Source organism: Arcicella lustrica, assembly GCF_034930985.1.
Taxonomy (GTDB): domain Bacteria; phylum Bacteroidota; class Bacteroidia; order Cytophagales; family Spirosomataceae; genus Arcicella; species Arcicella lustrica.
Map to the genome: position 1 here is coordinate 57,672 of NZ_JAYGIM010000003.1, position 57,671 is coordinate 115,342.

The following is a 57,671-nucleotide window of genomic DNA, read 5'->3' on the forward strand; positions in this document are numbered from 1 at the left end:
GATATTTTGAAGGTATTTAATGGTACTACTCAAATAAAATTAGCTGAGACCAATTTGGTACATACTATAAATACAGCTACACCTATTGCAGACAACTACAAGCAGATGTTTAGCGTAAACAATGTTAGTAACGATGCTAATTAAAAAAACACTTCTACTCTTCATATTTTTTGAAGAGTAGAAGATTAAATAAATTAGATATGAAGAATCTATTCTTAAACACCAGCGTATTGTTTCTATTTCTGATGGTTTTCTCCTGCTCAAAACAGCCAAATGTGGTAATTGAGCCTGAAAAATTATTTTATCAGCCTAGCAATTTTCAAAGTCCAGTTTATAAATTGGAAAGTAATCCTATTACAAAAGAAGGTTTTGAATTAGGGAAAAGCCTTTTTTATGATGGAATTCTTTCAAGAGATGGCTCAATGTCTTGTGGCGAATGCCATCGACAAGACTTTGGATTTACGCATCATTTGCATGATTTAAGTCATGGAATTGATAACCAGATTGGTTTAAGAAATTCATCATCATTACAAAACCTGGCTTGGGAAAAAACTTTTGGATGGGATGGTGGCGTATTTGATTTAGACCTTTTTGCGATTTCTCCTATCGAAAATCCAGTTGAAATGGACGATAAAGTATCGAACGTATTAGATAAGCTGCGGAAGACTGACAAGTATCCCCTCATGTTCAAAAATGCTTTTGGAACTACTGAAATTACTTCACAACGATTTTTGAAAGCTCTTTCTCAATTTTTATTGTCTTTAGTTTCTGCTAATTCTCGTTATGATAAATACATGAGGAAAGAAAGTGGAGTAGTTTTTAACGAAACAGAATTGGCTGGAATGGAATTATTCAAACAAAAGTGTTCCTCATGCCATGCTGGAGAATTGTTTAGTGATGGAAGTTTCAGAAATAACGGTTTACCGCCAACAGAACGCCAACAAGTAGTTTATAGAATGGTGGATGGTGTTAAGAAAGCATTTATCGAACCTGTAATTGATGATGGAAGAATGCGAGTAACGGAAATGCCCGAAGATAAAAATAAGTTCAAAGTGCCAAGTCTTAGAAATGTTGAAGCCACCAAACCTTATATGCACGATGGACGATTCCTGACGTTAGATGAGGTACTCAATCATTATATGAATACCGTTACGGCTACCCAAAATCTTGACCCAATTCTCAATCAAAATGGTAAACTTGGTATTCCTCTGACGGCTACAGAAAAAACTCAGATTATTGCATTTTTAAGAACACTTACCGACAGAGAATTTCTGACTGATAAAAGGTTTACTCCTTAATCAACAAAAAATATCATGATAAAAGCTATTCAGAAAAATGGCAAACAACTTCACTTGAATGGTTTGAGGGACATCACAGCATTATCACAAATGGGAAGATAACCTACTTTGGGTGCTTTAGGAATTGAATACTACTACAAAACGTATCTTTAGGAGTGAATTATCAGAAGCCAATTAACCAAGATTTATCTGGAGGAGAATTAAAAGCGAATGCAAGTTTGAATGTGCATTTTACAATATTGGTATAGAAAACAGTTTATTTTTTGAGGAGTAATCCGCTTTGGAATACTCCTCAAATCTTAGTTTATAGTTTACTAACTTCTCCGCTAAATAAAGCAACCGTTAGTGCAACAACAATTAATACAATACAAACTAGCCCCTTCCAGAAAAAATTAAATACGCTTATCATTTTAGTTTGAAGTTTATCCCAATATTAAAGCCAATTTTATTGGGTTTGATTAATAACAAAGAATTTGAATCACTTTGTTCGTTGAGCGAATAACTAAAAGTTGGCTCTACAAACAAATAGGCATGATCTCCAATCTGACGAGTAATTCCATAAGCAATATTCGCAAAGGCATTCAACTGGTTACTTCCATTAATTTTATACGCTCCCTCCACGCCTACATTTACATAATGAGAAAGTGATTCCCCTCTTAAAAAAGTATATTGTAAATCAACTTTTGTACCTAAATAATACGCTGACTGAGCATATACTTTTTTGAGTTCAGCAAAACTTACATCTACGCCAGTAGTATTATCAGGTGACTGCACCACTAATGAATCGGTACGAACTTGATAGCTAAAACTATGATTGGTTTTGGTGAAAGTCAAACCCGTTCTTAGCTTAAATCTATCCGATAAAGTAAAAACTAAACCAGCTTGTGTATAAAAACCTAATCTGTCTGCCTCATCATTCACTGCAATTTTGTGAACATAATTCGCATCGTTGCCATTAGCTGTGATGGTATAATAATTAATAAGTGGCATCGCACTTATGTACCATTCTACTGGCTTCGATTCTTTAAAATATACAATAGGTTTTGGTCCACGATACTTTATTTTCGGTGTTCTGAAATGATTTGTAAATGGATGATACGCTTTTGCATCAAGACTTGTTAATAATGTGGAACGTTGCTCCAAATACTTAGTTGCTTCAATACTTTGTTTATTGGCCGACTCGTCATCTATATTTTCATACTTACCTGAGAATACAGCAGAACGATTTACTTTATTGCTTTTATTCAAAGAATATTTTTTTGAATACTGATTCACAAAGTTATTTTGCTTTGCACCATCTGCAAGTTCATTTTGAACCTCATTACTTGAATTAACAGGCGGTATCACTCCTGCTACTTTCAATCTATTTTGTTGTTCTTTTAAAGTTGTTTTTTTACTTTCTGATGATAATTCATGTTGAACTTTTTCAGAAGCTCCATTACTCTCAATTGTTGAAGATACTATTTTGTCTGATTTTTGTAAATGATTTTCCTCAATAATATTCGATTTATTTTCTTTATTTAAGTTTTTATTGTTTTTTTCTAATAAATCCCTAGAATTTATGGTTTTGTTTAACTCTTTTTCTTGTGTTTTTTCAACCTGAGCATTTTCGGTTTCATTACTGATTGACAAAGGCATTAAATACAAACCGATGCATGTCAGCAATAACAAAACTGCTACTGCTGCCATTTGCCAGTACGGTATTTTCCTTGCTGGATTAGCAGGAAGTTGAGGTTCTATTGATTTCCAGAGTTTATCGTTTGGTTCAGTTTCAAAATCAAACAATTTATCTCTGAAAATATCCTCAAAAGGGTCTTTTTCGTTATCAAGTGCGTTCATAGCTGACAATTCCCAGTTGTTTTAATTGCTTTCTGAGTAACTCTTTGGCTCTTGAAAGCTGTGATTTTGAAGTATTCTCGCTCACACCCAACAATTCTCCGATTTCGGCATGATTATAACCATCAATTACATAAAGGTTAAATACCATCCGATAGCCGTCGGGTAATTTATTGATGAGCGCAAGAAGTTCTTCGCTTGTAAGTGTTGATAATAGGTTGGGGTAATCATCGTTGCTTAGTACAATATTTTCATATTCTGTATTTTGTTGAAATTTTAAATTCGCATGATAATAATTTATTGCTGTATGAATTACCGCCTTTCTAACCCAAGCACCAACAGCCTTTGGGTTTTCAAGGGTATGAATGTTATTAAATATTTTCACAAATGCTTCTTGATAGATGTCTTCGGCCTCCTCGGGCGTGCGAGTATAACGACGACAAACACCCATCAATTTGCTTTTATACAGGTTATAAAAAGCAGTTTGGGCTTTGCGGTCGTTTTTTTGGCAGGCTTTGACTAATTCCTGTTCGTTGAGCATTTAGTGAGTTTTGTAGCAGTAATAAATTCTAGTTAAAATTTATTACTTATTTTTTGATTCTAATTGTAAAAGTGGCTTTGAGAATTTCTCCATTTGTACTGGTAACTACATACTTAAATTGATCATTATACTCTTTGCCATCTTGTTGTTTCAGCTTGTATAAAAGCTTTTTGTCTTCAATGCGTATCATACCATAAGTAGGTTGGGTTTCAATACTAATATTCTTGATATTTACACAACCAGAGACGTATAATCTATAAGGAATTTCTATCTCTGTTTCTTTTACTTGACTAGCCGACAATTCCATTTCTCCATTTTTAGCATAAGCTTTACAGGTAGGAATGGCACGAATAAAAATCTCAACAAACATTTTTTGCGGATTCGCTCCATTTTTGTCGTAAATCGTGTACTCTAGCAAATCATTGGCTTCTTGTTTGACAGTTTGGGTATATTCAATTTCTGAATTAGCATTTACTATCGCTTTCCCAAACTGTGGATTAGCCGTAATTTTCAAACTTTTTACATCGTAATTATCACAAATTTTATCGTTTTCAAGCACTTTTATTTTCTGTGTTGAAGTATCATATTTGTCGATAACAATCACATCTGGAATTAAAATATTTCTACACCAAGTTCCTTCAATATCAATCCTTACGGCAACGATTCTACACACAGGATTACTCCCACCTGTGCAGATTTGATAAAAAAAGATGTCATTTTGATAGAAATTACTTTTGGGTGTGTAAACGATTTTATTCTTAACAATTTCGGCAGTACCAAAATTTGGACTATCCAAAATGGCCAAAGAACTTGAATCAACAATGGCATTACAGAAACGGTCATTTTTCAATACATCTAAGACGGTTGGTGTATTTAATTTCACCGTGAAAAAATCTGGAATTGCTCCTGCATTACAAGGAATTTTACTGTAATCCGAAGTAATGTTTACTTTAATAGTATCTCGCTTATCTTTTGTAGGGTCGCCGTTCATCATTTTATAAATCAGGAAATCGGTTACTTCATTCTTTGTAGAATCTGATTTATAAACTAAATAACCTGTTTTAGAAAATGAATATTTACCATACTGAGGTGCACTCACAATTTTAATCGAGCTATAGCCCGATGCTTTCAGAAGCACTTTGGTGTCAATTGCGATAAAATTATTAGGAGGAGTATAATAATTTTTTGTATCAATCAACGACATAGTAGTAACAGTTGGCTTCACTGTTGGCTCGATTTCCCTGATTTCGTCGCAACCAACAACTAAACTCAATACTATGATGAAAAATATACCTACAAAAATTCTCATATTTTTTTTGATGTTTGTTTGTTGACTTATCAACAAACAAACATCGTTTTACTATTTATCTTTTTTGGCTGCAACAAAATTCCCATCTTTATCGAAATAAACGTAGTACTTGTCTGTTCCAAAAGTAATGACAACTAAATATGCCTGTGCAACATCATTTTTAAGACTTACACTTCCTTTCACAAAAGTCCAGCCAACATATACTTTGTTTAAATAATCTTTGACTGCCTGCGGAAGGTCGTTTGCTACAATACTCTTGTCTTCGATTTTAGGAATAGTTGGCAATTTAGGTTCTAAAACACTAATAAATTTACCTTTTCCATCAAAAGTAAGCGTGATAACTTTACCTTCTTTTGCAATAACAATCGTATAAGAATCAATGATTGTATCTTTTACAAGCACCACTCCTTTTTCAAATTTCCAACCTAGATAATTGGCTGAAAGATAATCTTTAATTACTTGTGGTAAGTCGGTATCTTTCAAATATTTAACCTCTGGTTTAGGCACTTGTAATTTTATGGCATTTTTGTTTTTTAAGACACCTGTGCTATCAAAAGTTATCTCGTATAAAACATCTCCAGTTTTGGCAACAACAAAATATGTTTTCTTGCCGTCCGAATCCGTTTTTACGAATGCTCTTACAAATTCAAAGCCGCTCAACTGACTTTGAATATTGGCTGGCAACTCGCTTAAAACGACAGGATAAGTTTTAGGAGATTGTTTGGGCTCTGGCTTCTGACCTTTTGGTTCTATAAAAGTAGCTAATAAAGTGCCAGTAGCATCAAACAGCAAAGTAATTTTTTGATCGTTATACACAATCAGAACCTTGTAGGAAAGCTTAGCGTTGGCATCTTTTCCAACAGCTACTTTTTCTAATTTATAGCCTTTATAATTGGTTTCTAAATACAGTTTTATTGCATCAATTAAGGCTGTTTTCGTTGTATCTGCTTTGATTTCATAAGTACTTAAAATCTTTCCAGCAACTGAAACGGTGGCTTCATGCGCAACGCCGTTCACTAGAAAATCGCAACCATAAACTTTATTTGAATCAATCGTTGTCACTAAAAGCTGTGTTGCGGTCGGATAATCTTGCTTAATTACTGCTGAAACTTTAGCTGCAGAAGCCGCATCAGTCGTTTCATTTTGACTTTGCTGACCAAGATCAATACTTTCTTCACAGCTTGTTAAAATGCTAGTCAATGCCAAGGCAAAGACAAAAAGTACTTTTTTCATAGTATTTCACAAATTTGGATTAACACTTCAATTGAAAATTAAAAAGAGCTTCCCTTGAATTTGTGATCAGTAAACACAAGGAAAATTTTGAGATGCATTTCGAACTATAGACAAGTGCAGGAAAGCAAAGGGTTGCATGAAGTAAAAATAATTTAAAATAGTAGGAATTACTTAAGTGATATTGATGATTTTTTAATCTTGAACGATGAATTTAATAACTGATATACAGTAGTTTAATTCATACAATTTCACTTAGGTTTTACGCCGAATGTTTAGCTTTTTTCCAAACGAAAAAAGCTAACATCACGACTAAAATACCTGCAACAAAATACCATAAAAGATTAGTACTACTCAAAGCAGAAGCATCACCGACAAGTACTGCACCAGCCCAAAAAGTAGGTAATTGGTTTTCGCCTGCTTGGCTTTGTAGAAAGGCTATTTTAGCTTTTTGAAGTGCCAAATCTTTCGACAAACCTTCAGATAAATATTGATAAAACAGTTCGTTTAAAGCATAAGTCGCTTTGTTTTCAACACTCCAAAGTGTGGTTAAAGTAGCAGGAATGCCCAAAGTAGCAAAACCTCTGGATAAACTTAAAATGCCTTCGCCAGTGGCGTTTCTTCCAACGGCAGTTTTGCAGGCAGATAATACCAAAAGTTGGGTTTTGTATCGACTTAATGCGCCTAATTCAGATAATTTTAGTACAGAATCAGCAAAGTAAACCATTGGTTCTTGGTCGCTGTCGTCTGCTTGTGCATGTGTATATAAATGCACAATCTGATAATTATGTGCATTTTCAAAGAAAGTTTGCTTGTTGGCAGCTTGGTTCACAAAGGTTTTTCCGAATGAAAAGTAGTCTGCAACTTTTGTCAAAGATTTGTCAGAATCTGCCAATTCAGTTTGATTCAAGGCTTTTTGATAAGTAACGGGTGCCATTCCGAAGAATTTATTCGTCCAAGAAAAGCTTTCATTACTAACATTTTTCAATAAAAATTGTACTGAATACGTATAACTCAAAGCATAATCTTTCAGTAAATATTCTGCTCTTTTAGCAGATTTACTCATGGCTTCAAAAGGCAAAAAGTATCCATCTTGAGCAATGATTACTCTGCCTTTTGGCACACCCAATTTGGCAAAAAGTTGTTGATACATTTGATTACCCACTTTCAAAAAACCTAAAAAATCTTCATTGGCTTGTTGGTTATCAGCACAATATTTCAGGAAATTTTTTGAATTCTCTTCATAATTTACAAGTGATATTTTTTGTAAAAATGCTTGGTTATGCAATATTTTCATGGCGTAAATTGCCTCATTTCCAACAAAATACTCTACCAAACTAATCTCTCCATTTTTGCTTTCAGATGGCCTTTTTAAGTATTTTTTCACATCTTCCAAAGATGCAGTTGTGGTATCATATTTGTATTGATAATAGGTTGGATTTTTAAGTTCTAAGCTTTTTATAAAGGCTGATTGTTCGTCTTTTGCTTCTAGCAACTGATTCTGCAATTTTGTTAATTTACTTCCTTTAATATCTTGACCAGCCAATTTAGCATTCAATTCAGCGACTTTTTGCTGTAAAGATTTCTCTTTCAGTAAATCTTCAGGAGAAAGTTGTTGCTTGGCACTTAATTCATTCAGGCGGTCATTCAATAAAACTGCTTTACTTTTCTCGAAAAAATAAAATGCCTTTTCATAATTTTTCAAGAGATAACAAGTTTCAATGGCTTGCTCATAAAGATGATGTGTTTTGTTTCGCCAATACAATTTTGATTCTGTTCCCGAATGTTCAAAACGCATTAAATCCACCAATTGGTCAGCAAGAATATATGTTTTTAGGGCATTTCTAAGATAATCTTTTCTTTGTGTAGCCTTGTGATATTCAAGCCAAGTATCCGCTTTATCTTGCAATGTCGTTAAAAAATAAGATTTGAAATCTGCTGCTTGTAGCGATTTTACTGAAGGAATTTCAGTTAAATTGTTAGATTTAAAACCAATTGGAGCAACTTCTAAAGCTTTTTGATAATATTCAAAAGCTTTGGGATAATCCTTTTTTTTCCAATAAACCGCCGCAATGTCATCATAGATAATTACTTTCATGTAGGCATTATCCATCGTTTGCAGGGCCATCAAGTAGTTTTGTAAAGCTTGGTCATAGTCTTGCAAATACTGATAATAGGTAAAACCAATATCTAAAAAATTCAAAGAGTAGCTATAAATATTTTTTTGAAGTTTGTAAATCCGCTGACTTTTTCGAAATGATGCGATGGCATCTTTGTATCGTTTTTGAGCTGTAAATAATTGCCCTGCCCAATAATAGGCATAAGGCAAATAACCCGACGGGTCTTTTTTCTCCAATAGTAAAATTACTTCTTTCAGATTATCACTTGCTTTTTCAGTTTGCGACATCATCGTTAGTGTTTTTACTTTTTCAATCAAACTAAAAGCTAATCCTACATCATTTTTGGTTTGTTTGGCAAAATTGATTCCTAAATCTACGTTACTAATAGCTTTTTCAAAATCGCCCATTTTGCTGAAAATATTGGCTTTTTGGGCATAAGCTCTTGATAAATATGCTGTTTTTTGAAAATTTGTTTTGGCAATTGCGATACATTTATCAAGGTTATCCAAAGCTATTTGATAATGCCCAAGCTGATTTTCATATACTCCTAAATTAAAGTAATTCGTTTCTAAGTAAAAACGATTGATGTCCGATTTGGTAAGGCTATTCACGACAATTGCCTTTTTTGTGTAAGCTATGGAATTTTCAAATTCGTTCTCTTTTGCATAAAAAGTAGCAATTTGCTGTAAAATTGAACTATAAACAGAATCTTTTCCAAAGCATTTTTCACTGCTTGATAACAAAATAAATAAGCGTTTTTTTTGTTGAGCTGGCTCTAGTTTTGAGATTTTTTGTAGCGTATTGAGCGTTTCATTTTTGGAAGGACAAGTCGCCTTCGAAAGAAAAGGGAAGAATAAAATAATAAAAAATAAAGTAATTTTTCTGAGCACCAAAGTATTTTTTTTAGGTTAGGATTATAATGGGAGTTTTAAATTAATACTTTATGCTAAGAAATTAATGGTTTCAAAAAACTAATTTTTATCAGTTAAAGACTTCAAAAAAAGAAACCTCAGCCAAATAATATTCGACTGAGGTTTTTAATTTATTAAATACCTGATAAGCGAAAAATAAGCAACTTTAGTGAAGTATTATTTTCTGAATAATCATCATAAGTTATTTATTCCAAACTTTCAGTATTGTTACTTATTTCGATAAATATAAATTACGTTCGCCATAAACTTTGCGGAAGAAATCATCTTTTAATGAATCAATGAAGTAAATTGCTTCACCCGTTGATTTCATTTCGGGTCCTAATTCCATGTTTACATTCGGGAATTTATTGAATGAGAATACTGGAATTTTGATGGCATAACCTTTCTTCACTGGATTGAAAGTAAAGTCTTTCAACTTAGCTCCTAACATTACTTTCGTAGCATAGTTTACATAAGGTTCTTGGTAAGCCTTACAAATAAACGGCACTGTACGAGAAGCACGAGGGTTAGCTTCGATGATATACACTACTTCGTCTTTAATGGCAAACTGGATGTTCAATAAGCCTACAGTGCGAAGTGCCACCGCGATTTTCTTGGTATGCTCTTCTATCTGACGAATTACATTGGCTGATAAATCGAATGGAGGTAATACTGAGTGTGAGTCACCTGAGTGAATACCCGCAGGCTCGATATGTTCCATGATTCCGATGATGTACACATCTTCGCCATCACAAATGGCATCTGCTTCTGCTTCGATAGCATTTTCTAAGAAGTGGTCAAGCAAGATTTTATTGCCTGGAATGTCTCTTAGAATATCTACTACGTGTTGTTCAAGTTCCTGTTCGTTGATTACAATCTTCATCGACTGGCCACCCAATACATAAGAAGGACGAACCAATAAAGGATAACCCAAAGAACGACCCAATTCTACGGCATTGTCTGCGTCTTCACACACGCCGAATTTAGGGAAAGGAATATCGTTTTCTTGTAATAACGTAGAGAATGCTCCTCTATCTTCGGCTAAATCTAGGGCTTCAAACGAAGTACCGATGATTTTGATGCCGTGCTTAGTAAGTTTCTCTGCTAATTTCAAGGCAGTTTGTCCACCTAATTGTACGATTACTCCTTCAGGTTTTTCATGCTGAATGATTTCGTAAACGTGCTCCCAGAAAACTGGTTCGAAATATAATTTATCAGCAATATCAAAGTCTGTCGAAACCGTTTCAGGGTTTGAATTAATCATGATGGCTTCATAACCTGCTTCTTTAGCAGCCAAGATTCCGTGTACACATGAATAATCAAATTCGATACCTTGACCGATACGGTTTGGCCCTGAACCTAATACTACTACCTTTTTCTTATCCGTTTTTACTGACTCGTTATCTAAAGTCTCTGAACCTTGCGAGAAAGTTGAGTAGAAATAAGGCGTTTTAGCTTCAAATTCTGCCGCACAAGTATCTACACATTTATACACACGCTTGATACCTAAGCTATTTCTTTTCTCAAAAACTTCTGATTCTAAACAACGTAGAGAGTAAGCAATCTGACGGTCGGCAAAACCTTTGTGTTTCGCCTCTTCCAATAATTCTTTTGGAACCGAGCTTAACGTATATTTCTCTAAAGTGTTTTCAACTCTTACTAAATCTTCAATTTGGTATAAAAACCACTTGTCGATTTTAGTCGTCTGCTGAATCGTTTTGAAAGAAATACCCATTTTAAAGGCATCATAGATATGGAATAGACGATTCCAAGATGGATTTGCCAAAGAGTGCATAATGGCATCTTGGTCAACCAATCCCTTGCCATCTGCTCCTAAACCATTACGTTTGATTTCAAGCGATTGACAAGCCTTTTGAAGTGCCTCTTGGAAGTTACGACCGATACCCATTGTTTCACCAACAGATTTCATTTGTAAGCCCAACGTTTTGTCAGCACCTTTGAATTTGTCAAAGTTCCAACGTGGTACTTTTACTACTACGTAGTCAAGTGCTGGCTCAAAGAAAGCCGATGTTGTTCCGGTGATAGCGTTTGTCAATTCATCCAAGTTGTAACCAATCGCCATTTTAGCAGCAATTTTTGCAATTGGATAACCCGTAGCTTTAGAAGCCAAGGCAGACGAACGAGATACACGTGGGTTGATTTCGATAGCGATGATGTCGTCGTTTTCTGGATTTAAAGAGAACTGAACATTACATCCACCTGCAAACTGTCCGATAGCGTTCATCATTTTGATAGCCATGTCACGCATTTTCTGATAAATTGTATCAGGCAATGTCATGGCTGGTGCTACCGTGATTGAGTCTCCCGTGTGAATACCCATTGGGTCGAAGTTCTCAATCGAACAAATGATGATTACGTTTCCTAAATTATCACGTAATAATTCTAACTCATATTCTTTCCAACCCATGATAGACTGTTCTACCAGTACTTCGTGTGTTGGCGATGCATGCAACCCTTTGTTTAAGGCTGCATCAAAATCTTTTGGATTGTTTACGAAACCTCCACCTGTTCCGCCCAACGTAAATGAAGGACGAATTACTAATGGGAAACCTGTTTCTTGTGCAATCTCTTTACCTTCCAAAAACGAACGAGCAGTACGTCCTTTACAAACGCCCACACCAATTTCAATCATTTTCAGACGAAACTTCTCACGGTCTTCAGTAGTTTCGATTGCTTTAATATCAACACCAATAATGCGTACACCATATTTTTCCCAAATACCCGAAGCATCACAGTCGATGGCTAAGTTCAAAGCCGTCTGCCCACCCATTGTAGGTAAAACAGCATCAATTGGCATGCCTTCAGCTTGGTGTTTTTCTAAGATTTCGATGATTGAATTCTTATCAAGGGGTTTTAGATAGACATAATCCGCATTAAGTGGATCAGTCATGATTGTAGCTGGATTGGAATTAATTAAAGCAACTTTGATACCTTCTTCTCGGAGTGAACGAGCTGCCTGCGAACCTGAGTAGTCGAACTCGCAAGCCTGACCGATGATAATTGGACCTGAACCGATAATCAAAACGGACTTGATGGATGAATCTTTTGGCACTTTTTGTATTAGTTTTTGAGTTGGATAGTTTTAATTTAAAGACATTCTTTAAGGTATTTACTTCCCAATGTTCTATCAAGAGAACAATATCCAAGAATTAAAAAAATTAAAACCACTGATTTTGGAAAGCGATTTGGGTAATTTTTGAAGAGATACTTAACTCGGAGACTAGCGTAATGGATAACTATTAACGAATAACCGATAACGTATCCCCAAAAATTGTACAAAGGTAATAGAAACCAACGAAAGTAAAAGGCTAAGATTTCATTTTAAGGATTAATCAAACTTATTCTTTCTTTAGTTACATTTCAACAAACTACTGTTAATTGGATTAATCTAAGACTTTTTGCTTTAAAAATTTATATTATATACTTAAAATATGATATTAATCTAATAAACTTTATCTTTGCCCCATGAAGTGTATTTTAATAAACATATTTTTTCAAATGAAAATCACATTCTTACTTTTCATAAATTTTTTATTTGTTTTAAATTTTGACAGCCTTTCCCAAAAAAAGGTAGAAATATTATTAATTGGGACTTCGCATAACTACGAACTTAACGTAACCAATGATTTTGATTATGTAAAAGAGGCTGTTAGGAACTTCAAACCTGATATTTTTTGTACTGAATACCTGTCAAAAGACAATGAATCTCAATCAGTCATTGAGACATATTATGGCGAGCGCATGATGCAAAGAAGGGAAATGCTCCTTGCCAAGAATATCATGGCAGAAAAGGAAATTCCTGAAATCATTAAAAAAAGTTACAAAACCTTAAAGGCAAATCCTGATTCTAAACAAGCTAGAATAGATTTAGCCCATGCTTTGTACCTTAGTGAAGACTTAGGCAATGCGCATTATCAGATTTATCAATTGATGAAAGCTGATTTGAACAAAGAAGAAAGTGAATATTTGAGCAATACATTCGATGTGAAAGATTCGCTTATCAAATATACCTGCCGTAAAAATAATGAATATACTAACCTTGTTTTTCCGTTGGCGGTTGAATTGAACATCCAAAAACTATATGGTTTCGATTGTCAACGCTTTGACCCTCTTTGGAATGTAGCTTGGGAAAAATCAGATAGCCTTTATACAGCGTTTGAAGATAAACTAAAAGCAGATACCAACGATTTAAACAGTAAGAAGTCGTTGAAAACGATAGATGCTTTTATGAAAGAATATTATGCAAGTCAAAAAAGACTAAGAGCGGCCTATCAAGAGGGAACACAAATTCATTTTTTCAATACCAAAGAGTTTGATGACCTAGCGGAATGGGGAGATTTTTTAAGAGAAGATATTTATCAATTAGAAGGGTTTCCGATGGAGGCCTACCAAGAGAAAAGAAAGTACTGGCAACAACGCAATGAGCAAATGGTACAAAACACCCTAAAGGCCATCAAGCAAAGTAAAGCTAAGAAGGTAGTGGTTTTTGTAGGAGCTTCGCACAGAAGGCTACTCTCGCAAATGTTTGAACGAAATCCGAATGTAACGTTGAAAACAATAGATCAGGTTAATTAAATTATTTTTATTTTATCAAATAAGGCTTCTGTAGAACACGGAAGCCTTATTTTGTATTATTCCAATATTAACTATATTATATCCAATTTCATTTAATCTTTGAAACATTTTTTGTTAACCACCTGTTTTTCAAATAATTCAATTCTAGTTATCTAGGCGAATTGAACAAGTTATTTTAGAGGATACCGATATTTTATCTTTCGTGTTTCCAATAAATTATCATTAAATTTGCAGCATATTCAAAGTATTAAGACTATTTTTCCTTCTAAAATGAAAATAAACTTTCAGTATCAAGAAAAATTTGAGAATCGCCACAACAATTCAAATGTTGCAGACCGTGAGGAAATGCTCAGCACTATTGGGGTTGATTCTATTGAAACACTCATCAATCAAACTGTTCCTGCTGCCATTCATTTATCTCGTCCATTGAATCTTCCAAAGGCAAAATCTGAAGCCAAATTTTTGAAAGATTTCAAGAAACTATCACAACTGAACGACACTTACAAGTCTCATATTGGGATGGGTTATTACGATACCAATACACCAGCCGTTATTTTAAGAAATATTCTTGAAAATCCGGGTTGGTACACAGCTTACACGCCTTACCAAGCAGAAATTGCCCAAGGTCGTCTAGAAATGTTGTTGAATTACCAAACCATGATTATTGATTTAACTGGAATGGAAATTGCCAACGCTTCTTTATTAGACGAAGGTACTGCTGCCGCTGAAGCGATGACGATGCTTCACGGACAAAGAAAAGCTGGAAAGAAAAATGCAGAAACAATCTTTGTTTCTGAACACTGCCACCCACAAACAATTGATGTACTTAAAACAAGAGCGCTGCCTTTAGGTATTCAAGTATTGATTGGCGACCATCGTAAAATTGATTTAACCCAAGAAGATATTTATGCTTTAGTATTGCAATATCCTGCTTCTGACGGGCAAATTTTTGATTATACCGACCTCATCGCTTCAGCGCACGAATTAGGAATTAATGTAGTTGTTGCTTCAGATTTACTAGCACTTACTTTATTGAAATCGCCAGGTGAAATGGGCGCTGACGTAGTAGTTGGTACTTCACAAAGATTTGGCGTTCCGATGGGTTTTGGTGGACCACACGCTGCTTTCTTTGCTACGAAAGACGAATTCAAACGCCAAATTCCTGGACGTATCATTGGTGTTTCTGTGGATGCTGAAGGAAATCGTGCTTTAAGAATGGCTTTACAAACACGTGAACAACACATTCGTCGTGAAAAAGCTACTTCAAATATTTGTACAGCACAAGTATTGTTATCAGTAATGGCTTCGGCTTATGCTATTTATCATGGACCAGAAGGTTTAAAAGCAATTGCTGAAAGAGTACATGGTTTAACAAATCTTACTGCTTTAGCACTTGAAAAATTAGGTTATGATATTGAAACGGATTCATACTTCGATACAATTAAAGTAAGAGTAGGCGATAATGAAAAACGTTTGAAAATGGAAGCTGTTGCCAATGGCGTAAACTTCCGTTATTATGAAGATTACAATTACATCGGAATTTCTTTAGACGAAACTTGTACGGTTGAAGACGTAGAAACGATTGTATATATTTTCGAAAAAATCGGAAGAAGAGAAGTAGAAGTCTCTACTTTGTTCGACCAAGTAGATTATGCTTTTGACGAATCGTTAAAACGTACTTCTTCTTATTTAACACATCCTGTTTTCAATAGTTATCATTCAGAACACGAAATGCTTCGTTATTTAAAAGCATTAGAAAACAAAGATTTATCAATGGTACATTCCATGATTGCTTTGGGTTCTTGTACGATGAAATTGAATGCAACGACTGAAATGATTCCAGTTACTTGGGCTGAATTTGGAAATATTCATCCATTCGCTCCGAAAAACCAAGTAAATGGCTATACACAAATGATTAATGAGTTGAACGATTGGCTTTGTGAAATTACAGGTTTCTCGGCAATGTCGTTCCAACCAAATTCTGGCGCACAAGGCGAGTACGCAGGTTTGATGGTAATTCGTGCTTATCATGAATCTCGTGGTGATGCTCATAGAAATATTGCTTTAATTCCTTCATCTGCACATGGTACAAATCCAGCTTCGGCAGTAATGGCAGGCATGAAAGTTGTTGTTACGAAATGTGATGAAAATGGAAATATTGACCTTGCTGATTTAAGAGCTAAAGCTGAATTACACGCTGAAAACCTTTCATGTTTGATGGTTACTTATCCTTCAACACATGGTGTTTTTGAAGAATCTATCAAAGAAATTTGTGCGATGATTCACGAGTTCGGCGGACAAGTATATATGGACGGTGCAAACATGAATGCACAAGTAGGTTTAACTTCACCAGCAACAATTGGTGCAGATGTTTGTCACTTAAATCTTCATAAAACATTCTGTATTCCTCACGGTGGTGGTGGACCTGGAATGGGACCAATCGGTGTAGCAAAGCAATTAGTTCCTTTCTTGCCAAGCCATGCAGTTGTGAAAGATAGTGGTGGAGATTTAGGTATTTCTGCGGTTTCTTCAGCTCAATTTGGTTCTGCTTCTATCCTTACCATTCCTTATGCCTATATCGCTATGATGGGTGGAGATGGTTTAACTCGTGCTACTGAAACGGCGATTCTAAATGCCAATTATGTAAAAGCTCGTTTAGAAGGTTATTATCCTGTACTTTATACAGGTTCGGAAGGACGTTGTGCGCATGAAATGATTTTGGATTGTCGTCCATTCAAATTATCAGCTGGTGTTGAAGCCGAAGATATTGCCAAACGTCTGATGGATTATGGCTTCCACGCTCCTACGCTTTCTTTCCCTGTAGCTGGAACGTTAATGATTGAACCAACTGAATCTGAATCAAAAGCAGAATTAGATCGTTTCTGTGATGCCATGATTGCCATTCGTGAAGAAATTCGTGAAGTAGAAAATGGTGATGCAGACAAAGTAAATAATGTTTTGAAACACGCTCCGCATACACAATCAGTAGTTTTATCAGAAGAATGGAACAGACCTTACACTCGTGAGAAAGCTGTCTTCCCACTTCCTTATGTAAAAGCTGCGAAATTCTGGCCAGCTGTTTCAAGAATTGATTCAGCTTTCGGTGACCGTAATTTAGTTTGTAGCTGTGTACCAATTGAAGAATATGCTCAGGCTTAGTACTGATACAAATATACATTCATGAAAAAAGGGGTTCAGAATAGTTCTGAACCCCTTTTTCATGAATAAGTCATCTTATCGCAATATCGTCAAAGTACCATTATATTGAAAAATGGGATGATTAGGATATAGATAAATCTTATAAATATAAGTACCTTCTTTAAGCGGGTTACCAGCATTTGTTCCATCAAAGGGCAAATAATTTCCCTTTGAATAAAAGACTATACTTCCCCAACGGTCAAATACTTGTATTTCAGCATCAGGATAATTATTGATGCCAGATAATTCCCACAAATCATTTTGTCCATCTCCATTAGGTGAAAAAGCCGTTGGCACATATACTTTATCGTAAACATTGATTTTGATTGTATCTTTTGATTCACAACCTCTATCACTCGTCACAGAAAGAATATATTCACTCGTTTGCATTGGCGAAGCTAAGGGATTTGCAATATTAGGATTATCCAAATCATTACTTGGCGACCATCTATAAGTATAATCGTTTCCGATATAACCTTTCAGTGTAACAGCATTACCTTTTCCTAAAAAAATATCATTCCCTAAATCTATTTTCGGATAAGGTGAAATATATACTTCTTGACTACTTTCTCCATTCAAACAAGTTAAAACGCCGTTTACTTTATAATTAATAACATGCTTTCCAAAGCCTAATTTTTTATAATCAAAAACGGTGGCAGGTAAATTATCAATGGTAAAAATTCCTCCAGATGGCGCTCCATTCAAAGTAATGGGCGAATAATTTGTTCCACAAACAGAAGCCACTGCATCCATTGAAGTTGCACTCGCAGTAAAAAAATTAATCCTTACTGGGGCAGAAGTATTGCTACAATTTTCAGCATCTGTTACTTTTAATGAATAATCTCCCGTTGCACTTACTGTCAAATCCTTCATGGTGTTTACAGAACTACCATTCAAAAACCACTCATAAGTAGCAAAGCCTGGCGTTCCTGATAATAGTACAGATTCTCCATTACACAAGTCTGTTCTATTTAAACTATTATTGATTATAGCTTTAGGCTCTGAAATTTTAATGTTTATTTTTTCAACAATTTCAGGACAAGTACCACTATTTCTTACAGCATATTCTATTTCATGGTCGCCCACTCCTGCTACTGAAGGGCTGAAAGTGCCCAGAACTTTATCCGTAACTCCTACTCCTCTGTATTCACCTCCAGCTGGCGAGCCTTGAAGATTTAAAGGACTAGCATTAACATCACAAATGGTTGGTACTGTATTTAATTGAACAACCAGTGAGGAAAAATAGCTTAAAGTATAAGGAGTGGATACTGTAGTACAACTATTTTGGTCTGTAACGGAGAGTTTATAAGTACCAGCTTTTCTAGCAGTAATACTTAAGCCATTCTCTGGTAAAATGGTATTATTATACTCCCATTTATAAAATGCAGTAAGAATTGGATTAGCCTCTAATTTAACATCTTCTCCTTGGCAAATCTGAGTAACATTAGGCGAAGGAGTAATAATAGACGGAGGAGGTGTTAATAAAACCACATTCAATTGTTGAGAATAATATGTAATTCCATTTACGTCTTCAACCCTAAGTCTGTAAGGTAATGCTTCATTATGGCTTAATGAAGGTCCACTTACACCTGATACAGCCACACCTGACCAACCACTTGGTCGAAGTATTTCCCAATAATAAAGTACATAATTTGGATTCGGATCAATATAAACTCTTATCTGACCTCCGGGGCAAAGTCCAGCACCATCTTTTTTTAATACAAAGGCATCCATAATCTGAGCTTTCATTTGTGTAGAAAGTCCAAATGTAAGTATAATACCAATAAAATAAGCCCTAAAAGTCTTTTGAAGAGTATGAAACACTATTGCTGATGATTTGGGTAAATTTTTCTTCAATCACAAAGTTGATTAATCTGTAAAAAAACGAGAATGACAGACAATTATTATCGAAACTTAATTCCTACAAGATTGAAAATTAAGCAATTAAATTGATTTTATTCTATTCTAGGAATTCATTCACAAAATTAACTCCCATTTAGAAGCAAAGCAATTGAAAAATCAGGAGAAGGAGGTAACTTTGTTGAATAGAACAAATCTTCTGAAATCATTTACGCAATCATTCCATGTCTAACAACGATATATTAAAAAAACTACGAGTAGCACTTCAACTAAGAGATGATCAAATTGTAGAAATTCTCAGTTTGGTCGATTTTAAGGTTTCAAAAGCTGAAATTGGTGCTTTGTTTCGTAATGAAGACCATCCAAATTTTAAACCATGTGGTGACCAAATCCTTAGAAATTTTTTAAATGGCTTAGTGATTCACCTTAGAGGACCTAAAGAAGACAAGAAACCTTCTCCAATCAATAAATAGGCTTTCAGGTTTTATTTTGACCAACGATTTGTTCGCCAATTTTCTTGCTGATTTTTCGACAAAAAAGTCCAAGCAAGTATTCTGCTTACTTTTTGCCCTTGAGCCATATCAATAGTCTTTACGTCTAAAGCTTTTACTTTTTTCAGTAAAGAATAGGCTCTGGGCAAAGTGGTTTTCTTTGAGATGAGTGAAGTAAACCAAAAACATTGATTAGCAAAGGTTGTGCTTTCTTCAATCATGTTCGATACAAAAGCTTCTTCTCCACCTTCACACCAAAGTTCATTGTTTTGTCCACCAAAATTCAGCGTATTTTTATTACTCTTTCCTAAGTTTTTCCATTTGCGTTCTGTTCCAGCTTTTGCTTCTGCCATTGAGGCATGGAAAGGTGGATTACACAAAGTCAAATCAAAGTACTCTTCAGACTGGATGATTCCTTTAAAAATATTTTTGGAAGACGCTTGCCATCTACAAGCCACATTATTTATCAAAGATTCATTTCCTTCCACAATTGCTTGTGCCGAAACAATCGCTTTTTTATCAATATCTGCTCCTGTAAATTGCCAAGCATATTCATGATTTCCGATGATAGGATACACACAATTTGCTCCAACGCCAATATCTAATACGCTTACAGAATTTCCTTTTGGAATATTTCCATTATTAGAAGACGCCAATAAATCTGCTAAATAATGAATATAATCTGCTCGCCCCGGAATGGGTGGACAAAGGTAATTGGCTGGAATATCCCAATTATCAATTCCATAAAAATGTTTCAAAAGTGCCTTATTAAGTACTTTTACGGCGATAGGATTGGCAAAATCTATACTTTCAATATCGTATTGATTCCTAAAAACATAGTTTGCTAATGCTGGTAAACTAGTAATCAATCCTTTAAAATCATATCTAAAACGATGAGGATTTCGAGGATGCAAACTTGATTTCTCAACAGTATTTTTTTCTAACTCTTTTGACAATTTTTTCTGGTGATTGGTGGTTAGCAAATAGTGATTGGATGTGCTTTGTGCTTGCCTAAATATAAAAGTAACATGCTGTTAACTAATGTATAGATGTCATTATTTACTACTAAAGCTTTAAATTAAATAATTCTTTCGAGCGAATCCAGACTACTGTAACGATGATTAAAGTCATGGCTCCACCAAAAACTACAGAAGGAACGGTTCCCATCAGTTTGGCTAAAAGTCCAGATTCAAAAGCACCTAATTCATTAGAAGAACTTACAAAAATCCCGTTTACGGCTGATACTCTCCCTCGCATTTCATCTGGTGTAAAAAATCGTAAAACGGTTTGACGAATAATTACACTTACACTATCAAAGACTCCTGTAAAAAACAATGCTACAACTGACAACCAAATATTTGTTGAAAGTGCAAAAACTAAAGTTGCTATTCCAAAACCTGCAATAGATAATAATAAATTTCGCCAAGCTTTTCCTAAAGGCGGAATATAAACCATTATAATCATACACAATACTGCACCAATTGAAGGGGCAGCTCTTAAAATGCCCAAACCTTCAGCACCAACATGCAAAACGTCTTCTGAATACACAGGCAATAAAGCAATTACTCCACCAAAAAGTACTGAAAATAAATCTAGTGAAATGGCGTAAAGGATAATTTTTGTTTTAAAAACAAATTCAATGCCTTCACGAAGTGAGAAAAAGATGTTTACTTTTTGTTCATTTTGTTGAGGAATTGGCGGAGCAGTAATCATCGAAATAAGTATCATTACCACGACTAAAACACCAACTACACACCATAAAGCATGCGTAAGTCCTAAATAAGCATATAAAAAGCCCGCAAAACCAGGGCCTAAAATAGCACCAGCTTGCCACAATGAACTTTGCCAAGTAGCAGCATTGGCAAATACTTCGCTTGGAATTAAAAAGGGATTCAATGAACTCGAAGCTGGACTATAAAAACCTTTTGAAAAGCCTATTAACATCACTACTCCATAAATCACCGTCAACATATTCGATTGTTCCAGACCAGTTGCTGGGTCTGTTGCCCAAATCAATATCACAGAGCATATCGTAATAATCGCCAAACTTATTTGCATGATGGTTTTCTTATTTCTTCTATCGGCAAAATGTCCGCCAAACAATGCCAAAGAAATATAAGGCAAAGCTTCTGCTAAACCTATTAAACCAAGTGCGAGTGGGTCGTGAGTGATTTTATAAATAGAATATCCAAGTATTACTTCTTGAATCAATAATGCCATTGTAATAAAACTATTGGCAAAAATGAAGGCTACAAATTCGGGATATTTAAGGGCTTCGTAAGGAGATTGTTTCTGTGATAAATCTGTCATATTATTAAGGTTGTACTCTTTTACTTAATTCTATAAAAACTAAGGAGTAATCTATGAAACTTCAATTTCAAATTGAGGTAATTTTTTAGTACTAATTACATTGATGGCATCACCAATTTGAATACTTTCAAGAACGGTCACTAATAAGTTTTGTCCAAACAATACTCTTTTTCCTGCTTTTCTATAAGTCGAAAGCGTCAATAAAGGGTCTTTCCCTGTTTTCTCACCAGACTCTTGGTCTATTGTAGTCATGATACACCTAGAACAAGGTTTTACTCCCCAAAAAGTAGCTTTCCCAATTTGAACTTCGTACCAATTTTCTTCTTCATAAGCTTCGCCTCCTTTGAAAACTAAATTTGGGCGAAAACGATTCATTTTTACACGCTCTTTTAAGCGATTATTCAAATCATCTAAAGAAGATTGCCCGATAACCAAGAAAGGATAAGCATCCGAAAAAGAAGTAATTTCATCGCCACTTATTGCATAATTCTTATCAACTTCTCTCCTACTACTTTCAGGCATATAGACTAATCTTACAGACATTTCCAACGCTTTTGAAAACCATTCATTGGCTTCATTACTTACTTCAAGAGCATCATCAATCGTATCATCCCAAACTTTTACACTAACTTTTTTATGATAATTTGTTGGAGTAAGGCTTATTTTTAAGGCTTCTGAGTTGTTTTTCCGATGCGTAATTGTCAGATATTCAGCATCAATAGCAGGCTGAAAAAGTGCTAATTGAGGGTATTGTCTTTGCGTGAGGAAGTGTCCATTTTCATCTACCAAAAGCCATCTGCGGTCATTTTCTAATCCACGTTCTGTTACTTTGGCTTGTTGTAGGCTAATTCCACCGAGAGATTTGACAGGATAAATCCAGATTTCAGAGAGTTGAAGCATAATATTTTAGTTTCCCCAAAAGTACAAAAACCTGTGGAATTTGAAGATTCTCACAGGTTTTTGTTTTCGAAAAAGATAGTAATCAATATATTTAGAATACTGAATATTTGCTATTTATTTCACAGCTTTTACCGTATAACCTTGTTTTTTAAGTAAAGTAATTACTCCTTTTTCACCGCCTAAGTGTCCTGCTCCTACTCCAAAAAAAGTAGGTTTTTCTTTCATAATTGTAGCCATTCTTGGTATCCAATTGCGGTTTCTATTTTCTAGTAAATCTTTTTCAAAAGCGACATCGGCTGTTGAAGAACTGGTCATATCTTTCAACAAAGCTTCAATGTCTTGTTTTTTATAATCTTTAATCAATATTTTCAATTCACTTTTTCCCAAACTCCAATTATCAACCATTTTAACCAACATCAAATCCGCTTGCTTTTCCATTCCCATATTATCCAAAGCATCAAATTGTTCTTTTACTAATTCTAAGCCTTTCACCTCTTTTTTCTGTTCTTGAGCCATTTTCACAAAAACCTCTTCATAACCTTGCATCGGGCAACCCAACATACTTGGTATCGTCATCGAACTTAAAATAAAGGGCTTCATGCTATCCATAAAAGCGATATTTGTTTTCAATGAATCTTTAAAAAACTTGGCTACTTTTTTATAATCAGGCTCCGACATAATCGTTTTCAACGTCTTACCATCGGGCATCATCATGTATTTTTGCATTTCAGTCATCATCGAAGGGTCGTCCATATCAATCTCTAAATAGATTTGTTGAGATGCTGAAAACTTACTTTTAACAACTTCTGGAAGGAAAAAATCATCTTTACAAATGGCATGAATTGTACCAAACACATAAGAAGGTTGTGAAAGTCCATTTCCTGAAATTTCATATAATAATGATTTCTCGTCTTTTTGTCCGTAAATCTTACCGAAGTACAAAAAGCTAAAAACTAAAGAAATCATAAAAAATTTAATAGGATTTGCCATTTTTTGAAGAATGTTAAAGGTTTTGTTTCTTGTTAAAATTAATCTATTTTCAGATTTTCCTGTTTTAATCAGCCGTTTCTGCTAATTCAGCCAAACAGTTTTTTAATTTATCCAAATGCTGTCCATATACTTTTCGGATATAAAACTTAACCCAAAAGTAGCCTAAAGGTGAAATAATTATGGTATTGATGAGTAAAAACTTTAGCGATAATGTTTCTCCGTTGAGTTCTAAACCTACAATTAAGCCATAAAACATCATCGGAAAAAGTAGGATATAATTGATAATCATGTAGATACGAATGAATTTCGAAAATTGCTTTACAGTAATTTTCAATGACGTAATTAAATCTAATCTTGTTTCAAATGCTTGAAGGGAACGATATTCTACCAAAAAAATAACTAAAGTAATCACCGTCGTAAAAATCAATATAGAACATATATACTTATGAAAAACAGCAACATTCGTAAAGAAAATGAAGTACAAGAATACAGGCAAAAACAAAATGCTAACTAAAATTTCTAGTGTTAAATTTCTTTTCAATTTTGCAATCGCAGCATTTGATTTCCCCTTCATCATTGCCAAAAACTCATCATTGCCAATTACTTGAGAAGAAATACTTTCAAGGGATGTTTGTTGCCAAATATTTTTTAATTCGTCTAATTCCATCTTTTGTTTTTAGAATATTAATCTTAAAATAAATGTGAAACTACTTGGCATTTGCCATCAAAGTCCTTAGTTTTTCACGGATTCTAGTCATTTTTACTCTTACATTATTTTGGCTAATCCCGATAATCTCTGCAATTTCTTCATTACTTTTCTCTTCAAAATATAACATCATGATGGCTTTTTCTACTTCTGAAAGTTGGTCGATGGCTTGATACAATACTTTTAATTTTTCTTCAAAACTAAAGTCGTACTGATTATCAGAAATATTTGCAAAAGTCTCCGACAATTCAACACGAATCGGTTTTCTACTTTCTTTTCTAAAATCAGAAATGGCTACATTCAATGCTATTTGATAAATCCAAGTTGAAACCTTTGCTTCTTGTCTAAATTTTGGAAAGGCTTTCCATAGTTGAATCACAATTTCTTGGAACAAATCCTTGCGGTCATCTGGGTCACGACGATACATCCCGCACACTTTATGCACGATGCCTTGATGAATTTTGATGAGTTCAACAAATTGATTTTCTATGATTTGGTTCAACACAAATGAGGTTTTAAATAGTTAGTCGGATGAGTATCGGTGTAATTACAAAAAAAGGAGGTTATTTTTAAAAGTAATTTGGAATACCAAATCCAAATTACTTTTAAAATGGGAATATAGCCTTTATAGAATACAGAAAAATTGCTGATACAGAGCCATTATCTGATAAAAAAACGATTAGTGGTCGTAAAGAAATAATAATTCCTAAACTCACTTCACTAAAACAGTTGGGCTTCGGTGTTCATCAATCACAAAAAGCAGTCAAAAACTAATTCGACTGCTTTTTTATGATTTAAAAAATTCATGATTACTTATGTACTATTCTGAATTTTAATTACAAATTGATTTTACTTTATATGGTAGAGGTTTTATGCTCTCGGGGCTTAAATATTCAAGTTTAAACCTATCATCTGAAATAAATAATCCCCAATTCCAGAACTCCCAAGCATTCTTTCTAAATGTTCTATATAAAATTGTATCGGGTGACATTGGGTGACATTTTTTGTAATATTCAAATGAGATATTTACCATATCTTTAAACTGTGGACCCTTTAAAGGTTCTTCAAAACTCCTAAATTCTCCATGAGCTGTAGAATAAGTAAAATAATCTACATGAAGATTAGGGCTTGAAAAAACCATCCCAACTATCACTCTAAATGGGAAGACGTAATTTGTCAGAATTACTACAATAACAATTAAGGATATTATTTTTAAGTATTTCATATTGACCCTAGGTTTGACATACCAATTTTGTGCTTCAGTAACCGAAATTTCAGTGTCAATTTTAGTTTTACTTCAGTAGCAACAAAGTACTATTTCGAATAAGATAAGACTATTGTGATAAAACGAATAGTTTAAATTGATACTTCTCATGATTCCTTAGTTTAAGTAAAACATGTATTTGTGGTAATTACAAGTTAAGACTAAGCAAAAATTGTTAAACTAAAACTTCAAAAAATTGATTTAAATCATTTCATTTTTGCTCTAATTCTACTGAGAGTCTCTGGCTCCACATCTAAATGTGATGCAATGGTTTTTAATGAAACCCTTGATAAAATGTCTGGGACTTGTTGAAGCAAAAAATTATACCTTTCTTCTTTAGTTTTCATTCTTAAAATGAAATTTCTTTGTTCGCTTAAACAGTAATATTTTTCTGTTAAATATCGACCGTGATAGTTAAACTCAATAAATGTATTGTAGATATAGCTTAATTCTTCATAGGAAATATACCACAAAACGCACTCTTCCAACGTTTCAATGTACTCTTTTGAAGGTACTTGAGTGAAAAAGCTGTCTATATATCATTTTCCTTAAAAAACCAAGTGGTGTGTTCTTTCCCATTTTCTAAGAAAAAGGCTCTTAAAATCCCTTTCTCTATAAAATATACTCTTTTTGATATGTCTCCTTCTTTCAAAAGTAGTTGTTTCTTAACAGCTTCTACTTTTTTTACTTTTGACATTAAATGAGACGTAACTTCTTCTGTTAATGGTCTAATGGTATTTAAAATATTAATTAAGGTTTTCATTTACTTGGTGAGATTTAAATTATTACTATTGCATAAATTTTGCAGATTTAGCACATCATTACTTCACTTCCATCAAGCAAATTTTAGCCGTTTTATCTGTTACTTTGAATCTATCGTCAATTCTAAAACCAATTACCCAAACGATAGAACCGTTTGATGTCAGTAAGTAAACTTCTTTCTTTAGGTTCAAAGGCACTTTTTGGTCAATTAAAAAATCACTGATGAGTTTTTTCTTGTTCATTCCTAGCGGACAAAACCAATCGCCTTCTTTCCATCTTCTTAATTGAAGTGGAAAACGAATTTTATCGGCATCCAAACAAGCTAACTTCTTGGCAGTTGGCACAACGAATCCTTCTTCTATTTCGGTAAATTCTCCGATGTTCAACATTCTATCACCAAACTCTACGACTACATTATTTTTTTCAATCGTTTTACTTGTAAAAGCTTGTAGGTTTTTAGCTGTAATCACCAATTCAGTGCGGTCTTTCACCAAAGTATGCGTAGGCGTCAAGAAAGTTTTACCCGATTCTTTATCCAAAGCTTCAAAAATATCCTGACTTTGTTGATAACTAAAATTATAAGGTTTCAACAATTCTGCCAGTTTAATCACAGGTTGTGAAAGCGTTTGAATCGCTTTATAGTTCACATAAATTGCCTGAGAATCTGACCAAGTAATTTGTTTTCTCAGCATTTCCATTTCTTGTTCAAAAATATCTTCAACTGCTGTAATTCTTTCTACAGTTTGTTGAATGGTATTTTCAAGATTTGGATTGATTTGTTTCAATAATGGAACAACTTCATTTCTAATTAAATTACGTTGATATTTATTCGATTCATTGGAAGAATCTTCTCGCCAAATAATCTGATTTTCAACTACATAATCAAAAATACCTTCTTTTTCAGCAAACAAAACCGGACGAATAATATGTCCATTTTTCACTCTAATACCATGCAAACCAGCTATACCGGTTCCTTTTGTCAAATTGAGCAATACTGTTTCTAATACGTCATTTTGATGATGTGCCGTAGCAATATAATCGAATTGATGCTGTGTTCTTATTTTTTCAAACCATTCGTATCTTAAAATACGAGCAGCCATTTGCGTAGAAATCTTTTCGTTTTCTGAAAAGTCTGTCGTTTGGAAAGTCGTTACATAGAATGGAACTTTGTATTTAATAGACAGTTTTTTAACAAACATTTCATCTTCATTTGACTCTTCTCCACGAAGTCCAAAATTGCAATGAGCAATCGCAAAATCAAGTTTTGCTTTACTGAAAAGGTCGCACATCACGACAGAATCCATACCACCACTTACCGCTAAAAGTACTTTTTGAGACGGTTGAATAAGATTTTGTTTGTTAATAAACGTTAAAAACTCGTTGAGCATGATTTTATTTGGCTAATTTTGCAAGCACAAGATTTATGAAATATTCCACAAAAATACATCAAATAAACGCAATTCAAGAATCAACGAAGGCATTTGAAATAGGCAAATCTATTTCAAAGGTTTTATCGTATGTTTTTTTGAGTTTAAACCTGTTGAGCTTTACTTTTTTTTCTGCAAAAGCTCAAACGCCAACTGGCAACCCAAGTAAAGTAGAAATCATGAAAGCGGACAGTTTAATTGGTCAAAATCAACCATTTATGCAAATGAAAAAACTCATTGGCAATGTTGGTTTACGCCAAGGTACAACTTTACTTTATTGCAACTTGGCGATTTTGAACGAGACAACTAATATTTTGGAAGCCTACGGAAAAGTAAAAATCATTCAAGCTGATACTGTTACCATTACTGGAGATACCGCTTATTATTTCGGAAACGAAAGAAAAGCAATTATCAACGGACACGTAAAATTGGATGACAGAACGATTGTACTTTCTACCAATAAACTTGACTATGATTTGAATACCAGTATTGCTTACTATAATACTGGAGGAAAAATTATTGACAAAAAGAGTACATTAACCAGTAAAGAAGGCTATTACAATACTGTTACTAAGCTTTTTGATTTTAAAAAGGATGTTCACGTTCTTGATAAAGAAGGAAGTTTAACGGCGGATTCTTTGCGTTATAGTACTTTATCGAAAGAAGCTTTTTTTATTGCCCCTACTTTGGTCGTTAATAAAAAAGATACGACTTATGCTAATCCGGGTAGCCAATACAACACGGTGACTAAAATTTCTAATTTAAAAGGTCGGTCAACAGTAAAAACAGAAGACTATACCATGACTGCTGATACGATGATTTATGACCCGCCAACCGAAATTGGTATTGCGATTGGAAATATTCATTTTATCTCTAAAAAAGACAAAGCAATTCTAACAGGCGACCGTGGCAGATATTCTAAGAAAACAGGTGTTACCAGAGTATTTGGGCATGCTTTGTTAAAGAATGTTTTAGAAAATGATACGCTTTTTCTAACAGCAGACACTTTGGTTTCTATAGATAATAAAGAGACCAAAACTAAAAAGCTTTACGCTTACAAAAGAGTATTAATTTATAAAAGTGATTTTTCAGGAAAATGTGATTCGCTGAGTTATAACGTTTCGGATTCAACGATTTACTTCTATCAAAAACCTGTTCTTTGGAATTTAAAAAATCAATCAGAAGCAGATTCTATTAATATTTTACTCAAGAATAATAAAATCAGTGTGATGAATATGAAAGGGAAGTCTTTCGTAATTGCTACTGATACTTTAACCAATTACAACCAAATAAAAGGACGTAAAATGGTTGTAAGGTTCACTAATGATTCAAAAATTGAAAGAGTAAATGTTGAAGGAAATGGAGAAAGTATTTATTATGCCGTAGATGAAAAAAATACGCTAACTGGCATGAATAGAGTACAATGTGGAAAAATGAATATGAATTTTGCCAAAAACAAAATCTCTAGAATTTCTTTTTTAGCCAAACCAGATGGCAAATTCATTCCGCCAAAAGAATTAAGAGAAGAAGATAAAGAATTGGATGGTTTTAGATGGAGAGTTACTGAAATGCCCACTAAAGAAAGTATTTTAGCAAGAATAACTCTTCCAAAAATAGTAATGCCAAAGGCAATTGTAAAAGACTCTGTTGAAGTAAAAAAAGTAGAAAAGAAAAATATTAATTTACCGAATAATAAAATAAAGAAAAAATCGTTGCCAAAACTTTGAAAATTGAACATTTTTAATATATTTTTGTTATATAAATAAAAAAGTCAAAACAAAAGCAACCTTTCATCCGATTTTACAGTCTTTGGTAATATAAAGAATTAAAAATCTTCCTCGATTGACTAATGTTGTTTGCATAAATAATTGATAAATGAAATGAAACCTATACTTTCAAATATAAAATCTTGGTTAATTTACGGATGCTTGATATCATCGATATCATCATTCGCACAAACTGCCGAGAATCGCTACAAAAGTCGCTTAGACGTTAAGCCTAAGCAAAAGACTATGAGCCAGATTACAACTTCTTCTTTCAAAAAGAAAGCTTTTACATATTTTCAGCCTTCACAATTAACACTTGATAGAAATATAAATTATCAGCGTTCTGCTGCAATTAGTCAGTACTTTACTAATTCTTTGATGGTACAAACACCAAAAAATTATACGACTAAAACAGAAACACCAATAGCCGTAGCAGAAAGTAGAGCAGAAGAAACGTTTAGTTCAGAAGATAAATTATTCGACAACGATAAAATTTCAGTTTCAAATATCTACCCAAATCCTGCTGATGATGCAGCTTGGATTAAGTACAATATTTCATCACAAGTAAACGAAGTAAAGATTACTTTTTACAATGTACTTGGAAGTGAAATTAAAGAAGAAATTCTCGACAAAGACGCTAATATAAAGTCTATTTCAACCAAAGATTGGGGAAATGGTATTTATTTATATCAACTTTCGGCTGATGGACGCTCTTTAGTAACCAAGAAATTATTGGTTAGGCACCAGTGAATAGATGCTAAGAACTAATAAAAAAAGGCAATTCATTTATCTGAATTGCCTTTTTTTATGCAAGAATCTTTATCCAGGATTCGATTATATAAATCAAGTACTTGTTCAATCAGTGAGGTTTTCTCATCATTCTGAATGATAAAATCTGCTATTTTTAATCGTTCTTCTTCTGGTAATTGTCTAGCAATAATTGCCTCAATTTCTTCCACAGAACGCTTATCTCTTTCTTTTACTCGTTGAATTCTTAATGATAATGGACAAGTTACCACAATAACTTTATCAAAAACATTTCCATTGCCAGCGGCTTTCATCAATGCGGCTTCATAAAGTACAAAGGGATAATGCTGATTATTGGCAATCCATTCTCTTGCATCTTGATGAACAGCAGGATGAACTAAAGCATTTAATTGTAGTAGTAAATCTGGTTTGTTGAATACTTCTGAAGCAACCCATTCACGGTGATAATCTCCGTTACTTTTATAGGCATTTTCTCCCAATAATTGAATAATTGAAGCTTTGAGTGACAAATTATGCGAAACAAGCCATTTCGCACGGGTATCGGCTTCGTAAATTGGCACACCCAGTATTGAAAATATCTTGCAGATGATACTTTTCCCTGAACCAATTCCGCCAGTTATACCAATTACTTTTCCCATTATTTTAGTAATTCTTCAACCTCAAAACTAACATTGACTTTCTTCTTACTTACTTTCAGCATATTGTTTTTTGCAAAAGGTAAATTGATTTCTTCGTCATAATTATCTTTAATTTTTTGTCCAGGTACTTTAAGATAAATTGTACTATCCATTGCTTTTAAAATAGATTCTGGACCTTCAATCATTACCGTTCTAGGGCTAAGATTTATCACACTTGAAACAACGTAATGGTCTTTCAATGGAATATGTAAACTATCAACTTTCACAAGAAAGTCTTTCTTGATTTTGCGTTCAAACTCTAATTCAAAACGGTCTGCTACTACATAATTTACCGTCACATCTTGAATATACTCCTGAATTGAATCTGTGAGCATTCCTGTGTTTAAAAATTTAGTTTTTAAAGGCTTGGCAATTTCGTACTGAATGGGAGTTTTGTACAGGGCAAGAGATTTACGTAATAAATCCCAACCGTTACCAGAAACATTAACAGAAATTTTTTCAGGAAGTGGCTGAGTCGGGATGTAAAGTGAGTCGTCGTAAGTAATACGAATAGGAAACGATATTTTTTGTGAATAACCTTCTTTGTTCAAGGCATTCATGATCCAAAAGATGATAGCAGCAAAAAGGCTCACTATTACAGCTTTGTAATCAGTTTTTGTAGGAGCGGGTTTCATCTGAAGAAATTTACAAATTAACGATGAGTACTTTTCTTATAAAATACTCATCGTTAATTAGGGGAATGACAAACTTTATTCGCCAATTTGTGCAGAAGAGTCTTTAGAAATAGCTGTTTTCAAAAACACCATTCTTACTCCTTTGCTTGAATCTACTTCTAATACAACTGTTTTTTCTCTTACAGAAGTAACAGTTCCATGCAAACCGCCAATTGTTACTACTTTATCGCCAGTTTTTAAAGCATCAACATAAGCTTGTTGATCTTTTTGCTTTTTCTGTTGTGGACGAATCATGAAAAAATACATGACTACGAACATTCCACCAATTAATAAAAGAGAAGATGCACCACCTCCACCAAACGCTCCTTGTAATAAAATACTGTTGAACATATCTATTTTTTTTGATTAAATATTTTTTGGTTTTTCTACTTCTTCTTCAATACTTCAATTTTAAAAGAAAAGGTATTTTCAACCGGATTAGTATTCGCAAGAGCAGTTACTGTTTTGCTTAGTTTACCTTCTTTGCCTTTACTATCAAATTTTACTTTGATAAAACCTTGCTCACCCGGCTCAACTGGCGTAGTAGAATACGATGGCGTAGTACAACCACAAGAAGCATTCACATTACTTAAAACCAAAGGCATATTGCCCGTATTTCTAAATTTATAAATGTGAACGATGGTATCGCCTTCTGTAATTACCCCTAAATCTACCGACTGTGAGTCTGCCTGCATAACAGGAAATTTATCACTTGTTGGTTGAAATGCAGCTGCAGATTCTGCTACTGATTGACTATCACTTTTTTGTTTATTTTGGCAAGCAAAAAAAACACTGATTCCTAATGCAAAGATGATTACTTTTTTCATGTGATGAATATTCGAATAGAATTCAAAATTAGACTTTAGCTTTAATCTGGCTCATCATGCTTTCCACATCTTCCAACAAACGTTCTGCTTTTTCACGTGCTTCGTTTACTACTTTTTTGCCTTCAGATTTTGCCATTGTTTCAGGTATTTCTTTACCATCAATCAAATCTGAAATTAAACCTTGCAATTGGTCACGATACTTTTGAAGTTGATAAAACAGTTTGTTACGGGTATTTTCACCTTTATCGGGTGCATATAAAATTCCTAAAGCAGCACCAACAGCAGCGCCTGTCATGAATGCCCAAAATGTTTTTGATGATTTACTCATGGTATTGTAAGTTATCGGTTAAAAATCAAATTTATAGAATAAGTACAAGGCACGCATAAATAAACGCTTATTTATTATCAATTAAGCCTCGTCCAGATTTTCTAATGATTCCTTCTTTCTGTAATTTCTGAGAAAGTACATCCAACAAACCGTTAATAAATTGACCAGACTTCGGTGTTGAATAGTTTTTAGCCAATTCGATATATTCGTTGATTGATACTTTTACAGGAATGCTGGTAAAATGAATCATTTCTGCCAAACCTAATTTAAGAATCAACATATCTGTCATTGCCAGACGGTCGCCTTCCCAGTTTTTAGTTTGGTCGGTGATGAGTTTTTCGTAAGACTCATCGTTATCCAAAACATTATTAAAAAGATCTACAAAAAAGTGTTTATCATCGTCCCAATTTAAGGCCAAAGGTTGTAACACCAACTCTTCTACTTTTTCAATCTTGAAAGTCTTTACACAAAGGCTTTTGAGTACATCTTTATTTTCGTTCCAATTTAGGTCTTTTTCCTCGAAATAATCAGCAATAATGTGATGTTTCAGTACAAATGTTTTTACAAGATACTGAACCAACGCTAAATCTTCCTCAAAAGTATGTTTGGTTGTACGAAGGTACGACTGGAAAGTTGTATCAGGCAAGATTGCTTCTAAGAAAAGTTTACGCAACATGTTTTGGTCATCTTCTGTCCATTTTGCATTACTTCTGATAATTCCAGTTGTAAACATCGGTAAATTCTTCAAGGCAATCAATACTTGGTTTCTAGCCAATCTTGAAGTACGATGATCGGTTTCTACCAAACGACGTTGTTCATCCCAAACAGCAATTTCAGTAATTTCCAACAGTAATTGAAGCATTTTTAGATAAGCATCATAAACGCTTTCTACCTCGGCTACCATGTTATCAGTAATTGTAGCCTTATCTTTTTTCACATAACTTTTGTATGACTCAAGTGCGTATCTAGCTACATTTTTAGCTTCCGCAGGAATATCATCATTGGTAGATTTCAAATTGAATAATTCCTCAAAACGCTGTTCAGCCAACTTACGCAAAGCATCAAGCTTTAACATTTGTTGCTCTTTAGGAATCATTAAGTCAAGATTTGGGAGAAAAGAATCAGCAATTTGGTCGAATGCTAACTGATAATCAGCACGTTCCGCTTGGCGGAAGGCATAAAGGCTTTGAAATGCCTTTGTTCGGAGAAGTCGTCTGTTTACCATTGGGTAATTTAGAAAGAACGTTTTGGTAGTGAAGCTCCAACAAAGTAAATTACTTTGCTGAAAGAGGGTGCAAAATTAGTATTTTTTAAAGAAAAAAGCACGATTCAAGCACAAAATTTTCAATTTTAATCATAATTTTACTAAATATAAATGTGTGTAATGGATGAAACCTTTACTTTCTTCCATTGGTTATCGAAATATGAAATCCCTAAAGCATCTTAATCAATACTTTCTAAAATATAAATGGTACCTTATTTTAGGTACACTTTTCACTTTCATTTCCAATCTTTTTGGCGTAGTTCCCGCTCAGATTGTGCGTTATGCGCTTGATTTGGTGAAAGAAACTATCGACTTATATTTTCTTTACGATGGTTTTGTTTCACAAAAAATGGTTTATGAATTCTTCGCATTTTCAATTCTGTTGTATGGTTCGTTGATTTTGGTATTGGCATTATTGAAAGGTTTTTTCCTTTTTCTCGTTCGTCAAACACTTATCGTAATGTCCAGACATATTGAGTTTGATTTGAAAAACGAAATTTATCAACATTATCAAACACTTCCTTTGAGTTTTTACCGTAAAAACAACACTGGCGATTTGATGGCAAGAATCTCAGAGGATGTAAATAAAGTAAGAATGTACGTTGGTCCAAGCTTGATGTATGGACTTAACTTAATTTCTGTTTTCATTCTTGTGGTTTGGTATATGCTTTCGGTCAATCAAAAGCTTACTTGGTATGTATTATTACCTGTTCCATTTTTGTCGGGAAGTATCTATTTTGTCAACACGATTATTATGCGAAAATCTGAACAGATTCAAGCAAATTTATCTAAAATTTCTACTTTTACTCAAGAAGCATTTTCTGGTATTAGAGTACTCAAAGCCTTTGTTCAAGAAGAACCCTCAACAATCGCATTTACCAAACAAGCCAATGTTTACCGTGAAAAATCTTTAGATTTAGTAAAAGTAGATTCGCTGTTTACTCCTTTAGTTTCAGTTTTGGCAGGTTTAAGTTCTGTAATTGTAGTGTATGTTGGTGGCATGGAAGTAATGGCTGGACGACTTACCGCTGGAAGTATCACAGAATTTATTTTGTATGTTTACATGCTTACTTGGCCAATGATTGCTTTGGGTTGGACAACCTCACAAATTCAAAGAGCGGCGGCTTCACAGCAAAGAATTAACGAGTTTTTGGAAATAAAAACCGATATTACTTCTCAAGAAAATATCAATCATGAGGTTGAAGGAGCTATTGAAGTAAAAAATGTTACTTTCACATATCCAGATTCTGGCATTGTAGCTTTAAAAAACTTCTCGATGTCAATCAACGCTGGTGAATCTATTGCGATTCTTGGTACAACTGGTTCTGGGAAAAGTACGGTTGCCAATTTACTTTGCAGAATGTACGATGCCAACGAAGGAGAAATCAAAATAGATGGTTTGCCCATCAAAAGCTTGAACGTAAATAAATACCGTTCACAGATTGGTTATGTTCCTCAAGATGTGTTCTTATTTTCTGATTCTATTCGTAATAATGTGCGTTTTGGAAGTAATGAAATGAGTGAAGAGGAAATCATTAAAGCGGCAAAAGACGCTGATTTATACAATAATGTAATTGATTTTCCAGAAGGTTTTGATACTGTTTTAGGAGAAAGAGGTGTAACGCTTTCTGGCGGACAAAAACAGCGTTTATCTATTGCCCGTGCTATTGCTCGTGAACCTAAAATCCTGATTTTAGACGATTGCCTTTCGGCTGTAGATACCAAAACTGAAAACCAGATTTTGAATAATCTCCAAGAAATCATGAAAGGAAGAACTTCTGTAATCATCTCGCACAGAGTATCTTCTGCAAAATTAGCCGACAAAATTATCATGCTTGATGATGGAAATATCATTGAACAAGGCTCGCATGAAGAACTGATGAATGCCAATAATGCTTACAAAGAACTTTACGAAAAGCAATTACAAGTAGAAGAAGTAAGTTAGTAATTAGTAAATAGTGATTGGTGATTAGCATTTCAAATTATTACTTATCAGTTGTTTACGATAAATGATAACGTTGCTTAAATTGTATTGATTACTTATAACCCTAATGATGTCATAAAAAATCCTTTTCCCTAATGGATAGCAATTGGTCAAGAAGAGAAATCTATAAAATACTTGAGGTGACTCGGGGCAAAAAAAGTATTGCCTCTATTATATTCAATGCTATTTTATTAACAACGATTTCTCTGAATACTTTTGCCATTATTTTACATTCTGTAAAAAGTTTAAGACATGATTTTGATGTTTTCTTCAGTGATTTCGAATACTTCTCAGTTGTTTTTTTTACGATAGAATACTTCGTTCGGCTTTGGGTCTGTGTAGAAAACGAGAAATATCAACATCCTGTTTGGGGAAGACTACGTTATATTTTTTCGGCTGGTGCTTTGGTTGACTTACTGGCAATTATGCCTTTCTATCTTTCTAATTTCACTTCTGATACTGGTTTAATTAGAATTCTACGACTTTTCAGAATTTTCAGGCTATTCAAATTTTCAAGATACGTTCATGCGTTAAAAGTAATTGAAAGTGTATTTAGAGAAAAAAGAGAAGAACTAATTCTAAGTTTTGTCTTCTTTTTATTCACACTTTTAATATCTTCTTCTACCATGTATTATATTGAAAATTCGGCTCAACCTAAAGTATTTTCTAGCATTCCAGCTACACTTTGGTGGGGTGTTACTACAATTACTTCTGTAGGTTATGGCGATACTTACCCAATTACTCCACTCGGAAAATTATTAGGAGGTTTTGTGGCTGTAGCTGGAGTAGCGATGTTTGCTTTGCCAACGGGTATTTTTGTTTCAGGTTTTAATGAACACATTAAAATCTATAAAAACGAAGACAAAAACATGAAATTCTGCCCGCATTGTGGCGAAAAACTGCACTAATTTTTTCCTCTTTTATTTACTTAATTTTCGATATGCTTCAGAATTGGTTGGATCTAATGAAGTGAGTAATGGTACGATTTTCTTTCTTTCGTCCAATGGCGCATCACTAAAAATATTCAACAATTCTGTTGATTTTGCTTCAAAGAAAAGGCGGTACCAAATTTGTCCAGGACGATTCTGACTTACTTGTTTAATCGTATTTAAGTATTCAATTATTTGTTTTCTGCTGTTAGCTGGGTCGTTGGCATAATTATCCATCGCCAAGCGATGATAGGTATAAAAACCTTCACGAAGAGTTTGCAATTGCTGATTTAACAAGTTTTCTGCTACCCAATATCGATTACGAATATCATTGGAAGAAGACCAACCTCCGCCAGCATTTTGTGCTAAGTTTACAACGTTCAAGGCTTTTTGAGCGTGATTTAATCCGCCCATTTTTTCAAATGAGTCATAATCAAATGCTAAAGCGATGTAAGCGTAGAAAGCTAACATTTGGGTGAGGTTATCATTGTAATTGTTATCGTTATAAGTAAGCGGCGTACCTGCAATGTACTTAAAGACGAAATTTCTATCAATATAATTTAAAAGTACAGTTTCATAAGCCGTTCCATAAACAGGACGAGTAACCTGAAAACGGGCATTGGCTTCGTACTCTCCAGTGGCTGTTGCTTTAGTAAGAATTACCGCTAAAGAACAATTTATTTTTTCTTCTGGAGCAAAATTATCGTTCGTCCAACGGCGATTGTTCAAAAATTCCTGCATTACATTTTGCAATTCAGTATAAATCTGAGTCGCTCCACGTTGTTCATTTACTTGAATTTGGTCTGTAGAAATACTTACTCTGCAATTGATCTCTTGCGCATTAGCATTTTTACTAACAAGCAAAGTACTCATCACAGCCAAAAGTATGAAAAGAATATATTTCAGAAAAGGTCTATTTCTATTGTTATTTTTCATCAATGTTATTTTTCGAAATGGCTTCAATAATGGCATTAACTATATCTTGAGCAACGTCTTGTTTTGATTTCAAATCAAATGCTATAATTATATCATCTTTTCTAATAATACTTATCTTATTCGTATCATGTCCAAAACCTGCTCCTGAATCTTGTAAAGAATTCAGCACAATCATGTCTAGATTTTTAGATTGGATTTTAGCTTTTGCATTGGCTACTTCATTATCGGTTTCCAAAGCAAAACCAACCATTAATTGATTTTCTCGCTTTTGTTGACCCAATGTTTTAGCAATATCAGTAGTTTTAATGAGTTCTATACTAAACGTATCTTCTTTCTTTTTTATTTTCTTTTCAGCTACCACCGCAGGTGTATAGTCTGCCACAGCAGCCGCTAAAATGATAATGTCTGATTCCTGAAAATTAGCCTGAGAAGCTTGGTACATTTCTTTGGCTGAATGTACTTTTACTAAATTGATACTTGGGTCTGGTTTTTTCAAGGCTACTTGTCCACTAACTAACGTTACTTTGGCGCCAGCTTTTGCTAGTTTATCGGCAATGGCATAGCCCATTTTTCCTGTAGAATGATTACTGATAAAACGTACTGGATCAATCGCTTCTTGAGTTGGTCCAGCGGTAATTAATACTTTTTTATCTTTTAAAACTGGATTTGCCGAGAAGTATTTTTCTAAAATTGCTAGAAGTTCTTCTGGTTCAGCCATTCTCCCCTCTCCTACTAAACCGCTTGCCAGCTCGCCATAACCAGATTTGATGATATGATTTCCATAAGATTTTAGCTTTTCAAGATTCGAAATTGTACTTGGATGGAGGTACATATCCAAATCCATTGCTGGGGCAAACATTACTTCACATTTGGCAGAAAGATATACCGCTGTGAGTAAATCATCACAAATGCCATTCGCACATTTTGCCAAAGTATGTGCTGTAGCAGGTGCTATGAGTATAATATCAGCCCAAAGTCCTAAATCTACATGATTATTCCATTGTCCAGTTTCATCTTTTACAAAAGCTGAGAGTACTGGATTTCTTGAAAGTGTTGATAAAGTAAGAGGCGTAATAAATTCTTTGGCGGCTTCGGTCATTACAATTTTTACTTCTGCCCCCTCTTTCACCAGAAGTCTAGTGAGGATAGCAATTTTGTAAGCAGCAATACTGCCTGAAACACCTAATATTATTTTCTTACTTTTAAGCATAATTTGTTTTTTAGCCTCTTTTATCGTTCAACATTGGTTTTGTTGCACAAACTTAATCAAAATCAAAAAGGTCAAATGTAAAACATCTGACCTTTTTGATTAAATAATTAAAGAAAACATCTATTCTTCTGAACCTTCATTTTTTGGCAAAGTAAAAGTGAATTTATCTTCCATGAATTCGTCAATTGCTAAAGACGTTGGTTTTGGCAAACGCTCATAGAATTTAGAGATTTCAATTTGCTCACGGTTTTCAAAAATTTCTTCTAAGTTATCTACTGAAGAAGCAAATTCTGACAATTTATTATTCAATTCCTCTTTAGACTTCAAGGCGATTTGTCTTGCACGTTTCGAGATGATTGCTACGGCTTCATACGTATTTCCTCCTGCTTTGATAGCGAGTTTATCTACGTCTCTGGTAATGATTGATGGATTCGTTGCCATATCTTTGGTTGTTCTACTGTTTCTTGTTAAATGTTTTCAATAAAATACTGATTACTTCTGTTTGTCGCCCGCACCCACTTTTGAAGTATTAGATTTCTCTTTAGCGGCTTTGTATTCGGCTTCAAGTTTTGCAATTCTGTCACTTTCTTTAAAACTGATGTCATATAATTTTTCAGCTTTTTTCAAGAAATCACTTTTGGGATACTTATCCACTAAATCTTGGTAAAACTTAATGGCATCATCAAAACGCTCTTTTTGTTTACTTTCAATAGTACTTTGAGCCAAATCATATTGTGATTGAACTTTCAAAAATGCCAATTCTTCATTATAATCTGAATCTGGATAATCCTTTTGAAAGTTGTTAATTTCAATAACTGCTGATTTCAAAGAAGCAATATTAAATTCACTTGTTTTATAATAAAGCTTTACTTTTTCATAAGCTTTTTGCTCTAATTTCTTTCTTAATTCCTTAATTAAGTCAGAAGTTTCGTCTCTAAACTTACTATCTGGGTAATTATTAATAAAGTTTTGTAGCTCGTTAATGGCTGTTATTGTTCCACTTTGGTCAAGATTGAACTGCGGAGAATTTTTATACAAAGCATAAGCCGACATATAAACGGCTTCTTCATAATGCTCACTTCTGGCGAAAGTTTCAGCAAAACGTTTGAAATGAAAATTAGCCATTTCGTAATTGCCAGTGTGATAATCGCAATATGCTTGATAAAAAGTAGCGATTTCCTGTTGATCTGTTCCCGTTAAAATTGGTAACAATTCCTCAAAGAGTATGCTTGCTTTGTCGTAATGACCTTTCTTGAAGAAACGAATCGCAGCGTCGTACTTTTTCTTTTCATCAGTCATTTTTCTGATTTTTTCGAAATTGCTACACGCACTGAGGGTCAAAGCAAACAGTATGAATAATAAAAATTTGTGAGTTCTCTGCATAAGTTCGCAAAGTTAAGTAATTTTTGGGAGTTTGAAAATCAATACTTGTATTTGTTAATCATATAATTAAGCAAAGTCAAATTTCGTCATTAAAACTGCTTAAAACATGCTATCAAGATAAGATTTAACGAATTTTAACAATTGATATTTTCCACTTTGGGGAAGATGTCATTACTTTAATGAATTTCGCCCACAAATTCGCTTCAAATAACGTCCTTTTAAAAAAATATTTCAAGAAAAAACCCTCAAATAGAACAGATTAGACCTCTTTTGAAATTTATTAGTTTTTAAGGCTATTCATTCCGTATAAGCGAGTGCAATTTCGTATTATTTTTTTTATACTTTTGAAATTATTATATCATTACAAATACTAATATTATGCTTTATAATGAAGCATTTGGGCAATTTTCCTTTTCATAAACCATATTTTTCCATGTCAAATAAACTATCTAAAAAACTCCGTTTAGGAATTCCAGCAATCCTCATCGGTGGTGCTTTATTTACAACTGCTTATCAAAATTCCCCTTCCAGCCGTTTCATTAATCATTATGTTGATTCTGTATTGTCAGAAACCCAAAAAAGATTACCTGATAATTCATTAGAAGGAGTAAAAATGGCAGACGGCTTAGAAGTAAAAACCTTTGCTACTGAGCCAATGTTAATTAACCCTACAGATATTGATGTAGATGCTCGTGGACGAGTTTGGGTGTTAGAAGCCTACAATTATCGCCCAAATATCACTTTAAATCCGACAAGAAAAGAAGGTGATAGAATTGTTATTTTAGAAGATAAAGATGGAGATGGCAAAGCTGATGAGAGCAAAGTTTTCTATCAAGATGCCTCTTTAAATGCACCTTTGGGTATTGCTGTTTTAGGAAATGTGGTCTTGGTTTCTCAAAGTCCTTATGTTTGGAAATTGACGGATACCGATGGCGACGATAAAGCTGATAAAAAAGAAATACTCTTCCAAGGCATTGGTGGTGAACAGCATGACCACGGAATGCACACTTTTGTATTCGGACCAGATGGTAAACTTTACTTCAATTTCGGGAATGAGGGTCGTCAGTTAAAAGATGCTGCTGGCAATGTGGTAAAAGACCAATTTGGTAAAGAAATCTCACCGAAAAACTACCAAGAAGGAATGGTATTCCGCTGTAATTTGGATGGTTCGGAAGTAGAATGCTTAGGACAAAACTTTAGAAATAATTATGAAGTAGCGGTTGATTCTTATGGCACGATGTGGCAATCTGACAATGATGATGATGGCAACAAAGGTGTGAGAATCAATTATGTAATGGATTATGGCGATTATGGTTACAAAGATGCCATTACGCATGCTTCTTGGCCAAGTAATCGTACCAATATTGAAGAAGAAATTCCTAGACGTCACTGGCATTTGAATGACCCTGGAACTGTGCCAAACCTTTTACAAACAGGTTCTGGCTCACCAACGGGGATGATTATCTATGAAGGAAATTTGTTACCAAGTGCATTTCAAGGACAAATGATTCACTGCGAACCGGGGCATAATGTGGTACGTTCTTATCCAGTTCAAAAATCTGGTGCTGGTTATACTGCCGAAATTGTGAACATCATGAAGCAAGAAAAAGACCAATGGTTCCGCCCTGCTGATGTTTGTGTTGCGCCAGATGGTTCGTTAATCGTTGCAGACTGGTACGACCCAGGCGTTGGTGGGCACCAAGCTGGCGACCAAACCAGAGGCAGAATCTACAGAATTGCTCCTAAAAATACGCCTTATTACGCTCCTGTCCTTGATTTTTCAAAAGTACAAGGAGCCGTTTTTGCTTTACAAAGTCCAAATATTGCTAGTCGTTATTTAGGCTGGGAAGCTCTTACTAAATTTGGAAAAAGTGCTGAACCTGAATTATTAAAACTTTGGAATTCAGGAAATCAACGCATGAAAGCACGTGCTTTTTGGGCTTTGTGTAAACTTGTTGATGGCAAAAAATATGTAGAAATTGCTCTTGCTGATGCTAATCCAGATATTAAAATTGCAGGTTTAAGAGCCGCTCGTCAGTTGAAATTAAATGTATTAGATTACGTAAAACAATTAGCAAAAAGTAATGATCCGCAAATTCTAAGAGAATGTGCCATTGCTTTACACGGAAATACTTCTACGGAAGTTGCCAGTATTTGGGCTGACATAGCCACAAAGTATGATGGAAAAGACCGTTGGTATCTTGAAGCATTAGGTATTGGTGCTTCTGACAATTGGGATGCTTGCTTCTCAGCATATCTTAAAAAAGTATCAGACCCAACATCAACTCCTGCCAATAGAGACATCGTTTGGCGTGCAAGAACGAATGAAAGTGTAAGATTTCTTGCAAGTTTGGCAACTGATTCTCATATCAGTTTAAAAGAGCGTTTACGTTATTTCAGAGCATTTGATTTTATTAAAGGCAAAGAAAAATCTGAAACTTTATTATCATTATTAAAAGGAAATTCTCCTGAACAAAATGAGATTAACAAGCTTGCTTTAAACCATTTGGATGTAGATTTCGTAAGAACTTCTCCATTAGCAAAACAATCATTAAGTAGATTATTGGCTAGTTTAAATGGAAAAGAGTATTTAGAATTACAAACAAAGTACTTATTGCCAGAAGAAAACCCACGCTTAATGGGCATGGTAAGTAAAGGAGAAATGCCCCGCCAAGCTGCTGAAGCTTTGATTAAATCGCCAGAAGGTTTGATGATTGTAAAACAAACAATTAACGATCCTAAAAAAGAAACCTTAGCAATTCAGTTATTAAATGGCATTAAATCAAATGGTGGTCAGGCTTCGATAGATATTATCAAAACGGTAATGTCAGACAAAACTCGTTCAGCTACGATTCGTCGTGAGGCTACTCGTGCAATGGGCGATAGCGATACTGGGCAAAATTTGATTTTAGCTTATTTGAAAGAAAATAAAATTCAAAAAGATTTTATTCCATTTGCCGTGGAAGGAGTAAGTAAAGCTTGGCGTAGAAATGTCCGTATTGAAGCTTCAAAATATTTAGGTAATTCAACCAGCACCAATAAAAAACTTCCTCCTTTAGCTGAATTAGTTACCTTGAAAGGTGATGTAAAAAAAGGTGCGGCTGTTTTTGCAGCGAATTGTTCGGTATGTCATCAAGTAAATGGTGAAGGCATGGATTTTGGGCCAAAGCTTTCAGAAATTGGTTCTAAATTAGGTAAAGATGGTCAATATTTAGCCATTATGTTTCCAGATGCAGGCATTGGTTTTGGTTATGAAGGTTGGGATTTAAAAATGAAAGATGGCTCTACGATGAGTGGCATCATTGCTTCAAAAACTGAAACAGATATTAGTTTAAAAATGCCTGGCGGAATTGTTCAAAACATCAAAACAAGTGCTGTAAAGTCCATGAAAATGATGAATAATTCAATGATGCCAACAGGATTGATGGATGGAATGAGTAAAGAAGAAGCAGTTGATTTAGTAGAATTCTTGACTAGTTTAAAGAGAAAGTAAGCAAGCTTTAAGCTGCGAGTTATCAGCTTTGAGTTTCTAAATTAAGATAAAATACGGCTTGAGACATCTATTGTTTTAAGCCGTATTTGTTTTTTACAGTTTACCCTCCCTGATAATTTGATGTGAAGAAAAATAGCGTCTTATTCCCTTCATTTTGTTAACAAAAAAGGCTTGAAGCGTAATTGCTTCAAGCCTTTTTCCTATTAATATTTCGAATAACTTATCTCAATAATTCTATCCAGCCTTTTAATTTAACTGTTGGATAGCTAGGATCTAACATCAAGAATTTCACTTCAGCATTATAGAAATAAGTACCTACTGGCAACTCTTTTCCATTTGTATCTGTGCCATTCCAAGATAATTTTGGTCCAGTATAATCATATACTTTTTGTCCTGCACGATTATACACACTAAACGTTAAATTCTGTACAAATCTTGGACATCTTATTGCTTGGAAAATATCATTCTTGCCATCACCATTTGGAGTAAATACATTTGGTAACTCAAAATTTGGACAGTTATCCTTACAAACTGTATTACTTGGCGCACTTTCAGTTCCGTATTTATCCGTAGCAGTTACATAATAACAACCTAAATAAGAATCATTTTTTATGTGTGTGAAAGTCTGCAAAGGTGGCGTCGGACTCGTTACTTCTCCCACTTTCGTAAAGGTAGCATCCGAACGTTCGGCATAGTAAATGGTATATTTTACAATATCCTTCGTACAATCACTTCCTGATGCAGATTTATCAGGATTCGTCCAAGTAAGTTTATTTTCGAAAGATGTTAAATCACAATTTGCATTATCTTTTGTGTACTTATCACAATCAAGTATATCAATCGTCAATTGCGGCGGACAAGGAACAATATCACTCAATGGTGTTGCACAAATAATTTGCGAGAAATTATAATATAAATCTGGTTTGATTCTAGCATCACCATAAGTACCAACTGTTTCTACTTTGTAACAGTAAGTAGAATCTTGCGACATTTTAGCTAAAGCTACACCATCAGCAGCATAAGTATCAGCACCAGTATCAGTAAAAGCAAACGTACTTGCCGAAGTTACTGGCACATCCGCTATACGATTGAATACTCCTGAACCTGAACGAGTTTCACGATAAACACGATGTACTTGGTTTTCATTCTTCCAAGGTACAAGTGCTTGCCAAGATAAACGTACTATTTTTTTGTCAGGTGTTGCTGATAAACGAACACTACTTGCTTTATCGGTACTATCTAATAAAGTTAAACCTGTGTTATTGGTATAATAAAATGCAATGCGATAATTATAGGCATTTGCTGTAGTATTCAAGCCTTTGTCAACAAAAATAGTATCTGCTTTCCCTGATAAATCTGTATCAATGTTTGGCGAAACTTGAGTAAAGTTTGTTCCGTTCAATCCTGTTGCTCTGAACAAACGATATTGATATGGTCCTTTGAACGCATTTTTATCAAGTCCCAAAGGGCGAGTCCATTTCACCGTAATTTCACCATTGGTTGCATCCGTTTTATCAACCGAAACGTTTGTCATTACCGACATTTGAATTGGTAAATTAGCACAAGCTTGGTCAGAAACAATACTTTCAGCTTTATTGATACCATTAGTGAAAACGACTACCGTTCTGTAACTGTAATCTGTATTACGTTTCAGGTTTTTATCCACATAACTTGTAGCTGAAACAGGCACTCTTGCTACTTCTACATAACCCAAGCTTGCTGGTAAACCAGTGGCACATTTATCAGGAGTATAGGCTGTACAACCTTCTTTACGATAAATCACAATTTCAGAACCAGCATTCTGACAAGTATAACTATCCCAAGTTAAAGTTATCGCCTTGTTTCCTGCATCGCCAGTTGCTTTCAGATTTTTAACTCTAGGAGCAACGATTCTGATCTTCCAAATTTTACTATCTACCAAACTCGGAATAAGCGCACTCTTTGGTAAATCTTGTACTTTAAACAAAATATCATAAGGTTCTTCTCGGATATGGTTACAGCCAGTTTGCCAAACAAATCTGCCAGAAGCAGGCGATGCTTGATTAGCCGTTGAAGTAAATGTTGCATACGGCGCCCCAATAAATGTAGTGCCATCTGGTAATCTATAAACAGCTCCAGTTGAAAGTATCGTCAAATTATCTACTCTTCCAGAATTAGAAGGTGTATCAGTAGCCGTAATCGTTTGGTTAATCAGTGTTCCAGCTTCCACACAAATATCATCTGGTATTTTGATAACTGGAGGTTTGTTGTCGGCATCTTTTACTTCAATTTGCATATCTCTTTCAGTAATCGAAATCAATACACCATTTCGCCATTCTTCTACATAAAAAGCACAGTTGTACAAACCTATTTCTTGAGGAACATCCCAAATTAAATCACCTGTGAGGGCATTGATAGAAAAATTACTTGGTGTAGTTGCCACTTCATTTGGCTGACGAAAACCTGGAACAGCGTCACCTTTTCTATCAGTACAATTATCTTGGTCACCTCTTCTACAGAAAGTAAGACGATATGCCAAACTATCGCCATCTACATCAATTGCATTCGGATTATGAATAAATTTTTGTCCAACCACAGCTGTTAAATCAACCGCAGGGTTTAATAAAATTGGTGTTGAGTTCAGTCCTAAACCCGGATTTACTTTAAAAATTGTTTCTACATAAAAAGCTACTGCATCCGAAGCTCCGCCGATATTTCTAACCCCTTGATTCCTATTTGAAATTGCCACAGTTACTTTATAATCTGCTGCTCCCGAATAAGTATAAATTGCTTTGTAAATACCTTTCCCAATTCCGTTACCAATGTCTTCCCCATTTCCTCCACCGTTGATACGGGGCGCCCTGATACTTCCGATGCCATCTCCAAAACAAAAAGAGGCATCTCTTTGGTCTTGCCAAGCTCTAAATCCAGTATTTAAATCGCAATAAATAGTTAGCGTAAATTCGTAAGTAAAAGAAGATGATGAAATTCTTTTGACAGAAATTTCCCCTCCTCTCATGTGTGTGGCGAAAGACTCAGTAGTGGAAAAAACCAAAAAGAGGCCTATAACGAAAAGGTAAAATTGTTTAAATCTCATAAAAATTTAGAATGTAAAATTCGGATGATTTGCCCACAAGTTATGTATTATTTTTTTTGCTAACTAACGAAACAAAAAATCGAACATTAAGTTAAATCACAAGAGCCAGCAGGAAGGCTCTTCAAAATTAATCTTTAACAATAAAAACAAGGTCTAAGTCTTATTTTATTGTAAAAAAACGTAAAAACATTATAAATAATTGCTAAAAAGTGATAGATAATTTGATAGACAATCGTTTGGGTCGTAGTTTTGGGGAGGATATTTAGTTTTAAATTACTGGATATTGATTATTAGTGATATTTCATCTTTGAAAAAGTGAATTCACCCATCATCATTATCTATTAACCTAAAACTATTAACCATTTTACTGATAACTAAAACAATTAAAAGATGTCTTGGGTAACAAAAACACTAACGAGTTCACTGGGTAGAAAACTACTGATGGCCATCACGGGATTATCGTTAATCGGCTTTCTTGTGGTACACTGTGGAATCAATGCTTGTATTTTTCTAAACGACGGTGGTGAAACTTTCAATGAAGCTGCGGAATTTATGGCTCACAACTGGCTAATCAGAGCTGCTGAAGTAATCTTAATGCTAGGCTTTCTTATTCACATTGTGGATGGATTAATGCTTTGGAAGTCAAATTCAGAGAAGCGTCCTGTAAAGTATGCCGTTGTAAAAGGAGAAGCCAATTCTACTTGGTACTCACGTTCGATGGGTTTATTAGGATCTTTACTTTTGATTTTCCTAATTATTCACCTTCGTCATTTTTGGGTAGTTAGCCGTTTTACGGATGTAATTACAAGTGGAGAAAAAACTTTATATGCTGAAATGATAGAAGTTTTCCAAAATCCAATTGTTGTAGTTGTGTATGTTTTCGGTTGTATTTCTTTAGGATACCATTTATTACATGGTTTCCAAAGTGCTTTCCAAACAATGGGATGGAATCACCCGAAATATACTCCATTCATTAAATCTTTAGGAACTGGATTTTCAATCATTGTTCCTATTGTTTTCGCAGCAATGCCAATTGCAATGCATTTCGGATGGATTGCATAATGAAGAAACGAATATGATTTTATCAAGTTAAACTTCGTAAATATCATGTCTTTTAATCATTCCATCTTATTATTAACAATTCATAATTCTTAATAAAAAATTATGTCAACTAAATTAGATGCTAAAATACCAGGTGGGTCATTACAAGAGAAATGGACAAAGTTCCGTTCTACTGTACCCTTGGTAAACCCCGCAAACAAGCGAAATATTGAAATCATTGTTGTAGGAACTGGCTTAGCTGGAGCTTCTGCAGCAGCATCTTTAGCAGAAATGGGATATAAAGTTAAGGCTTTCTGTTTCCAAGATTCTCCTCGTCGTGCGCACTCTATTGCTGCACAAGGTGGTGTTAACGCTGCTAAAAATTACCAAAATGATGGTGACTCTGTTTACCGTCTTTTTTATGATACAATTAAAGGTGGTGACTACCGTGCACGTGAAGCAAACGTTCACCGTTTAGCTGAAGTTTCTGGTAATATCATCGACCAATGTGTGGCTCAAGGGGTTCCTTTCGCTCGTGAGTACGGTGGTTTGTTATCTAACCGTTCTTTCGGTGGTACACAAGTACAACGTACTTTTTATGCAGCAGGACAAACTGGTCAACAATTATTATTAGGTGCTTACTCAGCTTTACAACGCCAAGTTGGTTTAGGTAATGTAGAATTATTTACTCGCCACGAAATGATGGACGTAGTAATGGTTGACGGCAAAGCTCGTGGTATCATCGCTCGTGATTTGATTTCTGGTAAATTAGAACGTCACTTTGGTCACGCTGTATTATTAGGTACTGGTGGATACGGAAACGTATTTTACTTATCAACCAATGCAATGGGCTCTAACGTAACGGCTGCTTGGAAAGCACACAAAAAAGGAGCTTTTTTTGGTAACCCTTGCTATACACAAATTCACCCAACTTGTATTCCAGTTTCTGGCGACCACCAATCAAAACTTACTTTGATGTCGGAATCGTTACGTAACGATGGTCGTATTTGGGTTCCTAAAAAGAAAAATGACACTCGTCCTGCCGCTCAAATTCCTGAAGACGAACGTGATTATTACTTAGAACGTCGTTACCCTGCTTTCGGTAACTTGGTTCCTCGTGATATCGCTTCTCGTGCAGCGAAAGAGCGTTGCGATGAAGGTTATGGAGTAGGTGCTTCTAAAAAAGCTGTTTACCTTGACTTCGCTGCGGCTATCTTACGTTATGGACGTGGAGAAGCTACTAAAAAAGGTATGCACAATGCTACAACTGAAGAGTTGCAAGTAATGGGTAAAGAAGTAGTAAAAGAGAAGTACGGTAACTTGTTTGATATGTACAAACAAATTACTGGTGAAGACCCTTACGAATTACCAATGCGTATTTATCCTGCGGTTCACTATACAATGGGTGGACTTTGGGTTGATTATAACTTAATGACTACTGTTCCAGGACTTTATGCAATGGGCGAAGCAAACTTCTCTGACCACGGTGCTAACCGTTTGGGTGCTTCTGCTTTGATGCAAGGTTTGGCGGATGGTTATTTCGTAATTCCTTACACAATCGGTGCTTACTTATCTGGTGATATTCGTACAAAAGCGATTCCAACAGATGCTCCTGAATTTGTTGCTGCTGAAAAAGCGGTTCAAGATACTATCAACAAATTGATGTCTATCAAAGGAACAAAATCTGTTGATTATTTCCACAAAAAATTAGGATTAATCATGTGGGATAAATGTGGAATGGCTCGTAACGAAAAAGGATTGAAAGAAGCGATTGCTGAAATCCAAGAAATCAAAAAACAATTCTGGTCGGATGTTCGTATTCCGGGCGATGCAGATGAATTTAACCCTGAATTAGAAAAAGCGACTCGTGTAGCCGACTTTATTGAACTTGGAGAATTGATGTGTATTGATGCCTTGAACCGTAATGAATCTTGTGGTGGTCACTTCCGTGAGGAATACCAAACAGAAGAAGGAGAAGCTCTTCGTGACGACGAAAACTACGCTTATGTAGCTGCGTGGGAATACAAAGGCGACTCTCAATTCGAATTACACAAAGAGGAATTGGTTTATGAGAATATTAAGATTGCTCAGAGAAGTTACAAATAATTTGAAAGTTTGATGATTTGAAAATTTGAAAATGAAAGTTTTAGAAGTGTTTAGTTAAGAATTTAAAGGAGAATTTTTATTTTAGTGTAAAAATGCTTTAAATCAAAAACTACACTTTATGCGAAACGACAAAGAGAATCTAATTGTAAGTAAAACACTTTTATTTTCAATTCAAATCATCAAATTCAGTGAGATATTAGAAACCAATAGAAAGTTTGTTATCGCTAAACAGTTGTTAAGAGCAGGAACATCTATTGGAGCAAATGTTTGGGAAGCTCAGAATTCAGAAAGTAAAGCAGACTTTATTCACAAGATAAAAATTGCTGCTAAAGAAGCCGACGAAGTAACATATTGGCTAAAACTTTGTGAGTTATCAGAATCCTACCCGCAACCAGAACAAATTATCATTGAAGAATTAACTCAGATTATTCGAATACTGTCAAGAATAATTAGTAGCTCAAAAATGAATAAATAATAATCTTAAATTAAACAATTATTGTTATTCATTTTCAAATCTTCAAATTTTCAAATCTTCAAATTGATTCAGAAATGGAAGGAAATATGAATTTGTCGCTAAAGGTTTGGCGTCAGAAAAATGCAAATAGCGAAGGCAATTTTCAGCAATACGATGTAAAAGGTATTTCTGAAGATATGTCATTCTTAGAGATGTTCGATGTATTGAACGAACGTCTTATCAATGAAGGTGAAACTCCAGTAGCTTTCGACCACGATTGCCGTGAAGGTATTTGTGGAATGTGTTCAATGTACATCAATGGTCAACCACATGGACCAAACAAAGGTGTTACTACTTGTCAGCTTCACATGAGAAGCTTCAAGGATGGTGATACAATCACAGTAGAACCTTGGAGAGCAAAAGCATTCCCAATCGTAAAAGACTTAGCAGTAAACCGTTCTTCATTCGACCGTATTATTTCAGCGGGTGGATATATTTCGGTAAACACTGGTAATGCACAAGATGCCAACTCATTACCAATTCCAAAACCAGATGCTGATGATGCTTTTGCAGCAGCAGCTTGTATTGGTTGTGGTGCTTGCGTTGCAGCTTGTAAAAATGCTTCTGCAATGTTGTTTACTTCTGCAAAAATATCTCAATTGTCTTTACTTCCGCAAGGACAAGCTGAACGTACAATTCGTGCAGAAAACATGGTTGCTCAGATGGATATCGAAGGTTTCGGTGCTTGTACAAACACAGGTGCTTGCGAAGCTGAATGTCCAAAAGGCATTTCATTAGAAAACATCGCACGCATGAACCGTGAATATTACGGAGCAGTACTTTCTTCGAAATAATTTTTCGTTTTAATATTAAAGCCCCATTTACCAGAGTAATCTTGGTAAATGGGGCTTTTTCATTTTATTAATGCTAAAATTCAACATAAACAGCAAAATCTCCATCAAAATAAACAAGTTTGTATCCTTTCAATATTTCTTTCGGTTTAAGGAAGAAATTAGCTTTGGTATTCTTGTAATCAAATAGAATGAATTCTACATTATTTTTTCTTGCCCAAGCTGCAAGTGATTCTGTATCAGTTTTTAATTTAGATTGAGCTAATTGAAAATCAAAATTTTCAAAACAGAGCAAACTTTCGTGATTTTCGTATTCATTGAAGAAGAATTGAAGTGGTACTAATCCTACTGATTTTGTAGGAATATACTTTCTTAAAGTAGCATACTTTTCAGGCAAATAGGGTCGGCTATTAATTTTATGGATTAACTGAATAATTCCAACAATACCAATAACAAAGTACACAAAGAAACCAAAGAGTATAGGTTTTGATAGTTTAAAGCTTGGTTTATTCTCTATAAAACTGAACAGTTCAATAATCAATGCCATCATTGTTGGAATAAATAACATTTCATATAATCCACTTGCTCGTTTTGTAATCAACCAAAATGACACTACTAATACAATTGAGTAAACTATTAGATTACGAGGTAATTGGCTTAATCTTTTTTTGAATGTCCAACAAAATGTAATTAGTAAAATAGAAATTGCCATTTCTTGTGGAGATTTAAAGAAAATACTAGGGAAACTTAGCATTACTTTTAGTTTATCTACTAATCCAAAAGCATTCTGGGTGGCTGGATCATTTCTGAATTGATAAAGCCAAGTATCAAATCCATTTGCTTGCCATACATCATAAAAATAAAATATACTGGTAAGAGTAGCAAAAATGCCAAAAACCAAAGCGTTTATCTTTTTCTCAGTAAATATGAACATAAAAAAGCCAGCAAATATATAGATTATCCCATTTAGGTGGCACAGCAAAGCCATTCCAGACAATACTCCTCCCAAAGCTATAAAGTACTTTTGCTGGTACTGAATGAGTAAATATGAGGCAAATCCCAGTGTCATCATCATTACTTCTGGACGATATTCAAAACTCATTTTAACAATAAGCGTATTAGAGAATAATAAAAAAAGCACAATGTATAATGAAGACTTTTCTAGCTGACGATGAGAAATATACCTTTTGAATAAGAACACTAATACTCCCAAGAAAAGTAAGCTTGTCAGTTTGACTACATACAATGAATTCCCTCCTATCCACATCATCATACTCCCAATACATAAAAATAGTTTGTGGCTTACGAAAAATTGATTTTCCCATCCTAACAATCCATTGAAAAATTCGGAGCGAATAACGCCATCATGTAATAGCCAATAAGATTCTTCAGCAAACCAAGCATCGTCGCCAGTAGGAAATCTTTTGTAGTAAGAAAAAAAAGTAAGCAACATTAAAATAGGCACTATTGTAGATAGTGTTGTTAACATTTTTGACTTGGTCATTAGAACTTAATTTATATTTATGATATAGAGTTTTATTTATGGCAGTCTTTAGAATTGGACAAAAGTAGCAACCCTTACCTAATTAAACTATATCATTTTCTAAAACCACCTTCATTTAACACCTTTTAACACTTTATTTCCTCTTTAGATTATATAAAAATCACATTCAAACTCCTGATTGCTAAGTAGCTATACAAAAAGATAATGAACTCAGTAGATAAGCTTTTCATTTACCTTTATGAGATAGTACAAACCCATCAAACTTTCTAAAGTATGAAGTTAATATTATCTATTTGTCTCATCATTTTCTCAGCTTTTACCGCTTTCTCACAAAAAAATAATACTACGTTAGATTTCTCTCGTGAGGTAAATATTGTTTACAATACTCAAATTCCTTTGGTGACTACGACTGCTCAATTATTCAAAAAAGATATTGAACAAGTATTTGATGCCAAAGTGAATTTTAATCAAAAAAATGTATCAAAAGCTTCTCTAAATGTTATTTTACGCATTGCTGGCGAATCTATTACTGCTGATTTGAAAAAAGTAATTTCAGAAAATGATAAAAAAATCACAGGTAAATGGGAAGTATTTAGTTATATCAATCAGCTAAAAAATCAAAAGCAAACTTTGATTATAACGGGAAGTGATGCTCGTGGATTGGCTTATGGAGTATTGGAACTCTCTAAGAAAATAGGAGTAAATCCTTGGTATTTTTGGGCGGATGTTCCTATCGTAAAATCTACAAGTAAAGAAATATCAGTTTCGGATACTATTAGTGTCGAACCTTCTGTAAAATATCGTGGTATTTTCTTGAATGATGAAGATTGGGGCTTACAACCTTGGGCTGCTAAAACTTTTGAACCACAAACAAAAGATATCGGACCTGCTACTTATGCAAAGATTTTTGAATTATTACTTCGTTTGAAAGCCAACCTTATTTGGCCAGCCATGCACCCATCAACAAAGGCTTTCTATCATTTTGCTGAAAATAAAATTGTTGCTCAAAAGTATGGAATCATCGTGGGAACGTCTCATGCAGAACCTATGATGAGAAATAATGTGGATGAATGGGATGATAAGACGATGGGAGATTATAATTTTTTCACGAACAAGGATAAAATCATTAATTATTGGGAAACTAGAATCAATGAAATAAAGGATTATGAAAACTACTATTCTATTGGAATGCGTGGCAAGCACGATAGCGGAATGGAAGGTGCAAAAACGATTGATAAAGCTGTAGAAACGACGGAAGAAATCATTCAAATTCAAAGATATTTATTGAAAAAGTATGTTAAAAAGCCTTTAAATGAGATTCCTCAAGCCATGACGCTCTACAAAGAAGTTTTGAATTTGTATGAAAATGGCATGAAAATACCTGATGACATTACGCTGGTTTGGTCTGACGATAATTATGGTTATATCAAAGGTTTAAGTAATGAAACTGAAAGAAAACGTAAAGGTGGAGCTGGGGTTTATTATCATGCTTCTTATTGGGGGCGACCACACGATTATCTTTGGTTAGGAACAACGCATCCAGCGCTAATTCATTTTGAAATGAGCAAAGCCTATGAAATGGATGCGAAAAACATTTGGGTTTTGAACATCGGAGATATTAAACCTAACGAGTATTCTATGCAATTGTTTCTGGACATGGCTTATGATATGAAGCCTTTTCAAGAAGGAAAAAGTGTTAAAACACATTTAAGTAAGTGGACAAATGCTCTTTTAAAAAGTACACAATCGGCTGGTTTACTCTGGCAATATTATCAGTTAGCTTTTATTCGTAAACCTGAATTTATGGGTTGGAGCCAAACAGAACCTACTCGTGCTACACATCCCACTACTTTTACTCCGACTCAAGTAAATGAACGTTTGCAACATTATCAACACCTTGAAAAGGAAGTTTTGAATAATCGTCCAACTGATAAAACGCTTGCTGATGCTTATTTTCAATTGGTGGAATATCCTATTTTAGCTTCCAGTAAAATGAATCAGAAGTTTCTTTACTTAGATAAATTTTATGAAAAGCCAATTGCAGAAAGAGATAATAATGATGTGAATTTACAAGCTGCTATTCAAAACTATCAAAGTATTCAAGATTTAACGAGCTACTATAATAATCAACTATCAGGCGGAAAATGGAAATACATGATGAATGCCGCTCCTAGAGGTTTACCCGTGTTCAATCATCCTGAAAAGTTGCTAAAGGTTGAACAAAAGGTTGTTGCAGAAAGTCCAAAAAACATTAAAATCGCTGCAGGAGATTATGTTTCGGTAAAACAAGGAGTAAATACTTTTTGGAAAAAAATTGCAGAACCAAGTTTCTCTGGATCATCAGTCGTAAGCGAACCATTTCGTTTAGGGAAATCTCTTGATAGTACTAAAACGGATGAACTGCCTACTTTAACATATCAATTTAACGTCACAGAAAATAATACTCTTGTAGATTTAAGTATTGTGGCTTTACCATTGCATCCTGTTCAAATGGGACTTGGACAAAGAATTGGTATCCAAATAGACGAACAAAAAGTCCAAATTATTAACTTTCAGACGTATGATAGAAGTGAAGAATGGAAACAAAATGTACTTTCAAATACAGCAAAGAGAACGCTTAAAATGAATAAATTCAATGCTGGAAAACATACTTTTAAAATTTTCATGATTGACCCAGCAGTGGTACTTGACCATTTTGTGTTAAGTTTTCATTAATCATTCAAAAGAATTCAATATATTTAGAGGGGTCTCTGAAAGCAAGTTCACAGCAAAAATTAACCTGAAACACAATTTATCTGCCTTTTTGTTTTCAGTCTTATATAATTTTCCAATCTTTGAGCAATCTTATATTCGATTATATTAAAACCAATTAATTTTTATGAATAAAGTCTATTTGAGTGATTCTGGTCCAAAGGTTTCTGAGGCAATCTATGGGTTTTGGAGATGGACAGACAACGGTTCTGAGACTGTTGCTAATATGGAGAAGATTGTTAATTTATGTTTGGAATTAGGCATCAATACTTTTGACCATGCAGATATTTATGGCAATTATACCATCGAAGAATATTTTGGGAAACTCATTCAGCAAAAAGCTATCAAAAGAGAAGAAATTGTACTTTTTAGCAAATGTGGCGTTCGGAAATCTGACAAAGGTTATGTGTATTACGATAATACTGAAAAGTACTTGTTAGAAAGTGTTAATAATTCCTTGAAAAGGCTTAAAACAGATTATTTAGATATTTTCTTGTTGAATCAAATCGACATGATAAGTAATCCTGAAGAAACAGCACAAGTATTAAGAGAGTTGGTAAACAGTGGGAAAATTAAACATGTAGGTGTTAGTAATTTAACAGTATTTCAACATCAGTTGTTAGAATCGTATTTACGTAAGCCCATCGTAACGAACCATATTGAACTCAATCTTATCAATACTTCTGCGATTGAAGATGGTAGATTAGATTTTATCAAGCAACGTTTTAGCAAACCTTTGGCTTGGGCTCCTTTGGCTGGCGGTAAAATTTTGGATGGTACAGATGCAAAATCTGCTATCATAAGAGCTAAACTGACTGAAATCGGACAAAAATATGATGCTAATGTTGAACAAACTGCTGTAGCATGGCTTTTACAATTAGGTACTTTACCAATTATTGGTTCATTGTCGGAAGAAAGAATCCGTAATGCTGTAAGTGCTACAGAAATTAAATTGAACCACGAAGATTGGTATGAAATTTATAATCTGGCGATGATGAAGTAATTTTCCATAATCGTTTAATGCTCAATAAAAAGGCAAGTGATTTAATTTTCACTTGCCTTTTTTAATGAAAACTATTGAATTACATAAACAGTTAATCCACGTGCGCCATGTGCGCCTATTACTAAACTTTGCTCAATATCTGCTGTTTTTGATGGACCTGAAATAAAAGTACCGAAACCAGTTTCGTCAACTTTTACTCTTTCATAAGCTCGGTGCATATTAGTTACGATTTCTGAATTTTTAATAATGATGACTAAATACTGAGTAATCATTGGCAATACTCTATGTGGTAATTGCTTTTCAGAAACCCAAATTGCTCCGTTTTCTGCTACGCCAAATTCACCTTCTATGATGGCTAAGTTCAGGGTTTCCAGCTCATGTGGGTCACTTACGTTCAAACTAAAATCTGCTAAATCTGCTAATGCTTCAACAGTTGATGCAATTTTAGTAACGTCTTTATAATGTGTTTGAATATCTGCTTTTATTTCTTCGTAAGAATTTACTGCAATAGCCTTTCCTCCTACAAAACTGAGAATTTCTGCAAATTTCTCAAAGTTATTTTCATAAACCGTATCAAATTTATACTGAACAGTTAGCTCTCTGTATTCAGGTTGATTTTGTTTGATAAGGGATAATATTTTTTCTCTGCTTGACATCTTTTTTATTTTTTTGAGACTTTGGGATTGGGGACTTTAGGACTGGAGGACTTTTAGACACAAGATGTAGGAATTGAAGACGTCTTGCCGGCTGGTGGTCTGTGAAGACACAGGTCACGGCACTGGTAATTCCTAAAGTCCTCAAATCTTAAAGTCATAAAGTCTCTAATCCTTAAAATCTATTTTCAATCAAATCCCAAAGATTTCCGTATAAATCTTTAAATACTGCTACTGTACCATA

Annotated in this window: 46 protein-coding genes (2 of these 46 cut by a window edge); 16 read left to right on the forward strand and 30 right to left on the reverse strand. The window is 34.3% G+C overall.

Translation table 11 applies throughout. The annotated features are described in order from the left end of the window. Window positions 1–144, forward strand: partial view of an MbnP family protein gene (locus VB798_RS03665; RefSeq protein ID WP_323256091.1) — the 3' end only. Its footprint begins 666 nt before the window's first position; 144 of the gene's 810 nt are visible here — the last part of the coding sequence; its start codon lies off the left edge, out of view; it ends in the stop codon at window positions 142–144. A gap of 56 nt (window positions 145–200) precedes the next feature. Beyond that, window positions 201–1,298, forward strand: coding sequence for a cytochrome-c peroxidase (locus VB798_RS03670; RefSeq protein WP_323256092.1), 1,098 nt, complete (start codon window positions 201–203; stop codon window positions 1,296–1,298). Window positions 1,299–1,703: 405 nt separating this feature from the next. On the opposite strand, the gene VB798_RS03675 is transcribed toward VB798_RS03670, so the two are convergent. The 6 genes from VB798_RS03675 to carB form a co-directional block, all read right to left on the reverse strand. Further along, window positions 1,704–3,137, reverse strand: a complete 1,434-nt coding sequence (locus VB798_RS03675) for a hypothetical protein (RefSeq protein ID WP_323256094.1) — start codon at window positions 3,135–3,137, stop codon at window positions 1,704–1,706. Then, window positions 3,124–3,675, reverse strand: coding sequence for an RNA polymerase sigma factor (locus VB798_RS03680; RefSeq protein WP_184130454.1), 552 nt, complete (start codon window positions 3,673–3,675; stop codon window positions 3,124–3,126). Before VB798_RS03680 ends, VB798_RS03675 begins: the two co-directional genes overlap by 14 nt. A 46-nt stretch (window positions 3,676–3,721) precedes the next feature. Then, entirely contained in the window at window positions 3,722–4,984 is a 1,263-nt protein-coding gene (locus VB798_RS03685; RefSeq protein WP_323256096.1) for an Ig-like domain-containing protein, read from the reverse strand. A 51-nt stretch (window positions 4,985–5,035) separates the two neighbouring features. Continuing rightward, window positions 5,036–6,217 carry a PepSY-like domain-containing protein gene (locus tag VB798_RS03690; RefSeq protein WP_323256098.1) on the reverse strand — a complete coding sequence of 394 codons (1,182 nt, stop codon included), beginning with the start codon at window positions 6,215–6,217 and terminating at the stop codon, window positions 5,036–5,038. Window positions 6,218–6,476: 259 nt separating this feature from the next. Beyond that, window positions 6,477–9,224 (reverse strand): CHAT domain-containing protein, encoded by a 2,748-nt coding sequence (locus VB798_RS03695; RefSeq protein ID WP_323256100.1) that lies wholly within the window; start codon window positions 9,222–9,224, stop codon window positions 6,477–6,479. Between the two features lie 253 nt (window positions 9,225–9,477). Continuing rightward, the gene (carB, locus tag VB798_RS03700) at window positions 9,478–12,318 is read right to left on the reverse strand and encodes a carbamoyl-phosphate synthase large subunit (protein WP_323256102.1); all 2,841 of its coding nucleotides are present in this window, start codon (window positions 12,316–12,318) and stop codon (window positions 9,478–9,480) included. A 446-nt stretch (window positions 12,319–12,764) separates the two neighbouring features. Between carB and VB798_RS03705 the strand changes: the two genes are divergently transcribed. Both VB798_RS03705 and gcvP read left to right on the forward strand, forming a co-directional pair. After that, the gene (locus VB798_RS03705) at window positions 12,765–13,841 is read left to right on the forward strand and encodes a DUF5694 domain-containing protein (protein ID WP_323256104.1); all 1,077 of its coding nucleotides are present in this window, start codon (window positions 12,765–12,767) and stop codon (window positions 13,839–13,841) included. Between the two features lie 270 nt (window positions 13,842–14,111). Beyond that, window positions 14,112–17,000, forward strand: a complete 2,889-nt coding sequence (gene gcvP, locus VB798_RS03710; protein ID WP_323256106.1) for an aminomethyl-transferring glycine dehydrogenase — start codon at window positions 14,112–14,114, stop codon at window positions 16,998–17,000. 75 nt (window positions 17,001–17,075) lie between these two features. On the opposite strand, the gene VB798_RS03715 is transcribed toward gcvP, so the two are convergent. After that, on the reverse strand, window positions 17,076–18,863 hold the full coding sequence (locus VB798_RS03715) for a gliding motility-associated C-terminal domain-containing protein (RefSeq protein ID WP_323256108.1): 1,788 nt from the start codon (window positions 18,861–18,863) through the stop codon (window positions 17,076–17,078). A 260-nt stretch (window positions 18,864–19,123) separates the two neighbouring features. On the opposite strand from VB798_RS03715, the gene VB798_RS03720 reads away from it, so the two are divergent. Beyond that, window positions 19,124–19,372, forward strand: coding sequence for a DUF1456 family protein (locus tag VB798_RS03720; protein ID WP_184130422.1), 249 nt, complete (start codon window positions 19,124–19,126; stop codon window positions 19,370–19,372). An 11-nt stretch (window positions 19,373–19,383) separates the two neighbouring features. Here the strand turns inward: VB798_RS03720 and rlmF are convergent, their stop codons facing one another. The 9 genes from rlmF to tilS all read right to left on the reverse strand — a co-directional run bounded on the left by rlmF (window position 19,384) and on the right by tilS (window position 27,710). Further along, window positions 19,384–20,346 carry a 23S rRNA (adenine(1618)-N(6))-methyltransferase RlmF gene (gene rlmF, locus VB798_RS03725; RefSeq protein ID WP_323256111.1) on the reverse strand — a complete coding sequence of 321 codons (963 nt, stop codon included), beginning with the start codon at window positions 20,344–20,346 and terminating at the stop codon, window positions 19,384–19,386. Window positions 20,347–20,455: 109 nt separating this feature from the next. Further along, entirely contained in the window at window positions 20,456–21,700 is a 1,245-nt protein-coding gene (locus VB798_RS03730; protein WP_323256113.1) for an MFS transporter, read from the reverse strand. 51 nt (window positions 21,701–21,751) lie between these two features. Beyond that, window positions 21,752–22,600: an MOSC domain-containing protein gene (locus VB798_RS03735; RefSeq protein WP_323256115.1), complete on the reverse strand. Its 849-nt coding sequence runs from the start codon at window positions 22,598–22,600 to the stop codon at window positions 21,752–21,754. Window positions 22,601–22,714: 114 nt separating this feature from the next. Beyond that, window positions 22,715–23,590: a TraB/GumN family protein gene (locus VB798_RS03740; RefSeq protein ID WP_323256117.1), complete on the reverse strand. Its 876-nt coding sequence runs from the start codon at window positions 23,588–23,590 to the stop codon at window positions 22,715–22,717. A 64-nt stretch (window positions 23,591–23,654) separates the two neighbouring features. Beyond that, entirely contained in the window at window positions 23,655–24,257 is a 603-nt protein-coding gene (locus VB798_RS03745) for a hypothetical protein (RefSeq protein WP_323256119.1), read from the reverse strand. A 40-nt stretch (window positions 24,258–24,297) separates the two neighbouring features. Then, on the reverse strand, window positions 24,298–24,798 hold the full coding sequence (locus VB798_RS03750; RefSeq protein WP_407654135.1) for an RNA polymerase sigma factor: 501 nt from the start codon (window positions 24,796–24,798) through the stop codon (window positions 24,298–24,300). A 330-nt stretch (window positions 24,799–25,128) separates the two neighbouring features. Next, window positions 25,129–25,521 carry a hypothetical protein gene (locus VB798_RS03755; RefSeq protein ID WP_323256123.1) on the reverse strand — a complete coding sequence of 131 codons (393 nt, stop codon included), beginning with the start codon at window positions 25,519–25,521 and terminating at the stop codon, window positions 25,129–25,131. A 571-nt stretch (window positions 25,522–26,092) separates the two neighbouring features. Continuing rightward, on the reverse strand, window positions 26,093–26,323 hold the full coding sequence (locus tag VB798_RS03760; protein WP_323256126.1) for a cyclic nucleotide-binding domain-containing protein: 231 nt from the start codon (window positions 26,321–26,323) through the stop codon (window positions 26,093–26,095). Between the two features lie 58 nt (window positions 26,324–26,381). Beyond that, a complete protein-coding gene (tilS, locus tag VB798_RS03765) occupies window positions 26,382–27,710 on the reverse strand; it encodes a tRNA lysidine(34) synthetase TilS (RefSeq protein ID WP_323256128.1) in 1,329 nt (442 codons plus the stop codon). A gap of 35 nt (window positions 27,711–27,745) precedes the next feature. Between tilS and VB798_RS03770 the strand changes: the two genes are divergently transcribed. Both VB798_RS03770 and VB798_RS03775 read left to right on the forward strand, forming a co-directional pair. Further along, window positions 27,746–29,476: an OstA-like protein gene (locus VB798_RS03770; protein ID WP_323256130.1), complete on the forward strand. Its 1,731-nt coding sequence runs from the start codon at window positions 27,746–27,748 to the stop codon at window positions 29,474–29,476. Window positions 29,477–29,761: 285 nt separating this feature from the next. Beyond that, complete coding sequence (locus VB798_RS03775) at window positions 29,762–30,265, forward strand: T9SS type A sorting domain-containing protein (protein ID WP_323256132.1); 504 nt, start codon at window positions 29,762–29,764, stop codon at window positions 30,263–30,265. Between the two features lie 32 nt (window positions 30,266–30,297). On the opposite strand, the gene coaE is transcribed toward VB798_RS03775, so the two are convergent. The 6 genes from coaE to nusB form a co-directional block, all read right to left on the reverse strand. Continuing rightward, entirely contained in the window at window positions 30,298–30,921 is a 624-nt protein-coding gene (gene coaE / locus VB798_RS03780) for a dephospho-CoA kinase (protein WP_323256134.1), read from the reverse strand. Continuing rightward, window positions 30,921–31,595 (reverse strand): YbbR-like domain-containing protein, encoded by a 675-nt coding sequence (locus VB798_RS03785; protein WP_323256136.1) that lies wholly within the window; start codon window positions 31,593–31,595, stop codon window positions 30,921–30,923. Before VB798_RS03785 ends, coaE begins: the two co-directional genes overlap by 1 nt. 75 nt (window positions 31,596–31,670) lie before the next feature. Continuing rightward, window positions 31,671–31,985: a preprotein translocase subunit YajC gene (yajC, locus tag VB798_RS03790; RefSeq protein WP_184130379.1), complete on the reverse strand. Its 315-nt coding sequence runs from the start codon at window positions 31,983–31,985 to the stop codon at window positions 31,671–31,673. A gap of 35 nt (window positions 31,986–32,020) precedes the next feature. Continuing rightward, on the reverse strand, window positions 32,021–32,461 hold the full coding sequence (locus VB798_RS03795; protein ID WP_323256139.1) for a DUF1573 domain-containing protein: 441 nt from the start codon (window positions 32,459–32,461) through the stop codon (window positions 32,021–32,023). 28 nt (window positions 32,462–32,489) lie between these two features. Further along, entirely contained in the window at window positions 32,490–32,789 is a 300-nt protein-coding gene (locus VB798_RS03800) for a YtxH domain-containing protein (protein ID WP_323256141.1), read from the reverse strand. Between the two features lie 67 nt (window positions 32,790–32,856). Beyond that, complete coding sequence (gene nusB / locus VB798_RS03805) at window positions 32,857–34,014, reverse strand: transcription antitermination factor NusB (RefSeq protein ID WP_323256143.1); 1,158 nt, start codon at window positions 34,012–34,014, stop codon at window positions 32,857–32,859. 199 nt (window positions 34,015–34,213) lie between these two features. Here nusB and VB798_RS03810 point away from each other — a divergent pair, with 199 nt between their 5' ends. Both VB798_RS03810 and VB798_RS03815 read left to right on the forward strand, forming a co-directional pair. Beyond that, a complete protein-coding gene (locus tag VB798_RS03810; protein WP_323256145.1) occupies window positions 34,214–35,998 on the forward strand; it encodes an ABC transporter ATP-binding protein in 1,785 nt (594 codons plus the stop codon). A 134-nt stretch (window positions 35,999–36,132) separates the two neighbouring features. Next, window positions 36,133–36,945, forward strand: coding sequence for an ion transporter (locus tag VB798_RS03815; protein WP_323256147.1), 813 nt, complete (start codon window positions 36,133–36,135; stop codon window positions 36,943–36,945). 12 nt (window positions 36,946–36,957) lie between these two features. Here VB798_RS03815 and porD read toward each other — a convergent pair whose 3' ends face one another. The 4 genes from porD to VB798_RS03835 form a co-directional block, all read right to left on the reverse strand. Further along, window positions 36,958–37,902 (reverse strand): type IX secretion system protein PorD, encoded by a 945-nt coding sequence (gene porD, locus VB798_RS03820; protein WP_323256150.1) that lies wholly within the window; start codon window positions 37,900–37,902, stop codon window positions 36,958–36,960. After that, window positions 37,892–39,112, reverse strand: coding sequence for a bifunctional phosphopantothenoylcysteine decarboxylase/phosphopantothenate--cysteine ligase CoaBC (gene coaBC, locus VB798_RS03825; protein ID WP_323256152.1), 1,221 nt, complete (start codon window positions 39,110–39,112; stop codon window positions 37,892–37,894). Before coaBC ends, porD begins: the two co-directional genes overlap by 11 nt. 120 nt (window positions 39,113–39,232) lie before the next feature. Continuing rightward, a complete protein-coding gene (locus VB798_RS03830; protein ID WP_323256154.1) occupies window positions 39,233–39,553 on the reverse strand; it encodes a DNA-directed RNA polymerase subunit omega in 321 nt (106 codons plus the stop codon). A 51-nt stretch (window positions 39,554–39,604) separates the two neighbouring features. Next, complete coding sequence (locus VB798_RS03835; protein ID WP_323256156.1) at window positions 39,605–40,495, reverse strand: outer membrane protein assembly factor BamD; 891 nt, start codon at window positions 40,493–40,495, stop codon at window positions 39,605–39,607. A gap of 433 nt (window positions 40,496–40,928) precedes the next feature. Between VB798_RS03835 and VB798_RS03840 the strand changes: the two genes are divergently transcribed. Further along, the gene (locus VB798_RS03840) at window positions 40,929–43,988 is read left to right on the forward strand and encodes a PVC-type heme-binding CxxCH protein (protein ID WP_323256158.1); all 3,060 of its coding nucleotides are present in this window, start codon (window positions 40,929–40,931) and stop codon (window positions 43,986–43,988) included. A 220-nt stretch (window positions 43,989–44,208) separates the two neighbouring features. Here the strand turns inward: VB798_RS03840 and VB798_RS03845 are convergent, their stop codons facing one another. After that, window positions 44,209–46,986: a T9SS type B sorting domain-containing protein gene (locus VB798_RS03845; protein WP_323256160.1), complete on the reverse strand. Its 2,778-nt coding sequence runs from the start codon at window positions 46,984–46,986 to the stop codon at window positions 44,209–44,211. Window positions 46,987–47,454: 468 nt separating this feature from the next. Here VB798_RS03845 and VB798_RS03850 point away from each other — a divergent pair, with 468 nt between their 5' ends. The 4 genes from VB798_RS03850 to VB798_RS03865 all read left to right on the forward strand — a co-directional run bounded on the left by VB798_RS03850 (window position 47,455) and on the right by VB798_RS03865 (window position 51,519). After that, window positions 47,455–48,126 carry a succinate dehydrogenase cytochrome b subunit gene (locus VB798_RS03850; protein ID WP_323256162.1) on the forward strand — a complete coding sequence of 224 codons (672 nt, stop codon included), beginning with the start codon at window positions 47,455–47,457 and terminating at the stop codon, window positions 48,124–48,126. A gap of 102 nt (window positions 48,127–48,228) precedes the next feature. Then, window positions 48,229–50,211 carry a fumarate reductase/succinate dehydrogenase flavoprotein subunit gene (locus tag VB798_RS03855; RefSeq protein ID WP_323256164.1) on the forward strand — a complete coding sequence of 661 codons (1,983 nt, stop codon included), beginning with the start codon at window positions 48,229–48,231 and terminating at the stop codon, window positions 50,209–50,211. A 118-nt stretch (window positions 50,212–50,329) separates the two neighbouring features. Then, on the forward strand, window positions 50,330–50,686 hold the full coding sequence (locus VB798_RS03860; protein WP_323256166.1) for a four helix bundle protein: 357 nt from the start codon (window positions 50,330–50,332) through the stop codon (window positions 50,684–50,686). A gap of 86 nt (window positions 50,687–50,772) precedes the next feature. Further along, a complete protein-coding gene (locus VB798_RS03865; protein WP_323256764.1) occupies window positions 50,773–51,519 on the forward strand; it encodes a succinate dehydrogenase/fumarate reductase iron-sulfur subunit in 747 nt (248 codons plus the stop codon). A gap of 73 nt (window positions 51,520–51,592) precedes the next feature. Here VB798_RS03865 and VB798_RS03870 read toward each other — a convergent pair whose 3' ends face one another. Then, complete coding sequence (locus tag VB798_RS03870; RefSeq protein WP_323256168.1) at window positions 51,593–53,005, reverse strand: hypothetical protein; 1,413 nt, start codon at window positions 53,003–53,005, stop codon at window positions 51,593–51,595. 288 nt (window positions 53,006–53,293) lie between these two features. Here VB798_RS03870 and VB798_RS03875 point away from each other — a divergent pair, with 288 nt between their 5' ends. Together VB798_RS03875 and VB798_RS03880 are read left to right on the forward strand one after the other, a co-directional pair. Continuing rightward, entirely contained in the window at window positions 53,294–55,735 is a 2,442-nt protein-coding gene (locus tag VB798_RS03875) for a glycosyl hydrolase 115 family protein (RefSeq protein ID WP_323256170.1), read from the forward strand. A 163-nt stretch (window positions 55,736–55,898) separates the two neighbouring features. Further along, window positions 55,899–56,774 carry an aldo/keto reductase gene (locus VB798_RS03880; RefSeq protein ID WP_323256172.1) on the forward strand — a complete coding sequence of 292 codons (876 nt, stop codon included), beginning with the start codon at window positions 55,899–55,901 and terminating at the stop codon, window positions 56,772–56,774. Window positions 56,775–56,845: 71 nt separating this feature from the next. Here VB798_RS03880 and VB798_RS03885 read toward each other — a convergent pair whose 3' ends face one another. Next, window positions 56,846–57,430 (reverse strand): LutC/YkgG family protein, encoded by a 585-nt coding sequence (locus tag VB798_RS03885; protein WP_323256174.1) that lies wholly within the window; start codon window positions 57,428–57,430, stop codon window positions 56,846–56,848. 172 nt (window positions 57,431–57,602) lie between these two features. After that, window positions 57,603–57,671, reverse strand: the 3' portion of a protein-coding gene (locus VB798_RS03890) for a VOC family protein (RefSeq protein ID WP_323256176.1). Its footprint extends 324 nt past the window's final position; 69 of the gene's 393 nt are visible here — the last part of the coding sequence; the start codon falls outside the window, past its right edge — the gene reads right to left on this strand; the stop codon is at window positions 57,603–57,605.

Bases quoted from the DNA above. Each gene is read 5' to 3' on its own strand.
- tilS (WP_323256128.1), bottom strand. From the start codon at position 27,710: ATGCTCAACGAGTTTTTAACGTTTATTAACAAACAAAATCTTATTCAA.
- VB798_RS03870 (WP_323256168.1), bottom strand. From the start codon at position 53,005: ATGTTAACAACACTATCTACAATAGTGCCTATTTTAATGTTGCTTACT.
- VB798_RS03815 (WP_323256147.1), top strand. From the start codon at position 36,133: ATGGATAGCAATTGGTCAAGAAGAGAAATCTATAAAATACTTGAGGTG.
- VB798_RS03775 (WP_323256132.1), top strand. From the start codon at position 29,762: ATGAGCCAGATTACAACTTCTTCTTTCAAAAAGAAAGCTTTTACATAT.
- VB798_RS03680 (WP_184130454.1), bottom strand. From the start codon at position 3,675: ATGCTCAACGAACAGGAATTAGTCAAAGCCTGCCAAAAAAACGACCGC.
- VB798_RS03810 (WP_323256145.1), top strand. From the start codon at position 34,214: ATGAAATCCCTAAAGCATCTTAATCAATACTTTCTAAAATATAAATGG.
- VB798_RS03845 (WP_323256160.1), bottom strand. From the start codon at position 46,986: ATGAGAGGAGGGGAAATTTCTGTCAAAAGAATTTCATCATCTTCTTTT.
- VB798_RS03865 (WP_323256764.1), top strand. From the start codon at position 50,773: ATGAATTTGTCGCTAAAGGTTTGGCGTCAGAAAAATGCAAATAGCGAA.
- VB798_RS03735 (WP_323256115.1), bottom strand. From the start codon at position 22,600: ATGCTTCAACTCTCTGAAATCTGGATTTATCCTGTCAAATCTCTCGGT.
- porD (WP_323256150.1), bottom strand. From the start codon at position 37,902: ATGAAAAATAACAATAGAAATAGACCTTTTCTGAAATATATTCTTTTC.
- VB798_RS03800 (WP_323256141.1), bottom strand. From the start codon at position 32,789: ATGAGTAAATCATCAAAAACATTTTGGGCATTCATGACAGGCGCTGCT.
- VB798_RS03730 (WP_323256113.1), bottom strand. From the start codon at position 21,700: ATGACAGATTTATCACAGAAACAATCTCCTTACGAAGCCCTTAAATAT.
- VB798_RS03760 (WP_323256126.1), bottom strand. From the start codon at position 26,323: ATGAAAACCTTAATTAATATTTTAAATACCATTAGACCATTAACAGAA.
- VB798_RS03860 (WP_323256166.1), top strand. From the start codon at position 50,330: ATGCGAAACGACAAAGAGAATCTAATTGTAAGTAAAACACTTTTATTT.
- yajC (WP_184130379.1), bottom strand. From the start codon at position 31,985: ATGTTCAACAGTATTTTATTACAAGGAGCGTTTGGTGGAGGTGGTGCA.
- VB798_RS03755 (WP_323256123.1), bottom strand. From the start codon at position 25,521: ATGAAATACTTAAAAATAATATCCTTAATTGTTATTGTAGTAATTCTG.
- VB798_RS03850 (WP_323256162.1), top strand. From the start codon at position 47,455: ATGTCTTGGGTAACAAAAACACTAACGAGTTCACTGGGTAGAAAACTA.
- VB798_RS03745 (WP_323256119.1), bottom strand. From the start codon at position 24,257: ATGGAATTAGACGAATTAAAAAATATTTGGCAACAAACATCCCTTGAA.
- VB798_RS03875 (WP_323256170.1), top strand. From the start codon at position 53,294: ATGAAGTTAATATTATCTATTTGTCTCATCATTTTCTCAGCTTTTACC.
- VB798_RS03770 (WP_323256130.1), top strand. From the start codon at position 27,746: ATGAAATATTCCACAAAAATACATCAAATAAACGCAATTCAAGAATCA.
- VB798_RS03705 (WP_323256104.1), top strand. From the start codon at position 12,765: ATGAAAATCACATTCTTACTTTTCATAAATTTTTTATTTGTTTTAAAT.
- coaE (WP_323256134.1), bottom strand. From the start codon at position 30,921: ATGGGAAAAGTAATTGGTATAACTGGCGGAATTGGTTCAGGGAAAAGT.
- VB798_RS03880 (WP_323256172.1), top strand. From the start codon at position 55,899: ATGAATAAAGTCTATTTGAGTGATTCTGGTCCAAAGGTTTCTGAGGCA.
- VB798_RS03675 (WP_323256094.1), bottom strand. From the start codon at position 3,137: ATGAACGCACTTGATAACGAAAAAGACCCTTTTGAGGATATTTTCAGA.
- VB798_RS03840 (WP_323256158.1), top strand. From the start codon at position 40,929: ATGTCAAATAAACTATCTAAAAAACTCCGTTTAGGAATTCCAGCAATC.
- VB798_RS03855 (WP_323256164.1), top strand. From the start codon at position 48,229: ATGTCAACTAAATTAGATGCTAAAATACCAGGTGGGTCATTACAAGAG.
- VB798_RS03830 (WP_323256154.1), bottom strand. From the start codon at position 39,553: ATGGCAACGAATCCATCAATCATTACCAGAGACGTAGATAAACTCGCT.
- VB798_RS03785 (WP_323256136.1), bottom strand. From the start codon at position 31,595: ATGAAACCCGCTCCTACAAAAACTGATTACAAAGCTGTAATAGTGAGC.
- VB798_RS03885 (WP_323256174.1), bottom strand. From the start codon at position 57,430: ATGTCAAGCAGAGAAAAAATATTATCCCTTATCAAACAAAATCAACCT.
- VB798_RS03670 (WP_323256092.1), top strand. From the start codon at position 201: ATGAAGAATCTATTCTTAAACACCAGCGTATTGTTTCTATTTCTGATG.
- VB798_RS03795 (WP_323256139.1), bottom strand. From the start codon at position 32,461: ATGAAAAAAGTAATCATCTTTGCATTAGGAATCAGTGTTTTTTTTGCT.
- coaBC (WP_323256152.1), bottom strand. From the start codon at position 39,112: ATGCTTAAAAGTAAGAAAATAATATTAGGTGTTTCAGGCAGTATTGCT.
- nusB (WP_323256143.1), bottom strand. From the start codon at position 34,014: ATGGTAAACAGACGACTTCTCCGAACAAAGGCATTTCAAAGCCTTTAT.
- VB798_RS03720 (WP_184130422.1), top strand. From the start codon at position 19,124: ATGTCTAACAACGATATATTAAAAAAACTACGAGTAGCACTTCAACTA.
- VB798_RS03835 (WP_323256156.1), bottom strand. From the start codon at position 40,495: ATGCAGAGAACTCACAAATTTTTATTATTCATACTGTTTGCTTTGACC.
- VB798_RS03740 (WP_323256117.1), bottom strand. From the start codon at position 23,590: ATGGCAAATCCTATTAAATTTTTTATGATTTCTTTAGTTTTTAGCTTT.
- gcvP (WP_323256106.1), top strand. From the start codon at position 14,112: ATGAAAATAAACTTTCAGTATCAAGAAAAATTTGAGAATCGCCACAAC.
- VB798_RS03690 (WP_323256098.1), bottom strand. From the start codon at position 6,217: ATGAAAAAAGTACTTTTTGTCTTTGCCTTGGCATTGACTAGCATTTTA.
- VB798_RS03685 (WP_323256096.1), bottom strand. From the start codon at position 4,984: ATGAGAATTTTTGTAGGTATATTTTTCATCATAGTATTGAGTTTAGTT.